Origin of the sequence: Herbaspirillum robiniae (genome assembly GCF_002213415.1) — a bacterium.
Lineage (GTDB): Bacteria > Pseudomonadota > Gammaproteobacteria > Burkholderiales > Burkholderiaceae_D > Herbaspirillum > Herbaspirillum robiniae.
Genome location: NZ_NJGU01000013.1, coordinates 114,888 through 168,129 on the forward strand (window position 1 = coordinate 114,888; position 53,242 = coordinate 168,129).

A 53,242-nucleotide genomic window follows, 5' to 3' on the forward strand; every position below is an offset into this window, starting at 1 on the left:
GCGGCCGACGTGTTTGGCGTCGCCGGCGCCGTGGGTCTTGCCGAAGGTGTGGCCGCCGGCGATCAGGGCCACGGTCTCTTCATCGTTCATCGCCATGCGGGCGAAGGTTTCGCGGATGTCCTGCGCGGCGGCCAGCGGGTCGGGCTTGCCTTCCGGGCCTTCCGGGTTCACGTAGATCAGGCCCATCTGCACTGCGGCCAGCGGGTTTTCCAGGTTGCGGCCGGCCGGTTCGGTGCGGTCCTGCTCGTTGCCGTGGCGGTCGGCGTCGGCGGTGATCTCGCCGGACGGGCTGCCGTTCTTGCCCTTGCCGTAACGGTCGTCGCCGCCCAGCCAGGTGGTCTCGGTGCCCCAATAGACGTCCAGGTCCGGTTCCCATACGTCTTCACGGCCGCCGGCGAAGCCGAAGGTCTTGAAGCCCATGGTTTCCAGCGCGACGTTGCCGGTCAGGATCAGCAGGTCGGCCCAGGAGATCTTGTTGCCGTATTTCTGCTTGATCGGCCACACCAGGCGGCGCGCCTTGTCCAGGCTGACGTTGTCGGGCCAGCTGTTGAGCGGGGCGAAACGCTGCTGGCCGCGCCCTGCGCCGCCGCGGCCGTCGCCGATGCGATAGGTGCCGGCGCTGTGCCAGGCCATGCGGATGAACAGCGGGCCGTAGTGGCCGAAGTCGGCCGGCCACCAGTCTTGGGAATCGGTCATCAGCTTGGCCAGGTCGGCCTTGACGGCGGCCAGGTCCAGGCTCTTGAAGGCTTGTGCGTAATCGAAGTCCTCGCCCATCGGGTTGGACTTGGACGAGTGCTGGGCCAGCAGGTCCACCCGCAGCTGCTTGGGCCACCAGTCACGATTGCCGGTGCCGCCGCCGGCGGTGTGGTTGAAAGGGCATTTGGCTTCGTTCGACATGCGATCTTCTCCTTGTTCATCGACCCAACGAGTCTTCACGCCCGGACCGGGAACGGGCATGTGTTGTATGGCTGCGCGGCGCAGCGGCCAAGAGGCTGGCGACTGCGCGCGGCCGGCTTGTAGCGACACGATGCTGGCTGCGTAATACGACGGCGTGATGACGCCTCGACTCCGTTGCCGGCCTTCGCGCCCCGGTCAATCAAATAGAATCATTAATGTAATGCATCGAAACGAACGAGTTGATTGTCATTTTGTATAATTGATTTTGGTATTTTCAATTTCCCTTTCGGTGCGTTCTGAGTGCCAGTGTATGCTGCCGGCCATGGATTCGCTGATTTCCGCCGCCGCCCGCGCCCTTGCCGCCGGCGATCCGCTGGGTGCGCTCAAGCGCGTCGCCCTGCGTGAAGATCCGCCGGCGCTGGCCCTGCGCGGCATCGCCATGGCCCAGCTGGGCGAACATGCGCGCGCCCGCGAGTTGCTTCGTCGCGCGGGCAACGCTTTCGGTTCCCATGAATCGCTGTCCCGTGCGCGCTGCGTGGTGGCCGAGGCCGAGGTGGCGCTGGCCGAGCGCGATTTCGCCGGCTCGCCGCGCGCGCTGGAGGCCGCCCTCGCCACCCTCGAGGCCCACCAGGATATTCCCAACGCCATCCAGGCGCGACTGATCGCCGCGCGCCGGCTGTTGCTGCTGGGCCGCCTGCCGGCCGCAGCCGGCGCGCTGGCGCCGCTGGCCGGACAAGCGTTGGCGCCGCCGACGGCGGCCCTGGCCGGCCTGCTCAACGCCGAGCTGAAGCTGCGCTCGCTGCAGCCCGCGGCCGCCGGCGCCGATCTCGATGCCGCCCGCGCGGCGGCGCAAAGCGCCGGCATCCCGGCGCTGCTGGCCGAGGTGGAAGAAACCGCGGCGCGGATGTCGCGTCCGGCCGCGCGCCGCATCCGGCCGCACGCGGAGCAGGTGCTGCGCGTGGACGAAGTGGCGGCGCTGCTGCAGTCGCCGGCGCTGGTGGTGGATGGCTGCCGCCGCACGCTGGGCGCCGGCGGCGTGCGCATCCCGCTGGCCCGGCGGCCGGTGCTGTTCGCCCTGGCGCGCGCGCTGGCCGAAGCCTGGCCCGGCGAAGCGCCGCGCGAACGCCTGATCGAGCAAGCCTTTCGCACCCGTTCCCCGGATGAGACGCACCGCGCCCGACTGCGCGTGGAGATCGGGCGGTTGCGCGCGCTGGTCAAGGGCCTCGCGCGGATCGACGCCGGCGCGCTCGGTTTCTCCCTGCGCCCGCTGGACGGCGGCGAGGTGGCCTTGCTGGCGCCGCCGCTGGAAGGCGACCAGGCCGAGCTGCTGGCGCTGCTGGCCGACGGCGCGGCCTGGTCGACCTCGGCGCTGGCCCTGGCGCTGGATGCCAGCCAGCGCACCGTCCAGCGCGCCCTGGCCGAGCTGGAGGCCGGCGGCCGGGTGCGCTCCATCGGCCGCGCCCGCGCGCAGCGCTGGCTGGCGCCGCCGCTGGCCGGATTCACGACAATCTTGTTACTCCCGGCGGCGCTGGCGTTGGAATAAAGTGTCTTCATCGCGCCGGCAAACAGATGTATCAAGGCGCCAACCCATCCAAGGAGTGTTGCCATGGACACCAGCCAAACCGCCGCACGCGATGCAAGCGTGGCAAGCGCAGCCGACATCGTGCGTGAATACGGCCCCTTCCCGGGCGCACCCGCGATCCACGGCGTGACCTGGGACGGCGGGCAGGTATGGGCCGCCACCGGCACGCGCCTGCTGTCCATCGATCCGGCCACCGGCGACGCCGGCCGCGCGCTGGAGCGCCCCTGCGACGCCGGCACCGCCTTCGACGGCAAGCACCTCTACCAGATCGCCGAGCAGCGCATCGACAAGATCGATCCCGCCACCGGCGAGGTGCTGGCCTCGATCCCGGCGCCCGGCCACGGTTTCGACTCGGGCCTGACCTGGGCGGAAGGCAGCCTGTGGGTGGGCCAGTACCGCGACCGCAAGATCCATCGCATCGATCCCGCCACCGGCGCCATCCAGCGCACCATCGAATCGAAACGCTTCGTCACCGGCGTGACCTGGGTCGACGGCCAGCTGTGGCACGGCACCTGGGAAGGCGACGACAGCGACATCCGCCGCATCGACCCCGACAGCGGCGAGGTGCTGCAGCAGCTGCGCATGCCGCCGGGCACGGGCGTAAGCGGCCTCGAGTCCGACGGCGCCGACCTGTTCTACGCCGGCGGCGGCGCCAGCGGCAAGGTGCGCGCGGTGCGCCGGCCGAAGTAAGACCCGCCTTTTCTCTTTCACCTTCGTCAATCAATCGCATGGCCTTCACTGGCCAGGGAGTCCCTCATGGATATCGCACATCACCCCGTCGTCTCCACCGACCAATGGCTGCAGGCGCGAGGCCGGCTGCTGGAGCGCGAAAAGGAAATCATGCGCCTGCAAGACCGGCTGGCGGCCGAACGCCGCGCGTTGCCCTGGCGCGCGGTGGACAAGGACTACCGCTTCGACACGCCCGAAGGCCTGCGTAACCTGCCCGAACTGTTCGCCGGCCGTCGCCAGCTGCTGGTGCAGCACTTCATGTTCGGCCCGGGCTGGGAGGAAGGCTGCCCCAGCTGTTCCTACATGGCCGATCACAGCGACGGCATGAACCCGCACCTGGCGCAGCGCGACATCACGCTGGTGGCGGTGTCGCGCGCGCCGCTGGCCGAGATCGCGCGCTTTCGCCGGCGCATGGGCTGGCGCTTCGACTGGGTGTCTTCGCATGGCAGCGACTTCAATGCCGATTTCGGCGTCAGCTTCGATGCGCGCGAGCAGGCCGCCGGCGAGGTCGACTACAACTACGCCCGGCGTCCCTTCCCGCATGCCGAGGCGCCGGGCATCAGCGTGTTCGTGCAGGGCGAGGACGGCCGCATTTATCACAGCTACTCGACCTACGGCCGCGGCGTGGAAGTGATGATGGGCGCCTACCGCCTGATGGATCTCACGCCCGGCGGCCGCGGCGAGCGCGATGTGCCGCACAAGATGGAATGGGTGCGCCATCACGACCGCTACGAGCGCCACGAACGCTCGGCGACGCCGGCCGGCGTAGCGACGGAGTCGTCATGCTGCCGCGGCCGCGGTTGAACGGACGCGCCGCGTCGGCCGGCTCCCGCAAAATGCGAATCCCGGCTCGCGGCGCATATCCCTGGCTGCTGTCGCTGCTGGCCTGCGGCTGGCACTTCGCCGCCTTGCTGCTGGCGCCGGCGATGCCCTTGTGCGGCGGCGCGAAAAGCGGGTCGATGCTCGCTCTCTTGGCCCTTGCCGGGCTGCACGCCGTGGCCGTGCCGGTCGCAGCCTGCAGTCCGGCGTGGCTGGCGCGCATGCTGCCCGCAGGCAAGAGCGGACGGCCCGCATTGCCGCAAAGGAAATACGAGTCGGCTCCAAGCTCAGGTCAACCGTAAGCCGTCTGGATCGTTGTGGGAAGCGTTGCCCGGAAATCGGGCGGCGCCACTCCATCTCCACCATCACAACGCCACCATGACGGAAGCTACTGAAAACCTGGAACACGCGGAGCATGCCCATGCCTCCGGCAACAAGAAACTGGCCTTGCTCATCGCGATCCTCGCGCTGGTCCTGGCGGTCACCGAAACCCTGTCCAAGTCCTACCAGACCGAAGTCATCCTGAAGCACCAGGAGGCGGCGAACCTGTGGGCCTTCTTCCAGGCCAAGTCGATCCGCGGCAACTCGGCGCAACTGGCCAAGACCCAGCTCTCGCTGCTGGGCAACGCCAAGGATGAGCGCATCGTCGCCGCCATCGCCAAGCTGGACGACGCCATCGCCCATTACGACAGCGACGAGAAGAGCGGCGAAGGCAAGAAGGAGCTGTCGCACAAGGCGCGCGAGGCCGAGCACGAGGCCCATGCCTACATGGAGAAATACGAGAAGATGGAGATGGCCGCCGGCATGCTGCAGGTCGCCATCGTGCTGGCCTCGGCCACCATCATCACCGGCGTGGGCGTGCTGGCCTACCTGTCGATGGGCATCGGCGTGGTCGCGCTGGCCTTCATCGGCGCCGGACTGTTCATGGTGGTCTGAGCCGCTTCCCTGCCACCGCCCGCCATGGCATGCCCAGGCATGTCCAGCGCGGGCGGCGCGCCTCCCTCCGGAACCGCCGGTTCGCGACGATTCCACAAAATCTCCGTAGTTTGCGCCAAGCCTTGCCCCTGCGGCCAAGGCATACTGCGAGGCTCGCAGTTTTCCTGGCAAAGATTTTCAGACGATGAGTTCCAATACGATCCTGCGCGGCATCCTGTTCGGCGCGCTGACCGGCGCGGCCTGGGGCCTGGTGTTCCTGGCCCCCGAACTGACCCGCGATTTCTCTCCCTGGCAGCTGGCGGCCGGCCGTTACCTGGCTTACGGCCTGTTCGCCGCGGTGCTGATCGCGCCGCGCCTGCGCGCGCTGCTGCCGCACCTGGGCCTGGCCGAATGGCGCGCGCTGGTGTGGCTGAGCCTCTTGGGCAATGTGGTGTACTACGTGTTCCTGGCCAGCGCCGTGCAGATGGGCGGCATGGCGATGACCTCGCTGGTGATCGGCTTCCTGCCGGTGGCGGTGACCATCATCGGCAGCCGCGGCAAGGGCGCGGTGCCGATCGCCAAACTGGCGCCGTCGCTGGCGCTGGGCCTGGCCGGCATCGCCTGCGTGGCCTGGCAGTCGTTGGGCGGCGCGCAGGCGTCGGCGGCCGGCTCGCAGCAGGTGATCGGCTTCTTCTGCGCGCTGGGCGCACTGGTGTCGTGGACCACCTATGCGGTGGGCAACAGCCGCTGGCTGGCGCGGCTGCACGCGATTTCGGCGCATGACTGGAGCTTGCTCACCGGGCTGGTCACGGGGCTGCTGTCGCTGTTCATCGCGGTTCCCGCCTTCACCATCCTGCTGGAGCCGCGCAGCGGCGCGCAGTGGACGAGCTTCATCGGCGTGTGCGCCGGCGTGGCGATCTTCGCTTCGATCTTCGGCAACGCCTGCTGGAACAAGGCCAGCCGCCTGCTGCCGCTGACCATGATCGGGCAGATGATCCTGTTCGAGACGCTGTTCGCGCTGCTCTACGGCTTCCTGTGGGAGCGCCGCCTGCCTACCCTGCTGGAGACGGCGGCGATGGTGCTGGTCACCGCCAGCGTGATGCTGTGCGTGTCGGCGCACAGGGTGGTGGATGAAGGCGGCGGACACTGAACCTGCCCTCGCCAATGAAAAACGCCTTGCGCTCTACAGCCGCAAGGCGTTTTGTTTTGGGCTGTGGAAAACTCAAGTTTGCTGGGCGAGCTTCTTCAACACATGCGAGGCCGCCACCAGTCCGAACGAGGCGGTCACCACCATCGCCGAGCCGAAGCCGGCGCAGTTCAGGCCGGTCACGCCGCCTTGCGTGACATCTTGCGCCGCAGCCATGTCGGCGGCGTCGCCGCCGATGTCCATGTCCTCGCCGCCCGCGGCGGCCGGATCGATCACGCAGGCCTCGCCTTCGCCGAACTCCGGAAAGCGCAGCGGCTCGGTGGAAAACACGGCGTCGATGTGGAACTTGTTCTTGGTCCCGCGCGGGAAGCCGTGCTGCGAACGCAGGCGCTTGCGCACCTTGGCCAGCAGCGGCTCCTGCTCGGTGCGGCAGAGGTCGCGGATCTCGATCATGGTGGGATCGATCTGGCCGCCGGCGCTGCCGATGGTCACCAACGGGATCTTGTGGTCGCGGCACCAGACCATCATGGCAACCTTGGCCGGGACGTTGTCGACGGCATCGACCACGTAATCAAAACGGTCGGTGCCGATCATCTGCGCCACATTCCCGGGATCGACGAAGTCTTCCACCTCGGTCACCACGCAGGTCGGGTTGATCAGCATGATGCGCTCGCGCAGCGCGGTCACCTTGGCTTTCCCCAGCGTATCGGACAAGGCGTGGATCTGGCGGTTGACGTTGGACTCGGCCAGGTTGTCGAGGTCGATCATGGTGATGTGGCCGATGGCGCTGCGCGCCAGCGCCTCCACGATCCAGGAACCGACGCCGCCCACGCCCACCACGCACACGCGCGCGTTGCGAAAACGCTCCAGGGCGCGGGCGCCGTACAGGCGCGCCACGCCGCCGAAGCGGCGGTCGTAGTCGATATCGTGCAGGCCGGCGTCGGCGGACGCGCCCGTGGTGTTGTCTGCGGTAGTGCTCATGGAACTGGTCTGCTATGGATGTGCCGGAAGTCGGCGGACGATGCCGCATTATCCCGGTTTTGCCGCCGGCCTGCCGGGGCGGGCCAGGCCGGCGATGTCCGGGCCTTACATAAAAAAGGGCCGCAGCGTGCGGCTGCGGCCCTTTCTGACGACAGGCTGCGAGGGCTTACACCACCGCGCCGCCGTTCTCGTCCTTGACCTTGACCGGCTTGATCAGGTCTTCGCGCTTCACGCCCAGCCACATGGCCAGGGCGGCGGCGACGAACACCGACGAATAGATGCCGAACAGGATGCCGATGGTCAGCGCCAGCGCGAAGTAGTGCAGCGTCGGGCCGCCGAAGAAGAACATCGCCAGCACCATCATTTCGGTGGAGCCGTGGGTGATGATGGTACGCGACATGGTGCTGGTGATCGCGTGGTTCAGCACCTCGGGCGTGGACAGCTTGCCGAAGCGGCGGTCGCGGAAGGCTTCGCGCACCCGGTCGAACACCACCACCGATTCGTTGACCGAGTAGCCCAGCACGGCCAGGATCGCGGCCAGCACGGTCAGCGAGAACTCCCACTGGAAGAAGGCGAAGAAGCCCAGGATGATGATCACGTCGTGCAGGTTGGCGATCACCGCCGCCACCGCGAACTTCCATTCGAAGCGGAAAGCCAGGTAGATCACGATGCCCACCACCACCATGGCCAGCGCCATCAGGCCGTCGTGCGCCAGCTCGTCGCCCACCTGCGGACCGACGAACTCGACGCGCTGCAGGCGCACCTCCGGATCGTCAGCCTTCAGCGCGGCGGTCACCTTCTCGCTTTGCTGGCTGGCGTTCACGCCCGGTTGCGCCGGCAGGCGGATCATCACGTCCTGGGCGGTGCCGAAGCTCTGCACCAGGGTGTCGCGGTAGCCCAGGCCTTCCACCGACTTGCGGATCTTCTCCAGGTCGGCCGGCTTGCTGTAGGCCATTTCCATGACCGTGCCGCCGGTGAACTCGATCGAGAAATGCAGGCCCTTGGTCAGCAGGAAGAACACTGCCGCCACGAAGGTCAGCGCCGAGATCGCGTTGAAGATCAACGCGTTGCGCATGAAGGGAATGTCTTTTTTGATGCGGAAAAATTCCATCGCTATCCTTTCGGTGCCGGCCGCGGGGCGAAGCCCTGCGCGGTCCGGCTTAAATCACTGTCGGTCCCGTCGTGCCGGTCACTTCACTTCGCGCTTGGCCGAAGCCTTGCCGGAAGTGGTCAGGGTCTCGCCGTCCGGCTTCCAGATCTGGCCGATGGCCAGGCTGGAGAGCTTCTTCTTGCGGCCGTACCAGAGGTTGACCACGCCGCGCGAGAAGAACACGGCCGAGAACATCGAGGTCAGGATGCCCAGGCAGTGCACCACCGCGAAGCCGCGGATGGCGCCCGAACCGAAGATCAGCAGCGCGAGGCCGGCGATCAGGGTGGTCACGTTGGAGTCCAGGATGGTGGCCCAGGCGCGGTCGAAGCCGGCGGCGATCGCCGCCTGCGGCGAGTTGCCGGCGCGCAGTTCCTCGCGGATGCGTTCGTTGATCAGCACGTTGGAGTCGATCGCCATGCCCAGCGCCAGCGCGATGGCGGCGATACCAGGCAGCGTCAGCGTGACCTGCAGCGTGGACAGCAGCGCCACCAGCAGCAGCACGTTGATCGACAGCGCCAGGGCGCTGAAGAAACCGAACAGCTGGTAATAGATCACCATGAAGATGGCCATCGCCGCGAAGCCGTACAGCACCGAGTCGAAGCCCTTCTTGATGTTGTCGGCGCCCAGCTGCGGGCCGATGGTGCGTTCTTCGATGATGTCCATCGGCGCGGCCAGGGAACCGGCGCGCAGCAGCAGGGCCAGGTCGCCGGCGGCTTCGGGCGAACCCATGCCGGTGATCTGGAAGCGCGAGCCCAGCTCGGAGCGGATGGTCGCCACGGTCAGGACTTCGCCCTTGCCCTTTTCGAACAGCACGATGGCCATCGCCTTGCCGACCTTTTCACGGGTCGCTTCGCGCATCTTGCGGCCGCCGTCGCCGTTGAGGTCGATGCTGACCGCAGGCTGGTGGTTCTCGTCGAAGCTGGCCGAGGCGTTGGAGATGTAGTCGCCGGTCAGCACCGGTTCCTTGTTCAGCACCACCGGGGCACCCTTGCCGATCTTGAACAGCTCGGAGCCGAACGGGATGGCGGTGGTCTCTTCGGTGCCGCGCACCACGCTCTCGTCGACCATGCGCACTTCCAGCGTGGCGGTGCGGCCGATGATGTCCTTGGCGCGCGAGACGTCCTGCACGCCCGGCAGCTCGACCACGATGCGGTCGGCGCCCTGGCGCTGGATCAGCGGCTCGGCCACGCCCAGCTCGTTGACGCGCTTGGACAGGGTGGAGATGTTCTGCTTGACGCCGTCTTCCTGGGTCTGCTTCAGCGCTTCGGGACGCAGCGTGGCGACCAGCTTGAGGTCGTCGCCGGCGCCGGCGTCGGTGAGCACCAGTTCCTGCATCTCGGCCAGGGTCGAACGGGCCTTGTTGCGGGTGTCGGCGTCGCGGAAGGAGATCTCGATGGTGTCGCCGCTGCGGCTGATGCCGGAGTGGCGGATGTTCTTGTCGCGCAGCAGGCTGCGCACGCTCGATTGCAGGCCTTGCAGGCGCTTGTTCAGCACGGCCTTGATGTCGACCTGCATCAGGAAGTGCACGCCGCCGCGCAAGTCCAGGCCCAGGTACATCGGGAAGGCATGCAGGCTCTGCAGCCACTGCGGGGTGTTGGGCAGCAGGTTGAAGGCGACGATGTAGGTCGGATCGGTGGGATCGGTATTCAACTGCTGCTCCAGCAGGGCCTTGGCCTTGAACTGGATGTCGGTGGTCGCGAAACGCGCGCGCACCGACGGCTGGGCGCCAGCGCTGTCGAACGCCACGCTCTCTGCGGGCAAGTTGCCTTGTTTCAGGATTTCGTCAACGCGGCCGGCCACGGTGGCCTCGACCTTCAGGGTCGACTTGGCGCTGCTGATCTGTACGGCGGGCGATTCGCCGAAGAAGTTCGGAACGGTGTAGATCACGCCGAACAGAAGGGCCGCGACGATCAGTACGTATTTCCAGAGAGAGTAACGATTCATGGTCTTGTGCTTCTAGCTTCCAGAAAGGGCTGCACCGGCCGGGCGGTGCAGCGCAGAACCCGAGGGCTCTAACAACATGGGCGCATCAGCGATGCGCCCATTGGTCCCGTGCGGCCGGATTACAGGGCCTTGATGGTGCCCTTGGGCAGCAGGGTGGTGACGGCGCCCTTCTGCACGATGATCTCGTTGCCTTCCGACACTTCGATGGTGATGTAGGCATCGCTCACCTTGGTGATGCGGCCCAGCATGCCGCCGGAGGTCACGACTTCGTCGCCCTTGCCCAGCGCGTCCATCATCGCCTTCTGTTCTTTCTGACGCTTCATTTGCGGGCGGATCATCAGGAAGTACAGCACGACGAACATCAGGATGATCGGCAGGAAGCTGGTCAGGTTACCCAGCATGCCGCCAGGTGCTGCAGTTGCCGTTTGTGCGAATGCGTCGGAAATAAACACGTGGTGCTCCAAAGGTTGATTGAAAAATAGCCCTGCATTCTAGCACTGCGCAGGCGCTATTCCGCCAAATCGGGACGGCTTGCCGGAGATCAAGATCCATTTGGCGATTTTCCCCGCAATTTGCAGTCGTTTGACCGGACCGGCGCCGGCGCCCCGCTTTGACCGTTATCAAAACGTCATCGCGAGGGCCGGGCAAAACTTGTACAGTGGCAAACAAAAAACAGAAACAGGCGAAACGACGCGTTTCGCCGCGACCGACAGGAGACCACGCATGCTGCCCACCACGCCGCAAAGCTACGAGGACATCGCCTCGGACTTTCGCTGGAACATTCCCGAGCACTACAACATCGGCGTCGACGTCTGCGACAAGTGGGCCCTGCGCGAACCCGACCGGCTGGCGCTGATCCACATCGCCCGCGACGGCGGCGTGCGCCGCTACAGCTTCGGCCAGATGCGCGCGCTGTCCAACCGCATGGCCAACCTGCTGCGCGCGCACGGCGCGGCCCAGGGCGACCGCATCGGCATCCTGCTGCCGCAGGCGCCGGAGACGGCGTTCTCGCATGTGGCCGCCTACAAGAACGGCTGCATCGCGATCCCGCTGTTCGCCCTGTTCGGCGCCGAGGCGCTGGAATACCGGCTGCACGACAGCGGCGCGAAGATCGTCGTCACCAACGCCGAAGGCGCGGCCAAGCTGGCCGGCATCCGCGACAGGCTGCCCGAGCTGAAGACGGTGTTTACCATCGACGGCCCGCAGCCCGGCACGGTCGACCTGCACGCGGCGCTGGCCGGGCACGGCGAGGACTTCACGCCGGTCGACACCCGCGCCGACGACCCGGCCGTGATCATCTACACCTCCGGCACCACCGGCCAGCCCAAGGGCGCGCTGCACGCGCATCGCGTCCTGCTGGGCCACCTGCCGGGCGTGGAGATGTCGCACAACCTCTATCCGCTGGAAGGCGACCGCATCTGGACGCCGGCCGACTGGGCCTGGATCGGCGGCCTGCTCGACGTGCTGCTGCCGTCCTGGCACCACGGCGTGGCGGTGGTGGCGCACCGCTTCGAGAAATTCACCGGCGAGGCCGCCTTCCAGCTGCTGCAGGATCACGGCGTACGCAACTGCTTCCTGCCGCCAACGGCGCTGAAGATGATGCGTACCGTGGCCGAGCCCGAAAAGCGCTGGAAACTGAACCTGCGCTCGGTGGCCAGCGGCGGCGAGTCGCTCGGCGCGGAGCTGCTGGACTGGGGCCGCAAGACCTTCGGCCTGACCATCAACGAGTTCTACGGCCAGACCGAATGCAACATGACGGTCTCCTCCAACGCCGCCGTCATGCCGGCCCGCCCGGGCAGCATCGGCCGCGCCGCGCCCGGCCACCGGGTGGAGATCGTGGACGACCAGGGACGGCAGCTGGCCGTCGGCGAACAGGGCAACATCGCGGTGCGCCGGCCTGATCCGGTGATGTTCCTGCAGTACTGGAACAAGCCCCAGGCCACCGCCGACAAATTCGCCGGCGACTGGCTGCTGACCGGCGACACGGGCGTGAAGGACGACCAAGGCTATATCCGCTTCGTCGGCCGCGACGACGACGTCATCACCTCGGCCGGCTACCGCATCGGCCCCGGCGAGATCGAGGACAACCTGCTGCAGCACGCGGCGGTGAAGATGGCTGCGGTAGTGGGTGCGCCGGACGCCGAGCGCACCGAGATCGTGGTGGCCATCGTGGTCTTGAACGCCGGCTTTGCCGGCGACGCGGCGATGAAGCGCGAGCTGCAGCAGCACGTGAAGACGCGGCTGGCGGCGCACGAGTATCCGCGCGAGGTGTATTTCGTGGAGGAGTTGCCGATGACGACCACCGGCAAGGTGATCCGGCGGCAGTTGCGGGATATGGTGGCGGGGTGGCGCGCGGCCTGAGCCTGAGCTTGGCCAGGCAAGACACAATCGGCGTTTTCGTCACGCCGGCGCCGGCGGCGATCCGGTGGCTTTCGTCGTGTCCGACCGCAACTGAACGTCGCTGGGTCCCCGCCTTCGCGGGGACGACAGTGCAGAGGTAGCGTCTACCTCCGCCGGTTCAAATTCCCCGCTCCTTGTCATCCCGGCGCAGGCCAGGATCCAGTGACTTTCGTCGCGTCGCGACGGCAGCTTAACGTCGCTGGGTCCCCGCCTTCGCGGGGACGACAGTGAAGAGGTAGCGTCAACCTCCACCGCTTCAAATTCCCTACGCCTTGTCATCCCGGCGCAGGCCGGGATCCAGTGGCTTTCGTCGCGTCCCGACGGCAGCTGAACGTCGCTGGGTCCCCGCCTGCGCGCGGACGACCGTGAAGAGGTAGCGTCTACCTCCGCCGGTTCAAATTCCCCGCTCCTTGTCATCCCGGCGCAGGCCGGGATCCAGTGGCTTTCGTCGCGTTCCGACGGCAGCTGAACGTCACTGGGTCCCCGCCTTCGCGGGGACGACGGCTGGTGTGTGGCTTGAGCCGGTGGAGAGCGATGTTACCTCTGCACTGTCGTCCCCGCGAAGGCGGGGACCCAGTGACGTTTGCCGCGCTTCAACCAGGTTGAAACAGCAGCGGCAAGACCAGCATCAAACCCCGCGCGCCCGGTCTTCCTTGAACTTGCTCACGAAGGCCTGGAACTGGCCGGCGTCGATCGCCGCGCGCATCTCTTCCATCAGCTTCAGGTAGTAGTGCAGGTTGTGCACGGTGTTCATGCGCGCGCCCAGGATTTCGCCGGCGCGGTGCAGGTGGTGCAGGTAGGCGCGCGAGAAGTTCTTGCAGGCGTAGCAGTCGCAGGTCTCGTCGTAGGGACGCTCGTCGTCCTTGTACTTGGCGTTCTTGATCTTGACGTCGCCGTAGCGGGTGAAGATCCAGCCGTTGCGCGCATTGCGGGTGGGCATGACGCAGTCGAACATGTCGACGCCGTTGGCCACGCCCTCCACCAGGTCTTCCGGCGTACCCACGCCCATCAGGTAGTGCGGCTTGTCGGCCGGCAGGCGCGGGCCGACGTGCTCCAGCACGCGCATCATGTCTTCCTTGGGCTCGCCCACCGACAGGCCGCCGATGGCGTAGCCGTCGAAATCGAGCTCCTGCAGGCCGGCCAGCGACTCGTCGCGCAGGCCTTCGAACATGCCGCCCTGGACGATGCCGAACAGCGCATTGGGGTTCTCGCCCTGGTCGAACTCATCCTTGGAGCGCTTGGCCCAGCGCAGCGACATGCGCATGGACTTGCCCGCCTCCTCGCGGGTGGCGGGACGGCCGTCGATCTCGTAGGGCGTGCATTCGTCGAACTGCATCACGATGTCGGAGTTGAGCACGCGCTGGATCTGCATCGAGATCTCGGGCGAGAGGAACAGGCGGTCGCCGTTGATGGGCGAGGCGAAATGCACGCCCTCTTCCGTGATCTTGCGCATCTCGCCCAGCGAAAACACCTGGAAGCCGCCGGAGTCGGTCAGGATGGGCTTGTCCCAGCCGATGAACTTGTGCAGGCCGCCGAACTTGGACACCACTTCCAGGCCCGGGCGCAGCCACAGGTGGAAGGTGTTGCCGAGGATGATCTGGGCGTTGATCTCGTTCAACTCCAGCGGCGACATGGCCTTGACCGAGCCATAGGTGCCGACCGGCATGAAGATCGGCGTTTCCACGGTGCCGTGGTTCAGTTTGACGCGGCCGCGGCGCGCTTTGCCGTCGGTCTTGAGCAGGGTGAATTCGAGCATGGGTCAGCCTTCGTTGGCTTTGTTGCAGGTGAGCAGCATGGCGTCGCCATAGCTGAAGAAACGGTATTTCTGTGCGATCGCGTGCGCGTAGGCGGCGCGGATGTGGTCGTAGCCGGCGAAGGCCGACACCAGCATCAGCAGCGTCGACTTGGGCAGGTGGAAGTTGGTCACCAGCCGGTCGACGGTCTTGAACGTGTAGCCGGGCGTGATGAAGAGCTGGGTATCGGCGCTGCCGGCTTCCAGCCGGCCGGATTGTGACCCGGATTCCAGCGCGCGCATGCTGGTGGTGCCGACCGCGACCACGCGCCCGCCCGCGGCCTTGGTGGCGCGCACCGCGTCCACCGTGGCTTGCGAGATGGTGTACCACTCGCTGTGCATCTTGTGCTGCGACAGGTCTTCCACCCGCACCGGCTGGAAGGTGCCGGCGCCGACGTGCAGCGTGACGAAGGCCTGCCTGACGCCGCGCGCGGACAGTTGATCCAGCAGCGCCTGGTCGAAATGCAGGCCGGCGGTAGGCGCGGCGACCGCGCCGGGCTCCTTGGCGTAGACGGTCTGGTAGCGCGTCTCGTCGTAGGCGTCGGCCTCGTGCTCGATATAGGGCGGCAGCGGCAGGCTGCCGTACTGCTCCAGCAGCTCGAACACGTCGGACGGGAAATGCAGCGTGAAGAATTCGCCGAAACGCTCGCCCACGGTGACGTCGAAGGCGTCGGCCAGGCGGATCCTGGTGCCCGGCGGCGGCGACTTGGAGGCGCGCACCTGGGCGTGCACGGTGCGCGCATCGAGTACGCGCTCGACCAGCGCCTCGATCTTGCCGCCGGTTTCCTTGACGCCGAAAAAGCGCGCCTTGAGCACGCGGGTATCGTTGAACACCAGCAGGTCGCCGGGATTGAGCAGATCGAGGATGTCGGCGAAACGGCGGTCGCTCAGCTGCGCGCCGTCCACCTGCAGCAGGCGCGAGGCGCTGCGCTCGGCCAGCGGTGTCTGGGCGATCAGCTCGGGCGGCAGTTCGAAGTCGAAGTCGGAAAGAGAGTACATGCTTGCAAAATGAAAAATCGGGGCGCCTCGGGCGTGCGGCCATGGCGGCCGGACAACGACTTCGGAACAAGAAGTGTTGCTTTCAGGATTGATACTGTAATTAAACACAGTAAAATAGCGCCCAACCCGCTATTTTACGCTGTCGGCGCGTTTTTCCCATATGCGCGCGCGACTGTTCCGTATTCAACGCCGCCAACCGCATGCCTGCTACCGCGAAAAAGACCACCAGCAAGACGACGAGCAAGGCTCCGCCGAAAAAGGACGCCAAGGCCGCCGCCAAGCCCGAGAACAAGCTCGCCAAGCTGGGCCTGCACAACGACATGGACCTGGCGCTGCACCTGCCGCTGCGCTACGAGGACGAAACCACGCTGATGACCATCGCCGAGGCCTCCATGCGCGGCCTGCAGACGGTGCAGGTGGAAGGCGTGGTGACCAAATGCGACGTGCAGTTCCGCCCGCGCCGCCAGCTGATCGTGACGGTGGGCGACGACACCGCGCAGCTGACCATGCGCTTCCTCAACTTCTACGGCAGCCAGCAGCGCCAGCTGGCCGAAGGCACGCGGGTGCGCGTGCGCGGCGAGCTGCGCCACGGGTTCTTCGGCGCCGAGATGGTCCATCCGCAGTACAAGGTGGTCAACGAAGGCGCGCCGCTGCCGGACGTGCTCACGCCCGTCTACCCGGCCGGCGAAGGACTGTCGCAAGCCTACCTGCGCAAGGCCATCGCCGGCGCCATCAACCGGCTGGACTGGAGCGATACGCTGCCGGAGTCGATGCGCGAGACGCTCAAGCTGGCCCCCTTCGAAGCCTCGGTGCGGCTGCTGCACAATCCGCCGCCGGATGTCGACGAACACGCGCTGATCGAGCGCTCGCACCCGGCCTGGATACGCATGAAGTTCGACGAGCTGCTGGCGCAGCAACTGTCGCTCAAACGCGCCCAGGCCGCGCGCCGCGCCAAGACCTCGCGCGCGCTGCCGGTGACCGGGCGCATCACCGAAGAGCTGACCAGGGTGCTGCCCTTCAAGCTGACCGGCGCCCAGCAGCGCGTACTGGAAGAGATCCGCGCCGACCTGCGCCAATCCTTCCCGATGCAGCGCCTGCTGCAGGGCGATGTGGGCAGCGGCAAGACCGTGGTGGCGGCACTGGCCGCTGCACAGGCCATCGACAGCGGTTTCCAGGCGGTGCTGATGGCGCCGACCGAAATCCTGGCCGAGCAGCACTTCCGCAAGATCGCGGCCTGGATGGAGCCGTTGGACGTGGGCGTGGCCTGGCTCTCCGGCAGCCAGAAAAAGAAAGAAAAGACCGAGGCCCTGGCCCATATCGAATCGGGCGCGGCGCGCCTGGTGGTGGGCACGCATGCGCTGATACAGGACACCGTGCAGTTCGAGAACCTCGGGCTGGTGATCGTGGACGAGCAGCACCGCTTCGGCGTCGGCCAGCGCCTGGCTCTGCGTAACAAGAGCAACAAGAGCTTCAGCCCTGCCGACGCCGAGGCGGCGACGGTGCCGCACCAGCTGATGATGTCGGCCACGCCGATCCCGCGCACGCTGGCCATGACCTACTACGCCGACCTCGAAGTCTCGGTGATCGACGAACTGCCGCCGGGGCGTTCGCCCATCGTGACGCGCGTGATCGACCAGAACCGGCGCGACGAAGTCGTCGAGCGCGTGCATGCGGCGGCGCTGGAAGGCAAGCAGATCTACTGGGTCTGCCCGCTGATCGAGGAGTCCGAGGCGCTGGAGCTGCAGACCGCCACCGATACGCATGCGGCGCTGTCGGCGGCCCTGCCCGGCCTGTCCATCGGGCTGGTGCACGGGCGCATGAAGCCGGTGGAAAAGCAGATCGTGATGGAAGGCTTCAGCCGCGGCGCGATCCACGTGCTGGTGGCCACCACGGTGATCGAAGTGGGCGTGGATGTGCCCAATGCCTCGCTGATGGTGATCGAGCATGCCGAGCGCTTCGGCCTGTCGCAGCTGCACCAGCTGCGCGGGCGCGTGGGCCGCGGCTCGGCCGCCAGCGTGTGCCTGCTGATGTTCCAGGGGCCGCTGGGCGGCACCGCCAAGGAGCGGCTGGCGACCATGCGCGAGACCACCGACGGTTTCGAGATCGCGCGGCGCGACCTCGACATCCGCGGTCCCGGCGAATTCCTCGGCGCGCGCCAGTCGGGCGACGCCATGCTGCGCTTCGCCGATCTCGGCACCGACCAGTGGCTGGTGGAAAAGGCGCGCGACACCGCGCAGGCGCTGCTGGAGCACGCGCCCGACATCGTCGACCGCCACCTGGCGCGCTGGCTGGGCGGACGCGAGGACTTCCTGAAGGTTTAAGCGGCCCCGGGCGGCGCCGGCTTCGTGCGCACCTTGCGCACTTTACGCACCTTGCCGCCGGCGCGCTGCGCCTGCCGCGCGTTCCAGGCCTCCAGTTCGCGCTGGTAGCGCTCGCGCGCCTGCTCGTAGATGTCGAAGATGCAGGGCACGCAGCCGCTGCCGCAGCAGTCTTCCAACGCCGGCTCGACCGGCGGCGTCGGCTGCGGGTCGTCCTCGGGAAGTTGCGGGGTGCGAACGGCTGGGCTGGGGCTCATGGATGGCGGGTGATGAATGAGGGAAACGGCGCTGCGCGCAAAGCGCATGCGCTTACGAGATTATAGGACGAGGCATAGTCCCGTCCGGACGGGACACCAACAACCATGACGCCGGAACATCTGCCACTGCTGCTCACGCGCACCATGCCCTATGGAAAATACAAGGGCCGCGCCATTGCCGACCTGCCCGGGCACTATCTGGGCTGGTTCGCGCGCGAGGGTTTTCCGCGCGGTGAACTCGGCAGCCTGCTGGCGTTGATGTATGAGCTGGACCACAACGCGCTGCGACACCTGCTGGATCCCTTGCGAAAGGATGGGCAGTCGAACAAACGCTAGGCCATGCAGAAAAACAGCTAGAAAACATTCGATGTGCGCCGATTGACTCCGTGGTTTTAGCAAGCCAATCTACCCATTCGGCGAGATTGATGACTTTTTAGCGGACAGGCTGTCGCCCCGGAAACTTCAGCCATCCAGGTTGCTCTGCACTCGCCGCAGCACCCGAAGCACAGGCCCAGCCGCCGCCGGTACGGCAAGCCAGGCGCCGCGCCTCTTTGCGGCCACCATCGCGACAGCACCCGTCATCAAGGAAAGCCCATGTTAGTGTCAGCCCATGATCCCTTCCAGCCGCGCCGGCAACTTTGCTCGCGCTGCCAACGCGCCCAGACGGCATGCATCTGCCACTGGATCTCGCCGATCAATTCCATCTTCGACGTGCTGATACTGCAGCACCCGATGGAAGCCGCCAATGCCAAGAACAGCGCCCGGCTGCTGCACCTGAGTTTGCCCAACAGCAGGCTGGCGGTGGGCGAGACCTTCGACCCACAGGAGCTCGATGCGCTGCTGCACGGCCCGTCTTCGGTGCCGGGCGGCACGGGCGGTGCGGTGCAGCCGGTGCTGCTTTATACGGAGGACGCCGGCACGCCGGCCGCCTCCCGCTTCGACGCCCGCAGCATGATGGTGGACGGCCGGCGCAAGGTGGAGCGGCTGCGTCTGGTGATTCTCGACGGCACCTGGCGCAAGAGCCGCAAGATGCTGTTCGAAAACCCGGCGCTGCATGCCCTGCCGCGGCTGGCGCTGCAAAACACCCCGCTGTCGCAATACACCATCCGCAAGGCCCACAAGCCGGAGCAGCTGTCCACGCTGGAAGCGGCCGGCTACGCGCTGATGCAGCTGGAAAAGGACAGCGAAAAATACCACCCGCTGCTGACCGCCTTCGACGGCTTCGTGCTGCAGCAAGGCGCGCTGCGCCAGCTTGGCCAGGCCGGCCGGCGCGGCGAATGAGCGGCACGGCGGGCCGGGGATCTGCCCCGCCCCGCCGTTTCCTTTCGGGCCTGCCGATCACACTGGACGGAATTGAAACAAAGTCCGACGAGGCTGCAACTCGGCGCTGGATATGGTGTCCGACCCCGCCAATGAGCATATAATTGCGCGATCCTCGAAAATTGGCGATTGCGTTTCAATCCCTCCAGCGACCACCCAAGATGAGTTCAGAATTCCAGCAACTGGCCGACAAGGTCGCCCAGCTCGCACGGCTGGCGCAGTCCCTGCGCGACGAAAACACCGAACTGCGCCGCAACGTCAAAGCGCTGACGGAAGACAATGCGCAATTGAACCAGCGTATCGACGAAGCCTACCAGCGCGTTGCAGCGGTGCTGTCCGAACTGCCCGTGGCCGAACCGGAAGAACCGGCTGAAACTACCGAGGAAGCCGCATGAGCAACGTGATCCAGGTCCAGGCCACCATCATGGGCCAACCCTATACCCTGGCCTGCCGCGAAGGCGAACAGGCAGCGCTGCACCACGCGGTGGCCTACCTCGACCAGAAGATGCGCACCATCCGCGACGCCGGCAAGATCAAGGGCACCGACCGCATCGCCGTGATGGCGGCGCTGGGCATCGCCGCCGAGCTGCTGGGTTCGCAGCAATCCGACGGCCCCTTTGCCGGCCTCACCATCGCCGAATGGAAGCAGCAGATCGCGGCCATCAACGATGTCCTGGACCAGGCGCTGGCGCCCCAGGAAAAATTGTTCTGATCCGCGGATCCGCTTTCATCAAAAAACGGCCGTCCTCGCGACGGCCTTTTTTTGTTTCAGGGATGGAAAGAATGCGCCGGGCGCCGCATCGGGAACCGGCGCGCGCGGCCACTTCATCGGTCGCGGCGCGCCCGGCAAATGTCCTGCCTCGTGTTGCCCCTGCTCATGAGCATCGCAAAACCCGGAAACTGAGCGCCCATTCTGCGCCGGAAATTCTTATCAGATGCGCAACGCGGCCATCGCCGCCGCGTTCGCGCATGCCGGTTCGCGTGTCGCTGACATCGCCGCAAAAAAATAGACAGGAAATACGCCGTCCACGCAAGCCTGTTTCGTTACAAATTCAGGCTATATTTTTTACGCGAAGGCCTTGGACTGCGTCGTCGATTGCGTTAGACTTTGTACTCCTGCCGTGTTCGCGATTGCCATATATTCCTTGAACCATTTACGAGCATAGGCTGTAGGATCGTTCGATGGGCGTGAGCGTCGCTAGTCCGATGAACCCGAAATTGAACTACTGCAGCCAACTTGAACCTGTAAGGTTCAGGATGCCGGCACAGCGGCACAGGCGGGACTTGATTCCCATGAAAAAACGGCTGCTCACGCAGCCGTTTTTCTTTTCCCCGCATCTTCGCATCTCCCCACTTGCGCCTCGCAAAGCGAGGCAAAGCGGTTCATGCCGGTTTCATCGCGGCGTCAGCTTTCGCGCTTCTTCGACGCCTTGCGCTCCTGCCCCACTTCGGCGATCGCGTCCTGGAATTCGGTCACATCCTCGAAGCTCTTGTACACCGAGGCGAAACGGATATAGGCGATCTTGTCCAGGCGCTTCAACTCGCGCATCACCAGCTCCCCGATCTGTCCCGACATCACCTCGCGCGCGCCGCTTTGCAGCAGCTTTTCCTGGATGCTCTGGATCGCCACATCGATCGCCTCGGCCGACACCGGGCGCTTGCGCAGCGCCAGCATCAGGCTGCCGCGCAGCTTGGCGGCGTCGAACTCGGTGCGGCTGCCGTTCTTCTTGACGATCACCGGCAGCGTCAGTTCGATGCGCTCATAGGTGGTGAAGCGCTTGTCGCAATTCTCGCAGCGGCGGCGGCGGCGGATCGAGCTGCCGTCCTCAGACAGGCGGGTGTCCAGCACCGGAGTTTCTTCGTGGTTGCAGAATGGGCACTTCATGGCGGCAAAGGTCGTTGAACGTTGCGAAAGAAGAACGCTTGAAACAGGCGTCCGGGCATCACTACAGGCATTGCAGGTACTGCGGATGCGCGACGGCGCCCCTCTCGGGACGCCGTCGGATACTGCAGGGCGCCGGCCGCATGCAGCCGGCAGATCATGCTATCAGCCGTAGACCGGGAAAGCGTCGGTCAGCTTCTTGACTTCGGCCTTCACGCGCTCGATGGTGGCGGCGTCGTGCGGGTTGTCCAGCACGTCGGCGATCAGGTTGCCGACCTTCTCGGCTTCGGCTTCCTTGAAACCGCGGGTGGTCATGGCCGGGCTGCCCAGGCGCACGCCCGAGGTCACGAACGGCTTTTGCGGATCGTTGGGGATGCCGTTCTTGTTGCAGGTCATGTGGGCCGAACCCAGGATCGCTTCGGCTTCCTTGCCGGTCAGGTTCTTCGGACGCAGGTCCACCAGCATCACGTGCGACTCGGTGCCGCCGGAGACGATGCGCAGGCCGCGCTTGATCAGGGTCTTGGCCAGCACGTCGGCGTTCTTCACCACTTGCTGCTGGTAGGCCTTGAACTCATCCGATGCGGCTTCCTTGAAGGCCACGGCCTTGGCGGCGATGACGTGCATCAGCGGACCGCCCTGGATGCCCGGGAAGATCGAGGAGTTGATGGCCTTTTCGTGCTCGGCCTTCATCAGGATCACGCCGCCGCGAGGACCGCGCAGGGACTTGTGGGTGGTCGAGGTGACGAAGTCGGCGAACGGCACCGGGTTCGGGTACACGCCGGCGGCGATCAGGCCGGCGTAGTGGGCCATGTCGACCATGAAGTAGGCGCCCACTTCCTTGGCGATCTTGGCGAAGCGCTCGAAGTCGATGCGCAGCGAATAGGCCGAGGCGCCGGCAATGATCAGCTTGGGCTTCTTCTCGCGCGCCAGGGCTTCCATGGCTTCGTAGTCGATCTCTTCCTTTTCGTTCAGGCCGTAGGAGACGACGTTGAACCACTTGCCGGACATGTTCAGCGCCATGCCGTGGGTCAGGTGGCCGCCTTCAGCCAGCGACATGCCCATGATGGTGTCGCCCGGCTTCAACATGGCGAAGAACACGCCCTGGTTGGCCTGGGAACCGGAGTTCGGCTGCACGTTGGCGGCTTCGGCGCCGAACAGCGCCTTGAGGCGGTCGATGGCCAGCTGCTCGGCGATGTCCACGTATTCGCAGCCGCCGTAGTAGCGCTTGCCCGGATAGCCTTCGGCGTACTTGTTGGTCAGTTGCGAACCCTGGGCTTCCATCACCGCCGGCGAGGTGTAGTTTTCCGACGCGATCAGCTCGATGTGATCCTGCTGGCGGGCGTTTTCCTTCTGGATGGCGGACCACAGGTCCGGATCGACTTTGGCTAAGGTCTGGTTCTTGTCAAACATGGTATTTCTCCAAATTGATGATGTGCGGCCGAAGACCGGGCGACGACAAAGCGATCGCATCGACTTCAAAAAATCGAATGAGGGCCAAAAAATAGGGGAATTGCGGGCAGCCTCAGTCGTACTTTCCATTCGGCTGCCCAGGCGCACGGCTGATGAAATCTCACGCTTCCCGATGGATACCCATCTTGGCCGGAAAGAAATCCCGGCTTTTCGCCAGTCACGTGAGACGAAATGGTGAGCGCATTGTATTAAAACGGGGCGATTTCAGCAAGACGCTTGGCCTGTGCGCAACAGCCCGCAATGACCTGCCGAAAGCGAGCCTGCCCTCGTAAAAACCGGCTTTGGGCTACAATTTCGTTTTCTTCCCGGAACGGCATGCGCGCGCCGGCCAACCGCCCGCGTCGCGCCGCCGTCCACCCCTCGCCACACAACAGGAGATAGTACAAATGGTCGTTTTGATTACGGGAGCAACCGCAGGCTTCGGCGCCGCCATGGCACGCAAATTCGCCAAGAACGGCCACAAGGTGATCGCCGCCGGCCGCCGCAAGGAGCGCCTGGACGAGCTGGTCAATGAACTGGGCGCGGGCAACGTGCTGCCGCTGGTCCTGGACGTCACCAGCAAGCAATCGATCGAAGCCGGCCTGACGTCCCTGACGGGCGAGTGGAAGGAAATCGACGTGCTGGTCAACAACGCCGGCCTGGCGCTGGGCCTGGGCCCGGCCCACGAAGTGGCGCTGTCGGACTGGGAAACCATGATCGACACCAACGTCAAGGGCCTGGTCACCATCACCCACGCGCTGCTGCCGGAGATGGTCAAGCGCGGCCGCGGCACCATCATCAACCTGGGCTCGGTGGCCGGCGCCTATCCCTACCCGGGCGGCAACGTCTACGGTGCGACCAAGGCCTTCGTCGACCAGTTCACGCTCAACCTGCGCGCCGACCTGGTGGGCACCGGCGTGCGCGCCACCAACCTGGCCCCCGGCCTGTGCGGCGGCACCGAGTTCTCCAACGTGCGCTTCAAGGGCGATGACGCCGCCGCCGCCAAGGTCTACGACGGCACCACCCCGCTGACCGCCGAGGACATCGCCGAAGCGGCCTTCTGGGTCGCCACCATGCCGGCGCACGTCAACATCAACTACATGGAACTGATGCCGACCTGCCAGGGCTTCAGCCCCTTCAACATCAAGCGCACACAGTAAGCGGATGAGGTAGAATGGCGTTTTTGCTGATGGTGCCAAGCCGCCGCAGGAACGCCATTCAGACCGGTTCACGGTCAATTTCCCTGACAGCAACATTTCCTTTTTTGCCGCCACAAGCGTCGATTTCCCCATAACAAGAAGCATATGAGTGCCGCCAGTAGTCCGTTCGACTGGAAAATCCGGGTCTATTACGAAGATACCGACACCGGTGGCGTCGTCTTCTACGCCAACTACCTGAAGTTCTTCGAGCGCGCCCGCACCGAGTGGCTGCGCTCCTTCGGGTTCAACCAGCAGCACCTGGCCGAGACCACCGGCGCCATCTTCGTGGTCAAGAACACCAGCGTCGATTACCTCTCTCCCGCCCGCCTGGACGATGAACTCAGGCTGACTGTCGTGGTCGAAAAACTTCGAAACGCTTCCATGGAGTTCGTCCAAGAAGCCTGGCGCCTGCCGTCGGGGAACGACAGCGCCGGAGAAGCCCAGGAAGCGCGGCTGCTGGCCCGCGGCCGCATCACCGTGGTCTGCGTCGACGCCGCCGGTTTCCGCCCGCAACAGATTCCCGCCGAATTGCTTTCGTGCATCAAGGCCGCATCATGATGTCAACGGCAGGATACCCCATCGCCTTAATGGATATGCTGGACCGCCCGGCCGCCGGCAACGCTTTCTTGACACTTGCCGCTGCCGGAAACGGAAACCTTGCCCGTACAATTGCCGTCTTCCAAGTCGAGTCCCGATTTTTCGACTGACTTGCAGACTGATTTGCAGACTTTTAACCGCCGACCTTCAACCCATTCGCCGCACTTTCGTCGCCACATTTCCCCATGAACGTCACACAAGACCTGTCCTTCATTTCGCTGATCGCAAACGCGTCCGTCCTGGTGCAACTGGTGATGCTGCTGCTGCTGTCGGCATCGGTCATCAGCTGGACCTACATCTTCCGCAAGATGTTCACCATCCGCTCCGCGCGCGTGCAGACCGAAGAGTTCGAGCGCGTGTTCTGGTCCGGCGGCAACCTGTCGGCCCTGTATCAGGACGCCCTGTCCAACCGCCGCAAGGCCGGCAGCGGCGGCGGCGCCCTGGAGCGCATCTTCCAGGCCGGCATGGGTGAATTCAACAAGGCCAAGGCCTCGGTGGCCGCCCGCGGCGGCGCCGTCGACAACGGCGCCCTGCTCGACGGCGCGCGCCGCGCCATGCGCGCCGCCTACCAGCGTGAAATGGATGCGCTGGAATCGCACCTGGCCTTCCTGGCCTCGGTCGGCTCGGTCTCCCCTTACGTCGGCCTGTTCGGCACCGTGTGGGGCATCATGAACGCCTTCCGCGGCCTGGCCAACGTGCAGCAGGCCACGCTGGCCGCGGTCGCCCCCGGCATCGCCGAAGCGCTGATCGCCACCGCCATCGGCCTGTTCGCCGCGATCCCCGCGGTGGTCGCCTACAACCGCTACTCGCACGACATCGACCGCCTGGCGATCCGCTTCGAAAGCTTCATCGAAGAATTCTCCAACATCTTGCAACGTCAGGCACGCTAATGGCCGGCTCATCGATGCGCGGGGGACGCACCCGCAAGTTCAAGTCCGAGATCAACGTCGTGCCGTATATCGACGTGATGCTGGTGCTGCTGATCATCTTCATGGTCGCCGCCCCCATCACCAATCCCAGCGTGATCAACCTGCCCACCGCCGGCAAGTCCACGCTGCCGCCGGCCGACTACATCGAGATCGCCCTGAAGCCCAACACGCAAGCCACGATCCGCATCAACGGCCCGAAGAGCGGCGGCAAGAAGGCCGAGACCGTGACCGGCAAGGTCGACCTGGCCGAACGCCTGCAGCAATTGCACGCCGACAACCCCGACCTGGCGGTGATGATCTCCGCCGACAAGGAAATCAAGTACGACGAAGTGGTACAGGTGATTTCGGAAGCGAAAAAACAGGGGATCGTGCGCGTCGGCCTGGCCACCAAGTAAGCAGCAACCATGAGCGACAACTCTCCGTACGACATTCCCAAGCCGCCCGGCCGCTGGCGCGCCATCGCGCTGGCGCTGGTGATGCACGTGGCGCTGTTCCTGTTCTTCTGGGTCGGCATCCGCTGGCAGAACGAAACGCCGCTCACGGTCGAGGCCGAGATCTGGGATCCGCAATACAAGGAAGCAGCGCCCCTGCCCACGCCGCCCGAACCGCAGCCGCAACCCGAACCGCCCAAGCCGGAACCGGTGGTGCAGCCTGAACCCAAACCCCAGCCGCCCAAGGTGATCGACGAGCCCAAGGTCGAGAAGCCCGATATCGCCCTGGAAAAGGAAAAGAAGCGCAAGGAAGAGCAGGAAAAGGCCGACAAGCTGAAGGCCGAGAAGGAAAAGGCCGAGCGCGAGAAGAAGGAACAGGCCGAAAAGGAAAAGCAGGAACGCGAGAAGAAAGAAAAGCTCGAAGCCGATAAGCAAAAGAAGCTGAAGGAAGAGAAACAGAAGGAAGAAGAGGCCAAGAAGAAGGCCGATGCCGAAAAGCAAGCCGCTGACAAGAAGAAGCAGCAGCAGGCCGCGGCTGACGCCAAGGCCGCCGAGGCGCGCCGCCAGGAAGACTTGAAACGCATGATGGGCCAGGCGACCAGCGCCACCGGCGGCTCCGGCACGGCCGAGAAGTCGCAGGGTCCGAAGGGCAGCCCTGATTACGCCAACAAGCTGCGCGCCAAGATCCGCTCCAACACGATCTTCGACGTGCCGGGCGACCTCAGTGGAAACCCCGCCGTGGAGTACACTGTCGAACTGTTCCCGGACGGGACCGTGCGCAGCGCGCGCAAGAACAAATCGTCCGGCGTTCCCGGCTTCGACGAGGCGGTGAGCCAGGCGATCATGAAGTCGGCGCCGTATCCGGCCGACAAGGATGGCAAGGTACCGTCCAGCTTCACCTTCACCCATAAACCGAAAGATCAGTAAACGATGATAAAAGCCCGTTACCTGACCAGCATTGCCGCCGTCGCAACCGTGGCCGGCCTGTCCTTCGCCCCGGCCGCGCAGGCCCAGATCCGCTTCGAGATCACCGGCGTGGGCGCGACTCAGATCCCCATCGCCATCGCCGCCTTTCCCGGCGAAGAATCCGCGCCGCAACAGATCACCTCGGTCATCAAGGCCGACCTGGCGCGCAGCGGTGTGTTCAAGCTGATCGACAACAGCGATGCGCTGTCGGATTCCTCGGCCGTCAACTACGGCGACTGGCAAAAACGCGGCGCCAACGCGCTGGCCGTGGGCAGCGTCGCGCGCCTGGCCGACGGTCGCTTCGACGTGCGCTACCGCCTGTTCGACACCGTGCAGTCGAGCCAGCTGTCGGCGCTGTCCTTCGGCAGCCAGCAGCAGCTGCTGCGCCTGACCGCGCACAAGATCGCCGACGACATCTACCAGAAGCTGACCGGCATTCCGGGCATCTTCTCGACCCGCATCTCCTACGTCACCAAGTCCGGCGGCGAATACCGCCTGGAAGTGGCCGACGCCGACGGCGAAGGCACGCAGGTTGCGCTGCGCTCCAACGAGCCCATCATCTCGCCGGCCTGGTCGCCCGACGGCACCAAGGTCGCCTACGTCTCCTTCGAGATGAAGAAGCCGGTGGTCTACATCCAGAACCTGGTGACCCGCCAGCGCTCCATCGTGGCCAATTTCAAGGGCAGCAACTCGGCCCCCTCGTGGTCGCCTGACGGTTCGCGCCTGGCCGTGGCCCTGACGCGCGACGGCCTGACCCAGGTCTATGTGATCAACGCCGACGGTTCCGGCCTGCGCCGCCTGACCAACACCTCCGGCATCGACACCGAGCCGCAGTTCTCGCCCGACGGCGGCAGCATCTACTTCACCAGCGACCGCAGCGGCGGCCCGCAGATCTACAAGGTCGGCGTGGACGGCGGCAATGCGCAGCGCGTGACCTTCAACGGCAGCTACAACATCAGCCCGCGCGTCTCGCCGGACGGCAAGACGCTGGCCTTCATCTCCCGCCGCGACGGCCTGTTCCAGCTCTACGCGCTGGACATGACCAACGGCCAGGAGCAGCGCCTGTCCGACGGCAGCCGCGACCAATCGCCCAGTTTCGCCCCCAACGGCAAATACATCATGTACGCGACGGAATCCGGTCGTCGCGGATCCCTGGCCGTCGTCTCCACCGACGGCCGTGTTAAACAGCGTCTCACGACGCAGGCCGGTGATATCAGGGAACCGACCTGGGGTCCGTTCATGAAATAAAGAAATCATGGAACTCATCTCATAGATATACGTGAGATGCGTTCTACTCAGAAAGGGCGCTGGCAAGGCGCGTGACGCGTCGCGTGGTGGGGCCACGCGCAAGGAGCGCAACGCGGCCAGCGCCCTTTCTGAGTAGAACCCGGAGGGAGCGGCCTGTTTGGGCGGATTGCTGCGTTACGAATTTGGGTCAAGACGTCCAGTCTTGACCCAAATTCGCGCCTTGCACTCCATCCCAAACAGGACTCGCTCGCACTCACGTATATCTATGAAATGAGTTCCTATCACATTCATCACGACAAGGAGAAATCCAAAATGCGCACCATCAGCACCCTCGCCCTCATCGTCTCCAGCGCTGTTCTGCTGGCAGCCTGCTCGTCCACCAAGCTGGACGACAAGAACGCCCCGGTTGAAAACCGTGCCGGCGCCGGTACCGGCGCCGACACCCGCGCCGTGGGCACCGTCAACGCCGGTTCCACCGATCCGCTGAACGACCCGCAAGGCGTCCTGGCCAAGCGTAGCGTCTACTTCGACTACGACAGCTTCAGCGTCAAGCCGGAATACCGCACCGTGGTCGAGAACCATGCCAAGTACCTGGTGGCCCACAAGGACCGCAAGGTAATCATCCAGGGCAACACCGATGATCGCGGCGGCGCAGAATACAACCTGGCCCTGGGTCAGAAGCGCGCTGAAGCCGTTCGCAAGGCACTGGTCCTGCTGGGCGTGTCGGAATCGCAAGTCGAAGCCGTGTCCTTCGGCAAGGAAAAGCCGAAGGCCCTGGGCCAGGACGAATCGTCCTACGCTGAAAACCGTCGCGCCGACATCGCTTATCAGTGATCGACATGCATACCGCTTTCAAACTGAAATCGGTAACCGTGGCGGCCTTGCTGGCCGCCGCGGCTTTCTTACCGCTTACCGCCCGTGCCGGCCTGTTTGACGACGACGAGGCGCGCAAGGCCATCCTGGACATCCGCTCCAAGATCGAAGCCCTGCAGCGCGACGTTGCCACCAAGGCCGACAAGAACAGCGTACTCACGCTCTCCGATCGCAACGACAATCTGCAGTCGCAGATCGCCGCCCTGCGCGGTCAGATCGAAGTGCTGACCAACGAGATCACCAACGCCCAGCAACGGCAAAAAGATTTTTACGTCGACCTCGACGCGCGCCTGCGCAAGCTGGAGCCGCAACAGGTCCAGGTCGACGGCCAGACGGTCGCAGTCGGCATCCCCGAACAGCAGGCCTATGACGCCGCGCTGTCCCAGTTCAAGGGCGGCGACTACAAGGGCGCGGCCAATGCCTTCGGCGACTTCATCAAGCGCTATCCGCAATCGGGCTATGCCGCTTCCGCGCAGTACTGGCAAGGCAATTCCCTGTACGCCCAGCGCGACTACAAGGGCGCCATCGCGGTGCAGCAGAACGTGGTGAAGAACTATCCGGACAATCCCAAGGTGGCCGACGCGATGTTGAACATCGCCAGCTCGCAGGCCGAGCTGAAGGACAAGGCGGCTGCCAAGAAGACCCTGGAACAGTTGATCGCCAAGTTCCCCAACACCCCGGCGGCGCAGACCGGCAAGGATCGCCTGTCCTCGCTGAAGTGATGTGATGCGTCGACGACGTCAGCGCGGCCGTATATAGTTTTTCATGCAAGCGTTTGACATCGGCGATGAAGTTTGACTATAATGGCGGTCTTTCGGGTCGTTAGCTCAGTTGGTAGAGCAGCGGACTTTTAATCCGTTGGTCGCAGGTTCGAGTCCCGCACGGCCTACCAGAAATTCAGCAGTAAAAAAAAGGGTTCCAGTTCGCGCTGGAGCCCTTTTTGTTTTGCGTCGCCCTATCTCGCGGCAACCCTCCGGTTGCCGCATGCGCCTGCAAGGCGGCGCGGGAACCACGTTCCCGCAGCCCTCCCGCCATCCTCCTCAGGGCTTTACCGGCTCGCCCGGAAACCCCAGTTTCACCAGGAACTCCGACACCACCGGCGCCCAGATTTCCACGCCGCTGGAGAACAGCGTGTGCCCGTTCTTGGCGAACGGCGGCAGCAAATGGTATTCGGCCTTGCCGCCCGCCTTCACGAAAGCCTCGTGCCAGGACTTGCTGTGCTTCGGGCCGAAGTAGAGGTCGTTCTCGGTATAGATCCACAGCATCGGCGCCTTGGCGACCTTGCCGAAGCTGACGTACATGTCCTCCAGGCGATTGGGCTGGCAGGGGTTGCCCGGGCGGGCGACCGGATCGCCGCCCGAACCGCCGGCGAAGTTGATCGCGCCGACCAGGCCGTCGGGATTCTGGGCCGCCGTCGCCACCGTGGTATAGCCGCCCACCGACTGGCCGACCAGCAGCACGCGCCTGGGGTCCGCATAGGGTTGCCGCTTGGCGTAATCCAGCACGGCCAGGATCTCGGTCGAGGCGGCCTTGGCCATGGGGCCGAAGTCCTTGTTGTTGCAGCCGCCGCTGTCTTCGGGATCGAACTGGGTGCTGAACTCGCCGTAGCCGATGCGGGTCGGCTCGAACACCGCGAAGCCGCGCTCGACGAAGTAGCGCGCCTGCTTGGTGTAGCGAAAGCGCGGCGGATCGCGGCGGTTGGTGGGGCTGCGCCCATGGTTCAGGATCAGGATCGGGAACGGCCCGGGGCCGGCCGGCCTGAACTGCGTGATGACGACCTTGCCGCTTTCCTGCTTGCCGTAGAGGTCCTTCACGGTCACGTCGATGGAGCTGACTTCTTCATTGATGTCCTGGGCCAGTTGCTGGGCCTGGACCGACGCGGCCAGGCAGCAGGCCGCAACGAGGAACAAGGGATGGCGCATGTTTTTCTTCTCATGGAAACGGCATCAGCCGGGAACGGCTACGCTACCGCCGGCCATCGCCGGCGGCAAGAGAAAAACGCATGCCCATGGCGCGCGCGCGACAGCGCGCACCGGGCGGGCGCAGGCGCGGCGATCCGATATACTTCCGTCTTTCGCCCACACGTTTTCGAAAACAACCGGTCGCCGGCGATCCGCCGCAGCCGGTCCGGGCGTCCTTCCCTTTCCCGACCATGTCCGACCAAGTCCCAGAACCCCTGTTTCCCGAAGATGCCGTCAGCGGCTCCGACACCATCCCCGCCCCGCGTCCGTGGATCGTGCTGCAGAACGTGCACGAGGTCGAGACCTGGATCGACACCTACAACCGCGAGCTGCAGGCCGTGGTCTGGCGCAACAAGCTCAATACCGTGAACGCCGGCCAGGGCATCTGCTTCGCGCTGGAACTGGGCGGCGAGATCTACCTGCATACCACGCCCGAAGGCCAGATCCTGCTGGACGTCAGCGAGGAGGCCGCGTGGGCCAATCCCGTGCTGAGCGCGGCGACCGGCGTGGCCGTGCCGCCCGGCACCGTCTGGGTGCTGCCGCCGGATACGCTCACGCAGCTGATCCTGGGCCTGTCCGGCCTGATCGCCACCTCGCAGTTCGTGCTCAGGCACGAATACCGGATCGGCAAGGGCAATCGCATCCAGTTCTGATCGCGCACCTCACAGGAAGAGACCTCCCCGATGAAAGCCGCCTCCGCCCTCCTCGCCCTCCCGGCCGCCTTGCTCGCCTTGGCCTGCGCGCCGGCGCACGCCGCCGCGCCCGAGCCGACCATGTGCAAACCCGGCGAACAGGAGATCTTCTCCTGCACCACCAAGGCCAAGAAGACCGCCTCGCTGTGCGCCTCGCCTGATTTTTCCGCCAAGGGCGGCACGCTGCAATACCGCTTCGGCACGCCGGCCAGGACCGAGCTGCAATATCCCGACACCCCGCAGCCGGCCGCCGGCAAGTTCTTCTTCAGCTCCACCATGTACTCCGGCGGCGGCGAGGCGCATATCCGCTTCAGCAACGGCGGCTACGACTACATCCTGTTCGACCGCACCGTGCGCACCAACTTCAAGGGCCCGACCAACGACCCGCAGTTCTCCTCCGGCATCGTGGTGCGCGGCCCCAAGGGAAGCAAGCCAAGCACGCGCAGCTGCGCCGACGACGCCTCGATCAGGTCGGCGGCCTACGAGGCCTTGCCCACCGAAGACTTCGACGACCTCGACTGAATCATCCCTCTTCTGGAGCCAGCCGACGCCAGCCTCCCCGACCAACCGTCCCGCCCTGCGGGACCATCACAACAAAAGGAAAGCTTCATGAATGCACGCACCCTCGTCATCGTCGGCGCCCTCAACATGTTCATCGCCGTCTGCTGCGGCGCCTTCGGCGCGCACGGCCTGAAGAAGATGCTGTCCGACGAGATGCTGGTGATCTGGCACACCGCCGTGACCTACCAGGTCATGCACGCGCTGGGCATGATCGCGGTAGCCCTGCTGATGCCGAAATTCGGCGGCGCGGCGCTGAACTGGTCCGGTAACCTGATGCTGGCCGGCATCGTCATCTTCAGCGGCAGCCTGTACCTGCTGGCGCTGACCGGAACCCGCGTGCTGGGCGCGATCACGCCGATCGGCGGCGTGGCCTTCCTGGCGGCGTGGCTGCTGGTGGCGTGGGCCGCCTACAAGGGCGTGAACTGAGCCCGCGCATGCCAAAAGAAACGCCGCCCTTGGGCGGCGTTTTCATTTGCGGCGCACGGTTCAGCGATGGAAGAACTCGGCGATCAGCGTGGCGCCGATGAAGGTGCCGGCATTGGCGGCGAAAGACACCACCACGATGCGCCAGCCCAGCTTGCGGAAAGCCGGAATGTCCTTGGCGATCGACAGGCCCGCGAACGTCAGCATCGGCGTGATGACGGCCAGGAAGTTCACCTTCGCGGTCAGCTCCACGATGGCCGCCGCCCACGGACAGGCCGGCGAGGTCAGGAACATCGCCACCAGCGTGACCCAGCACACGGCGGGCACTTTCTTGCCGGTCAGGTTGCGCAGCTGGTCGCCGACGAACACCACCGCCACCATCAGCGCGATGCAGCCCAGCGAGGCCAGCGGCGTCACCTTGTAGGCGATCCAGTTGGCGATCATGGTCAGCACGCCGGCGAACACCCAGGCGCTGATGCGGCCGGCCAGGTTGAGCTCGGCGGTCTCCAGGTGCGTCTCCTTGTGCAGGCCGTCGTCGGGCGGCGTGGAGGCGGAGTTGGTGCGGCCGATGATCGGCTCCAGGACGCGGTAGCCCCACACCGCCAGCGGCAGCGAGATGAACAGCGTGAAGTAGGTGCCGATGGTGGTGGTGATCAGGTTGCTGGCGGCGGCGAAAGTGGCCACGTCCTTGGCGACGTCCGCCGGCTGCAGCGCGGCGATGGCGCCGGCGGCGGCCGCCATCATGCTGCCCGAGCCCACGCCTGCGCCCATGGCCAGCGAATACGGATGGAAGATGTTCAGGCTGGCGATGAAGCCGGCAAACACCGCGATGAAGATCGCGCCGAACAGCGTGCCGGTGATGTACTCGGCCAGCACCCCGCGGCCTTCGGGCGAATCCATGCCGTAGCGCTCGCCGATGATGGCCAAGCTCGGCTCGCGGCCCACCGAGAAGGTGGCGCCGATGGCTTCACGCTTGATGCCCAGCAGCAGCGCCAGCGGCAGGCCGATCAGGATGGTGCCGACGAAATGGCCGAACTCCTGGAACACCAGCGCCCAGCCGGACTCGACCAGCTTGGGCAGCGAATTGCCCACCATCAGCCCCAGCTTGGCGACAAACAACAGCAGCGCCGGCTGCAGGATGGCGGCCGCCTGGAACTGCATCGGCTGCGTCAGCGCCATGCCGCCCGGCAGGCGGCGGCTGAACAGGCCCAGCGCGGCGCCCATGATCAGCGCCCATACCATGGGCAGCAGCACGATCTTGCCGGGGCCGAGTTTGAGGGTGGCCGATCCTATCCATTCGGCGATGACCAGGATGATCGCCGCGTAGATGTATAGCTTCCATGTTTGCTGCCCCTGCCGTGTTGCCGATACCGATGTCGCTGCTGCCTGCATGTTGCTCTCCCGCTTTGGATGAAGTACTGCATCGCGTTGATCCGGCCCCGCCGCGTTGCCGGGCGGGGGTGATGTCGTGTCGTTTTTTGCTGGTCCTGCTTCGTGTGCTGCCATCGTACCGCTGCGCCATGCGCGGGCCTCCCCGCCCGCGCATGGCGCATTCCTGCCGCTGAACTTCCCTGCTCAGACGTAACCGAAGGCCGCCGCCGGAGCCGCCGCAGTCTCCACCCAGACGCTCTTGGTCTGGGTGTATTCATGCAGGGCTTCGACGCCGCTGGAGCGGCCGTAACCGCTCTGGTTGTAGCCGCCGAAAGGCGAGGCGACGTTGATGGTCTTGTAGCCGTTGATCCAGAACGTGCCGGCGTTGACCTGCGAGGCCACGCGGTGGCCGCGGGCGATGTCGTTGGTCCACACCGCGCCGGCCAGGCCGAAGTCGCTGTCGTTGGCCATGCGCACGGCATCTTCTTCGGTATCGAACGGAATGGCCACCACCACCGGGCCGAATATCTCGGTGCGCGCCACGTCCATTTCATTGGTGGCATGCGCCAACACGGTGGGCCGCACGAAGAAACCTTCGCCCGCCTCCTGCGCTGGCGTAGCAAGCTTCGCACCCGCCTTCACGCCCTCGGCGATCATGCTGATCACATGCTCGTACTGCTTCTTGTTGGAGATCGGGCCGACCTCGGTGGCATCGTCCAGCGGCGCGCCCACCTTGATGCGCGCGGCGCCCCCGGCCAGCATGTCGACGAAGCGCTCGTATACCGAGCGCTGCACCAGCAGGCGCGAACCGGCCACGCAGCTTTGCCCGGCCGAGGAGAAGATCGCCGCCTGCGCGCCCAGGCAGGCGCGCTTCAGGTCGGCATCCTCGAACACGATGTTGGCCGACTTGCCGCCCAGCTCCAGCACGCAGGGCAGCAGGCGGCGCGCAGCGGCCTCGGCGATCTTCCTGCCGGTGGCCGGCGAGCCGACGAACACGACCTTCTTCACCGCCGGATTGTCGATCGCGGCCTGGCCCACGGTATGGCCATAGCCGGCCAGCACGTTGATCAGGCCGGCCGGCACGCCGGCCTTCTCGGCCAGCGCCGCCACCGCCAGCGAAGTGAACGGCGTCAGTTCGGACGGTTTCAGGAGCACCGCATTGCCCATGGCGATGGCCGGCGCCACCTGCCAGCCGCAGGTGAAGATGGGCGCGTTCCAGGGCGTGACCTGCAGCACCGTGCCGATGGGTTCGCGGCGGGTGTAGTTCAGGTGCGTGGTCGGCACCGGGATGACGTCGCCGTAGAACTTGTCGCACCAGCCGGCGTAGTACTCGAACATCTCGGCCACCTTGGCAACCTCGCCGCGGCAGTCGCGGATCGGCTTGCCGGCGCTGATGGCCTCCAGCTGCGCCAGGGGCTCGAGATGGTCGCGGATTTGCTGCCCGACGGCGAACACGATGCGCCCGCGCGCGGCGTGGGTCAGCGCCCACCATTGCTTTTGCGCGGCGGCGGCGGCGCGCGCGGCCTGCTCGACCACGCCCGCGCCGGCATCGCGATACGCCAGGCTGGGACGGCCGCTGGCGGCGCCGTGCAGCTGCACGGTCTCGCCGTCGCCCGCCACCAGCTGGCCGCCGACGTAGGAACCGACGGTGCTCGCGCCCGGGAAGAAGTGCGCGAATGCGGCCAGCAGGTGTTCGGATTCATTCAATTGCATTGCTTGCTCCTGAAAAGCTTGGATGGAAATCTTGGAAAATGACGCGGATACGCCGGCCTTGCATGCAACCGGCCTGCTGCCGGCCAGCTACTCGCCCAGCTGCACGATGCGGTTGAAGTCCTCGCCGTCGGCGATGCTGTCGGCGCTGTGGGCCCACAGGCGGCCGGCCTCGGCCGACAGCGGCGCGTCCACCGACAGCTCCTTGAGCAGGCCCATGGCCAGGCGGATGTCCTTGCGCATCAGCTTCATGGTGAAGCCCGAATTGAAGGCCTCGTTGAATACCCAGGTGGGATAGTTGACCTGCGTCACACCGCTGCGGCCGGAGCCGGCGTTGATGCCATCGAAGATCTGCTGCGCGTCAAGCCCGGCCTCGCGCGCGATGCGCGCGGCCTCGCCCGCCACCAGCAGGTGCGCGCCGCACATCAGGTTGTTGAGCAGTTTGGTGACGTGACCGGCGCCGACCGGCCCCACGTGCACGCGCTTGGCGCTGATGGCTTCCAGCACCGGCATGGCCGCGGCGACATCGGCGGCATCGCCGCCCAGCGCCATGGTCATGGTGCCGGTGGCCGCGCCCTTGGGGCCGCCGCTGACCGGGCCATCGATGAAGCGCAAGCCGCATTCGGCGGTGGCAGCAGCGACCTTGCGCGTGCTGTTGGGATCGGCCGTGGTGGTGTCCACCACCAGCAGGCCGCGCCGGGCGCCTTCCAGCACGCCCGCCGGCGCCAGCACCACGGCCTCGACCACGTCCGAGGTCGGCAGCGACAGGATCAGCAACTCGACCTGCCCTGCCAGCTCCGCCGCCGACGCCGCGATGGCGGCGCCGTCCGCCTGCAGCGCGGCACAGGCCGCCGGCGAAGGGTCGAAGCCCGCCACCTGGTAGCCGGCCCGCATCAGCGACCGCGCCATGCCGCTGCCCATGTTGCCCAGGCCGACGACGCCGACCTTCCTGATTGTTGCTGCCTGTTCCATGCACGCTCCCTGAAGATTCATCTGACCGGACCGGCGTTGACCGAATGTCATGCGCCTGTCATGGATGCAGTGTGCAAGCAGAGCGAAGCAGGATCAATTACATCAAATCCTCAGTTTTGTTCTAATTTAGAGAACACACAAACAGTACTCAGCTGGTGACCTGGAACGCCTGCATCAGGGAGCTGGAATAGGACAGCAGCCGGTTGGCCGCCACCGACAGCTTGCGTCCCACGCGCGTGACCAGGTGCACCTCGGCCATGGTCAGCACGTCGCTGTCGATGGGGATGGCCAGCAGCTCGCCGGCCGCCAGCTCGGTGGAGACCGAGAAGCGCGGCAGCAGCGTGATGCCCTGCCCCGATTTGACGAACTGCTTGAGCACGTTGATGGAGTTGGTGGTCAGCAGCGGGTTGAACTTGATCTTGGCCGCGTATTCCGCCAGCGCCAGCAGCTGGCGCGTGCCGTAGGACTCGTGCATCAGCCCGATCGGGTATTCGGTGAGTTCCTTCAGGCTGCACGACTTGCTGTTGCGCAGCGGCGATTGCGGCCCGACGATGACCTCCATCGGCTGCGGCTGCATCGCGCGCGAGACGATGCGCGGATCGGTGGGCGGGTTGTAGACCAGCCCGATCTCGGCCTGGTCTTCCGCCACCTGGCGCAACACCTCATTGGTGCCGGCCAGGTCGATGGAAATGGATATCTGCGGATGGCGGGCCGAGAAATAGCCCATGGGCTGGCTCATGAAGTCGCTCACGAAACCCTCGCCGATGACGATGCTGACATGCCCGCGCTTCAGGCCGCGCAGGCCCTGCAGCTTGGACAGCAGGTCGGCCTGGTGGGCGCCCTGCTCGCGGTAGTAGTCGATCAGCAGCTGGCCGGCCTCGGTCGGCACCACGCCGCGCCGGTGGCGCTCCATCACGGGGATGGCGACCTCCTGCTCCAGCAGCGCGATCTGGCGGCTCACCGCCGAGGGCGCGATATCGAGCTTGTCGGCGGCGGCGCGCACGCTGCCGCACTGCACCGCCTCGAAGAAATAGGCCAGGCGCTGTTCGTTGAGCTTTCTCATGTGTTCTCCCTTGGCACCGCCCGGCCGCTGGAGCGGGGCGCGTGTTGCCCGGATTAGAACACAAATCGGATTTCAGCCCATCCGACGCTGCATCAGGCCGCCGCGCCGCTGAGCGCGGCCTTGACCAGCTCGTCGATCTCGCCGGTGATGCTGGAAAGCACACCCGCCACCACCGAGAACTCCTTGCCCGCCTGGCCCGAACGGGCCGCGACGATGCGCGCGTTGAAGGCCACCATCTTGGCTTCGCGCGCGATGGTCTCGATGTCGGTCATGATGCCGCGCAACTGGTTGCGCATCAGGCGCGCATGCTTTTTCGACTGCTCTTCGTAGACCGCCGTGATCTGGTTGAGCACCGCCAGCAGCGGCGTGGTCTGCTTGACCAGTTCGGCCAGCAGTTCCGGCGCCGATTTCAGTTTGTCGTCGATGGCGTTCAACGTGCGTCCGGCCAGCTCGGCGAAAGCGGTGATGCGCGTGTCGCCGCCGGTCCTGCCGAAATAGGCTTCTTCCAGTTCCGGACAGAACACCCCGGGCAGATCGCCCGATCTTTTCAGCAATGCGGCGTGGGCGCCGCGAAACAGCGCCAGCGCCTCGCGCGCGATGGCGGTGGCGCCGGCGTCGCCCTGCGAACCCAGCACCGCGTACAGCACCAGCCGCTGCGAGGTGAAACGGCGGCGCCCGGACAAATTGATCAGCGCGCCGAACACCTCGCCCGACAAGGGCACGACATCGGCATCCTGATCCGCGCTCCCGGCCGCCGTCACCGGCGGCAAGGCTTGCGCGTCGTTGACCGCGACCGCATGGGTGGGCGGCGTGGGCCGTGTTTCCTGCACGGCGGCCTGGCTGCTCATGGCTTACCTCTGCTATGTGGCGGGGGATGAAAGATCAGGCCGCTTCGCGCGCCGGATGGGCCTGCTTGCGGTACAGGAACTCCAGCACCTCGGTGCGATAGCCGGAGTACTGCGCATCCTGCGCCAGCGCCACGCGCTCGCGCGGACGCGCCAGCTTCACCTCCAGCACCTCGCCGATGGTGGCGGCCGGGCCGTTGGTCATCATCACGATGCGGTCCGACAGCAGCACCGCCTCGTCGACGTCGTGGGTCACCATCACCACGGTGGACTCGGTCTTGGCGACGATCTTCAGCAGCTCGTCCTGCAGGTGCGCGCGCGTCAGCGCATCGAGCGCGCCGAAGGGCTCGTCCATCAGCAGCACCTTGGGTTCCATCGCCAGCGCGCGGGCGATGCCCACGCGCTGCTTCATGCCGCCGGAGATCTCGTTGGGGCGCTTGGTCTCGGCCGCGCTCAACCCCACCAGCGCCAGCGCGGCGCGGGTGCGGTCGCGCAGCCGGGTGCGGTCTTCGGTGGCGCCGAACACGCGCTCCACGCCGAGGTAGATGTTTTCGTAGCAGGTCAGCCAGGGCAGCAGCGAATGATTCTGGAACACCACCGCGCGCTCCGGGGAAGGCCCGCCGATCTCGCGGTTGGCGCACAGCAGCACGCCTTCGCTGGGCCGCGTCAGGCCGGCGATCAGGTTCAAAAGCGTCGACTTGCCGCAGCCGGAGTGGCCGATCAGCGTGACGAACTCGCCCTTGGCCACCGTCAGGTTGATGTCGCGCAGCGCGTGGAAGCTGCCTTTCCTGGTGTTGAACACCATCTCCACGCCGTGGATGTCGATGAACTTGCCGTTGATGTTTTCCATGATCGTTCCTCCCAGCTCAGTTGCTGACCTGTTCATAAGTGAAAGCCTTGGCCAGCGCCACCAGCGCCTGCTCCAGGATCAGCCCGACCACGCCGATGACGACGATGGCGATGATGATGTGCGGCACGTTCAGGTTGTTCCACTCGTCCCACACCCAGAAGCCGATGCCCACGCCGCCGGTCAGCATCTCGGCGGCCACGATCACCAGCCAGGCGGTGCCGATGGACAGGCGCACGCCGGTCAGCATGTAGGGCAGCACCGAGGGGAACAGGATCTTGGTCAGGATCTTCCACTCCGACAGGTTCAGCACGCGGGCCACGTTCATGTAGTCCTGCGGCACGCGCTGCACGCCCACGGCGGTATTGATGATCATCGGCCAGATCGAGCAGATGAAGATGGACCAGATCGCCGCCGGATTGGCCGACTTGAACACGAGCAGGCCGATCGGCAGCCAGGCCAGCGGCGACACCGGCTTCAGCAGGCTGATGATGGGGCTGAACATGGCCGACAGGAACTGCACCCGGCCGATGGCGAACCCCAGCGGGATGCCCACCAGCGCCGCCAGCCCGAAGCCCACGCCCACGCGCTGCAGCGAGGCCAGCACGTTCCAGCCTATGCCCTGGTCGTTGGGGCTGTTGCGGTAGAAGGGGTCCGAGAACATGCTCATCGCCTCCTGCAGCGTCGCCCAGGGCGTGGGGAAGCTGCTGTTCTTGGCCGCGATGATCTGCCAGATCAGCACCAGCACCGCCACGCCCAGCACCGGCGGGACGATGCGCATGAAGGCGCTTGCGCCCAGCGGCTTTTTCCGCGGCGCGCGCGGCGCGGCGGTGACCGGTGCCGTCGGCGCCGCCTGCGCCTCGTTGGCCGCCTGCGGCCGTTCGACTGGACCGGCGTTGCCGGCCGGCTTGGCGTTATCGCCCATGATGCTCTCCACGACTGCGCTCATTTCGCTTCCCCTTCCCGTGACACTTCACTGCGGCTTGAACAATCACACCTTGATCTTGAACGACTGCGCGTAGGCGGCCGGATTCTTGCCATCCCACACGGTGCCGTCCATCAGCTTCGAGCTGCGCATGACGTCCTTGGGCAGCGGCGTCTTGGTCATCGCCGCGGCATCCTTGTACAGGTCGATCTGGTTGACCGACCTGGCCACGGCCAGGTAGTCCGGATCGCTCTTCAACAGGCCCCAGCGGCGGTGCTGGGTCATGAACCACATGCCGTCGGAGAGGAACGGGAAGTTGACCTGGCCGTCCTCGTAGAACTTCATGTAGTTGGGGTCGTCCCAGGTCTTGCCCAGGCCGTTCTGGTAGCGGCCGAGGATGCGCTGGTCGATCACATCCTTGCTGGTGTTGACGTAGGACTTGTCGGCGATGACCTCGGCCATCTTGTTCTTGTTGCCCAGCGAAGCATCGATCCACTTGCTGGCGTCGAGGATGGCGGCCATCATCGCGCGGCAGGTGTTGGGGTATTTCTTGACGAACTCCAGCGAGCTGCCCAGCACCTTCTCCGGATGGTCCTTCCAGATGTCCTGGGTGGTGGTGGCGGTGATGCCCACGCCGTCGACGATGGCGCGGTGGCCCCAGGGCTCGCCCACGCAGAAACCGTCCATGTTGCCCACCCGCATGTTGGCCACCATCTGCGGCGGCGGCACGGTGATCACCTTGGCGTCCTTCATCGGGTTGATGCCGTTGGCGGCCAGCCAGTAGTACAGCCACATGGCGTGGGTGCCGGTGGGGAAGGTCTGGGCGAAGGTGTATTCGCGCTTGTCGGTCTGCATCAGCTTGGCCAGCGAGGCGCCATCGACGGCGCCCTTGTCGGCCAGCTTCTTCGACAGGGTGATGGCCTGGCCGTTGTGGTTCAGGCCCATCAGCACCGCCATGTCCTTCTTCTGGCCGCCAATGCCCAGCTGCACGCCGTAGATCAGGCCATAGAGCACGTGGGCGGCGTCCAGCTCGCCGTTGGTCAGCTTGTCGCGCACGCCGGCCCAGGAAGCCTCCTTGCTGGGCACGATCTTGATGCCGTACTTCTTGTCGAAGCCCAGCACCGAGGCCATCACCACCGAGGCGCAATCGGTCAGCGGGATGAAGCCGATCTTCACTTCTTCCTTTTCCGGCTTGTCGGAACCGGCGGCCCAGGCGCCGCCCGTGGCCAGCCCCGTCACGCCCGCGCCCGCCGCGATGCCGGCCGCCTTGATGATCTTGCGGCGCGTGCCGTCCACGCCCTGCGCTGCCTTGTCCTTGAATTCCATGGCCACCCTTCCCCTTTGCGTTTCTGGAAACAAAAAAGGCGTCCTTCGCCATGAAACGCTCCATGCCGAAGGACGCCGTTGTCCTGGACGGCGCGACCGCCGTTGGCCGCACCTGTTGCGCACACGTTGCGCTATGCAGGCAGTTCAGCAAAGACCGTGCCAGGCGTTTGCCGCAGGAGGAAAAAGCGGCCGCTTCCCCTATGAACCCGGCAAAAACGCGGGCGCTGCAAGAGCCGCCCGGGCCGTCCGGCAGCAACGGCGCAACGCGAGGAAAACGGGCGCGCAGGCGCACTTCATTTGTGCTTCGCACCAAATTGGCGGGAAGGAAAGCGTGGTCCGGGCGGCCGCGACAGGGCATTGCCGCTTGCCCGACACGCCCGATCGCCTTGTCCTACAGCTACTCGCGGCGCGCGCTGATCGCGTGCGCAAGAGCTCGGGACCTAAGATGCGTCATCAGCCGGCCCCTGCATCGTGCATCGGGTTTCCGGCCGACCGTAGTGATTTCAATAAGAACGTGAAAAAGGAGAACGACCATGACACTCGGCACCATCCTGCTCATCATCCTGATCCTGATCCTGCTCGGCGTCATTCCCGCGTGGCCGCACAGCCGCGGCTGGGGCTATGGACCCAGCGGCATCGCCGGCACCATCGTCATCATCTTGCTGATCCTGCTGCTGCTGGGCAAGATATAGAACCTGTTCGCGTGGCCCAAGCCTGATAACATCCGTCCTGCGGATGGGAGCGCGGCGCGGTCGGTGCCCTGTCACCGACCGCGCCGTGTTCTTTTTTGCGTCGGGCCTGCCGATGCTTTTGCCAATTTCCAATGAGGTGAGCATATGAAGAAAAACACCCTCGCAGTCTCTTTCCTCGCCCTCGCGGCGGCCTTGGGCGCGTCGTTCGCCCACGCGGCCGAGGAGGACGTCAGCCAGGCCGATCCGGCCCGCTGGTACAAGGCCGACGATGCGCCCAAGGAGCGCTACCAGAACCTGGTGAAAGAAGCCAACGCCGCCTACGGCGAGGCGCTGCTGGCCTGCAAGGGCATGCGCGGCAAGGAAGCCAAGGGCTGCAAGGGCGAAGCCGGCGCCGCCAAAAAGGAAGACATGGAACGCGCCAAGCGCATCTACAAGGATTACCAGGAGACCTCCTCCGCGTCCTGAACGCGCGGCGAAGCCCCGTGAAAAAGCCGGCCAGTGCCGGCTTTTTTGTCACCTGCCGCCCCTCGCAGCGGTTATTGAAAGGTTGACAGGGCCAAAAAGGAAAAGGCATCCGTCCGCGCGAACGAATGCCCTTTGGGGCCGGGGCTTGCCGGCCGGGGATGCCGCAGCGACTGCGCCATGCGCCGGCCGCTGCGGCAGTATTGATCATGCCGGGGCTGCAGGCCGGTCTCCGGCGCCTGCCGCCCGCGGCAGTTTGCCTTTCAGGTCACAGGCGGCCGGTCAGCGACCGACCTGGTTACCGATCACGCCGCCCACGGCTGCGCCGCCGGCCGTGCCGATACCGCTGCCGCCGGTCAGTACCGCACCGCCGACCGCGCCGACGCCGGCGCCGATGGCCGTATTCTTGTCACGCTGGGACATGTTGCTGCAACCGGTCATTGCCGAGAAGGCGAACACGGCGATGGAAGTGATCGCGACTTTTTGAATTGTTTTCATGACTGCACCTCATTGAAATGTGGGAGTAAATTTGACGGTCGAAAACGGCTCGAATTCCACCATGGGCGCGGATATCGGCAATCGTTACATCGCTTGCATCCGCTTACCGCAGCTCTGCGGCAACAGCATGCGTCAGGTCATCGGACGCATCACCACGACAGGACGGTCAGGCTGCGCATTGTGGCCGTTGTGGCGATAGGCCTGCTGCTCGGAAGCGCCTTCCTGCTTTGCGCCGCCCGGGCCGCGGACGATCACCGCGTTACGGATCGATTTCGAACGTTTGCCCTGCGCCATGTCCATGTAGCGGAATTTTTTTTGTCCCAGCTTCTGCAGCTGGGCGGAGTCCATCGGCGCATGACGCTCCATCACCGAGGACGACCAGCGCGAGGACGACGCCTCTGCAGGCACATCCAGGCTCTGGGCGCCGGCTTGCGAAGCTGCGGCCGACATTCCCGCCAGAAGGCAGAATCCGAATAATGTTTTTTTCATGGTCGCTCCCTATGGCCACACGTGGGGCCGTGGGCAAATTGCCATGCGATCGGTGAGAACTCTTTGGCGTTTCTCCGCTCTACGCACGACGGACACATGTTCGTCGAAAATGCTGCAGCACAAAATCAGCCCTTTCCGATTCTTGCGTAGGAATCTTCCTACGCCGGCGGCGCCTGTCCGCGCCGCACGCAAGCCGGGGCGGCCCGGTTTCCCGTGCGCCCCGGCGTTCGGTCAGTGCTTCATGGATTCCTTGGCATCGCCATAGGATTTCTGGACGTTGCCTTCCACCTGCTTGGCGGCGCCCTTGACCTGCTGGGTCTGGTTGCCGGTCATTTCGCCGGCCTTCTGCTGCACCTTGCCCGCTGCCTGCTTCATGCTGCCCTTGACTTGGTCCTTGTTCATGATCACTCCTCGTATGATTGATACAGGAACCGGCGCGGGAATATCCCTTGCGCCGGGCATCGCCGCGCGCCTGTTCAGGCATGTGGCGACGATGAGTTCATGGTAGCGATGAGCCCTCGCCGGCGACATAAGAAAGCCGCTCTTTCGGGCGTAGGAGAAAACGAAAACAGGCGCAGGAATAAGAGACTGTTTCAGGAAGAAACATGGGGCAAACGAGACCTGCCCGGAATGCCCGGCGAAACCGGCGCACCGTTGAAAAAAATGCAAAAAAAATGCCGCTCAACCATGGGCTGAACGGCATCTCGCAGCAGGCTGCCCCGCCAAAGGCGCGGGGCGGTGCGGATCAGGTCTCGGTGGACGCCATCTCCGGCCGGATCGGCAGGCTGATGGTGATGAGCGCGCCCTTGCCGGGCGTGGAACGGATATCGACCTTGCCGCCGAAGTAGGTGGCGCGCTCGCGCAGGCCGCGCAGGCCGTAGGTCTTGTGGTTGTCGCGCCGCTCCTCGGGAATGCCCACGCCGTCGTCGCGCACGGTCAGCGCCACATGATCCTCGTCGATGTCGAGGATCACGTCGACCTTGGACGCCTTGGCGTGCTTGGTGACGTTGTTGAGCATCTCCTGCAGCATGCGGTAGATGGCGATTTCCATCTCATGGCCGACCTCGACGTCCTCGTCGGGCAGGCTGGCATGGCAGGCGATGCCGGTGCGCTCATGCAGCTCGTCCATCTGCTCCGAGATCGCCGCCTTCAGGCCGAACAGGTCCAGCGTATTGGGGCGCAGCTCGGTCTGGATGCGCCGCGTGGTGGACACCAGCGACTTCATCAGGCCCTGCATGCGGGTCTTGCGGTCCATCCATTTTTCGTCCGGCGGCAACACCTGGTAGACGCCTTCGAGATGCATCGACAAGGCCGTCAGCGAAGCGCCCATGTTGTCGTGCAGCTCGCGGGCGATGGCGCGCTTTTCTTCCTCGCGCACGGTTTCCAGGTGGTTGGTCAGTTCGCGCAGCAGCGCGGTACGCTGGACCACGGTCTTTTCCAGCTGGCTCTCGCGCTGGCGCAGCACGTCCTCGGCCTGCTTGCGCTCGGTGATGTCGGTGCTGATGCCGATCACGCCCTGCACGCTGCCGTCCTTGCCGAACCAGGGCACCTTGGCGGTCTGGAAGGTCACCGTGCCCTCGGGCAGGGTCATGGTCTGCTCCAGCTTCTCGGGCTTGCCGGAGGCCATCACGCGGCGGTCGTCGCGATCGACGCGGTCGGCCTCCTCTTCCACCATGAACAGCTCGCGGCTGGAGCGGTACATGGTTTCTTCCCAGGTCTTGCCGAGCTTTTGCAGGGTGGCCGGGTTGGCGAAGATCATCAGGCCCTGGCGGTTCTTGACGAAAATCGGGTCGCTGGTGCTTTCGCTGACGGCATTGAGCAGCGCGCTGGTCTCGGCGAGCTTTTGCGCGTTGCGGGTGCGTTCGCCGTATTCGCTGTCCAGCCGGCTGGCCGAACCCCAGAAGATGAACAGGATGATCACGCCGTTGATCAGCGTCAGCGTCGGCAGCAGCAGGTCGGGCACGATCCAGCCGCGCGTCATGCTCCAGTTCAGCAGCAGGCTGAAGGCCAGCAGCAGGAACAGGGTCTGCGGCAGCAGGCGGCGCAGCATCTGCCCGCCCGGCGCCATGCGCATGATCACCGCCATCACCGGATGCCCCGGGCGCGCCATCAGCAGCGCCGCGCCCAGCAGCGCGAACACCATGGCCGAGAGCAGCGGCACCGGCAGGTAGAAATCCAGGTAGATGAACTGGGAGACGCCGTAGATGTAGCCCACCAGCGGAATGGCGGACAGGCCGATCAGCGCGAAGGACAGGTATTCGGACGGATAGTAGCCGCCCAGCAGGCGCCAGTCCTGCAGCAGCAGGATAGCCGCCATCAGCAGGAAGCCCACCGACAGCAGCGGCGGCATCACCAGCGGCGAGATCGGATGCGCCTGGTCCACCGGCAGCCAGCCCAGGCCGTACAGCGCGCCGTGCACCAGCGTGGCGGCGCCCAGCGCCAGCAACAGCAGCGACAGCAGGTTGACCAGCAGGCCCAGGCGGGCGCTGTGCGCCGAGACGTTGACGCAGCGCAGGTAAAGCGCGCAGGCGCCGAGGATGAAGCCGGCCGCGGTCACCGGGCGCACCGCCAGCAACTCGGCCAGCAATCGGCGATATTCGTCTTCCAGGAAAGTGGCCGCGACCACCACGATGCCGAACAGGATGACCGCCATGGCCAGGCCCATGGCCAGCGTCACCATGCTGCTGTTGTTCGATTGGGATGCGGCGAAATACTCGACCGAAGCGCCATTCTGGATCTCGGCGGAAGACGGCCGAACGCCGCCGTTTTTCTTGTGCATCGTCGGGGATCCCCTGCTCCGTTGGAGCTGTTCTTTGTGTGACTCTATCGCCGTTGCGCCGAACCGCCCTGGCAAGTCGATAGTTGGCTGCGCAGATTATGCAGCAAAAATCCTGTTCAGAGCCCGCCGGCCTGGGCCGGATCGGGGGGAGCGTTGGAGGGCGTATAACCGCCGCCCACGCCCATCTTGCGGCGCGCCAGCATTTCCAGCAGGTCGCACAGCAGCGGCAGCTCGGAAGACTTGTCGAAGAAATGCTGCACGCCGCATTGCTGGCCGACGCGACGGTAGGTCGGGCTGACATGGTTGCTGAACACCACCTTGACCTCGCTCTGGCGCCGCGTGTTGGAGCGCGCCAGCGACTGCAGCAGGCTCATGCCGTTGCCCTGCTTCAACTGGATGTCCAGGATCAGGACGTCGTAGCTGTTCTGCTGCAGGTGGCGCAGGGCCTCCATCTCGGTCTCGGCGTAGCCGACCAGCTTGATGCCGCTGATCTCGGTCAGGCTCTCCACGATCAGGTCACGCACATCCTCAGAATCTTCCACCAGGAAGATCCGCAAGGGCGCGTTGCCGCTGTCGCGGGCCGCCCATGTGTTGAGAATGTCATCCATGATTCGTCGTTTCCTTGCTTGGCTGCCGGCTCACCGCCGCCGACGGCTCCCGGGCTTGCCTTTCTTCAGGCGCCGTCAGTCGATCAGGTTGTTCTTGATCGCGTAATAAATGATGTCGGCGTTGTTGGTCATGCTCATCTTCTGCAGCACCCGCGAACGATAGGTGCTGACCGTCTTGACCGACAGGCACAGCTCGTCGGCAATCTGCGTCACGCCCTGGCCCTGCCCCAGCTTGTAGAAGATCTCGTACTCGCGCTGCGACAGCGTCTCGTGCAAGGGCTTCTCGGAGTCCACCGGTTCGCTGGTCAGCAGTTCGGCCACGCCGTAGCTGATGTACTTGTGCCCGCGCAGGATGGTGTTGATGGCGTTGACCAGTTCAGTGGCCAGCGCCTCCTTCTGCACGTAACCGCTGGCGCCGCTGCGCAGCACCTGGACCGCGTAGCGGCTCTCGGGGTGCATCGACAGCATCAGCACCGGCAGGTCGGGTTTCTCGCGCTTGATCTGCTTCAACACCTCGACGCCGCTTTTGTCCGGCATGGCGATGTCCAGCAACACGATGTCCCAGTCCTGGGTCCGCACCAGGCGGATCGCTTCTTCTGCGGTGCTCGCCTCGCCGCCGATTTCCATCGACGGAATTTCTGAAATGAAGTGGTGCACGCCTGCCCGCACGACCGCATGGTCATCGACTACAAGTATTTTTGTCATAGTATTTTGAGCGGTGAAAATGATGCCGCGGCATTTTTTTTGCGCTGCATGCGGATGGAATCCGCTTCTGGCCGATCCGGCTCAATATCGTGCGCCGGGGGCCGTTTTCCTGCCTCGCCTTGCTTGCCTCCGTCCCGCCCTCCGATCCGGCGGGAACCCTTGAATGCCTTGGCGCAATGGCCAATAACTATACCTTACTGCCCTTTCCCTGTCTTCTTCCGGAGCGCTCCGGCCACCGCCGGAAACGCTCTGGAAGCAGACAAGCGCAGACCGGTCGAAAGACCGGCCGCGCCTTCACAAGTTCCCGGGCTTACTGTTTCAAGCGCAGGTCGTTGCGCACCGAAACCACGCCCTTCACGCCACGCGCCAGTTCGGTAGCGCGCGCCGCCGAGGTGGCGCTGGAGACGAAGCCGGACAGCTGGACCACGCCCTTGTAGGTCTCGACGTTGATTTCCGAGGACTTCAGGTTGGACTCGTTGAAGATGGCGGCCTTCACCTTGGTGGTGATGACGGCGTCATCGACGTACTCGCCGGTGCCTTCCTTGCCGGGGCTGGATGCGCAACCCACCAGCGAAACCATGAACAGGGCCAAGAAGAAACCGATGAAACGCTTGGTCAGGGACATTTTGCTCAAAGTCATGATGCTCTCCTAATGTGAAAAACAGGTACCGGAAAATGGCGCTCGGACAGCCTCTCCGCCCTCACGCCGCTGTTGTTGAATTTTTACTTGCCGTACTTGGACTTCGCATTGGCGACGCATTTGTCCTTGGCGTCGCCGCTCAACGCGTCACACTTCTCCTTGGCGACGTCATAGTTGGCGTCGTTCTTGTCCTTCTGAGCGTCCTTGGAGGCATCCGCGCCCTTGCGCTTGGACTTGGCGTCGGCCAGCGCCGATTCATGCGCGGCCTTGGCTTCCTTCTCGCAGACGTCCTGGTCGTTGCCCTTGAGCGGACCGCATTTCTTCTTGGCGGTCTTGTAGTCGGCATCGGCCTTGGCCTTGTCGGCCTTGTACTGGGCGGCGGTCGGGTCGGCCGCGAATGCGGCGCCCTGCATGCCAATGGCGGCTACACCGAAAATCATGGTTGCGATGATCTTTTTCATATTGTCTTCCTCGTGGTTGCGGCCATGGCCGTTGTTGTTATGCAGGCCGGCGCGCCGGCCTGCTCATTGCACCGGCGCTCAGTGGCGCCAGTTGTCGTTGCGCTTTTCGAAATCGCGGATCTGCTTTTCAGCCTCGTCCTTGTTGACGCCATAGGCTTCCTGGATGCGGCCGGCCAGCTGGTCGCGCTTGCCGGCGATGATGTCGAGATCGTCATCGGTGAGCTTGCCCCATTGTTCCTTGGCCTTGCCCTTGAATTGCTTCCAGTTGCCTTCAACGATGTCCCAGTTCATGGTCTTCTCCTTCGTTCCGGATTGAAAAATCGGTGGCGCTCAGGCTGCCGCTCGTGGTGCTCCCTGCCCTGCCTGCGGGATCACAGATCCAGCAGGTCGGTCATGTCGTCGGCGTGCTCTTCTTCCTGCGCCATGATCTGCACCAGCATGTGCTTGGTGGTCGGGTCGTCGTCGCCGATGCGCTCGATCATCTGGCGATAGGCCTCGATGGCGACGCGCTCCTCGATCAGGTTGGAGCGGATCATGTCCTTGATGTCGCTCGACTCGTCGTATTCGGCATGGCTGCGGCTGGTGATCGTCTTCGGGTTGAAGTCGGGCTCGCCGTTGAGCTGCACGATGCGCTCGGCGATCTTGTCGGCATGGCCCTGCTCTTCCAGCGCGTGCTGCAGGAACTCGGCCTTGATCGATTCGTTCTCCAGGCCCTTGGCGGTGTAGTAGTGACGCTTGTAACGCATCACGCACAGCAGCTCGGTGGCCAGCGCGTCGTTGAGCATCGCGATGACTTCCTTGCGGTTGCCGCGATAACCTTCGGTCACGGCGCCCGAGTCGACCTTGCGCGCCGCGGCGCGGATCGCCTCCTTGTCCAGATGGAAGGGCTCCTTGTGCTTGACGTCAGCTTGTGGGGGATTCTTGGTCATGATGGTTCCTTTCTCCGATTTCGTTGCTAATGCGCCCGGTTGCGGCCTTGCATGGCCACTCCGGCGCCTGGCTAGACTTCAGATCGCCTGCTCCGCGTGCGCCGCTCTCAATAGCGGTCGGCGCAGCGGCCTACCGCCAGGCCGACCAGCAGGCCGATTCCGGTGGAGATCGCGATGGCGCGCCACGGATTGGACTGCACGTAGTCGTCGGTAGTGGTGACGATCTGGCGGCCGGTCTGCAGCACGGCCGATTGCGCGTCCTGTGCGGTATTGAGTGCCTGATCCAGCACTTCCTGTCCTTTGGCGCGCAGGTCGTCGGCCTTCTTGCCGGTCGCTGCCGCCGCTTCGGCGAAGAGATCCTGCGCCTGTTGCAGCAGAGCCTGCACGTCGTTGCGAACCGTCTTGAAATTGTTAGCCTGCATGCTTGCTCTCCATTTGTTCGGGGTTCATCGATTGATCGCGGATGGCGCCTGCCCGGTCGTTCACATCAGGTACTGCAGAACGACCAGCATCAGCACCGGGACGCCTACCAGCCATCCGAGCACGAGCTTGTCCATGACTGCCTCCTTCTGGTTTTATTGTTCGCGCCGGATGGACTTGCTGTTGCTGTACTGCCGGGTTCCGGCCTTCCGTTGCCGCCGCCTCTCCTCTGTACCGAGGTCCGCAATCGGCATGTGATCAAGATACCTGCCGCCAGGGGCGCCCTCTATAGGCGCCAGACCGATTGATCTGTAGGACAAGCAGCGATCAGCGCTCGCCGCTGCGGCGGGCCGGCGGCACGCCCTTGATCGGGTACAGGTTGCCGCCCTCGTCTTCCCAGCGCTGCAATGCCACGCGCTGCAGATAACGGTCACGGCGACGCGCATCGCGCGCCAGCACGTTCAACGCGGCAGCTACCGCGGCGCCGGCCACGCCGAGCGCCAACATCAGGTTCTTTGCGGAAATCATCGTTGCCTCCTTTGGTCTGCAACGATCACATCGGCGCGCGCTGGCGCTGGCGCAGCGAGCGCTTGATCAGGTCCTGGGCCTCGCCCACGGCGTGCATGATGCGGCCGTCGGTCTGGCGTTTTTGCGCCGCATACTGCAGCTCGGTGCTGCCCAGCAGCGTGGCGACCTGCTCCTGGAGTTTGCCCAGGGCGAAATGAAACTGGCCAGTGATCGTCTTCTTGTTCATGAAATGCGCCTCCATCGGTAGGGGTCAGGACACAAGGTCAATACGAGCGTTGCAGCATGGGAAAAATGGTAGCAACGGCCCACTGCCGGGCTCTATAGGACGCCTCCCGATTGTCTTGTAGGACAAAGCGAAAAAGCGCGCCGGTGCTGGGTTTCAGGCTTTCAGCCCATGCGTGGCGCGGGATTGCGGCGAAAAACGGCCCGCCGGGGCGCGTGCAGCCGCGATTCCTACATCGGCTTGCGTCCCCGTCCGATGGCGGCGGGAGCCTGCCAAACCTAGGATGACAACATCCGGTCGCCCCTGCGCTCCAGGGCAAAAGGCGCTGCCGGCCCGATCCGAATGTGGCTTACCTGACAAGAAAGGAGAACATCATGGGCAAGTATTTCCTCGCATGGCTGTGCGGCGTGCCGGCGTTCCTGCTGGTGCTGATCTATCTGTTCGCGCACTGATCCACCCAGCCACCCACCTGTCGCCGCCGGCTGCGGGCCGGCGGCAAGCGCAAGGGAGAGCAACATGACCAACGACCACCTGATTTCCACCCTCAACGACCTGATACAGATTTCCAAGGACGGCGAAAAGGGCTTTCGCACCTGCGCCGACGACGCGCAGGAGCGCTACGCGCATTACCGGGAGATGTTCACGACGCGCGCCACCGAGTGCGCGCAGACCGTGCTGGACCTGCAGGACCTGGTGCACCGCCTGGGCGGCGAACCGGCCAACCACAGCACCTTCGGCGGCACGCTGCATCGCCAGTGGGTCAACCTGAAGGCGGTCGTCACCGGACACGACGACGAATCCATCCTGAACGAATGCGAGCGCGGCGAAGACGCGGCGGTGCATGCCTATCGCAAGGCCTTGAGCCAGGACCTGCCCAATGACGTGCGCCTGATCATCGAGCGCCAGTACCAGGGCGCGCTGGCCAACCACGACAAGGTGCGCGCGCTGCGCAACCAGGTGCGCGCGCGCAAGGCCGCGTGATCCGGCGGATGTGCCGGCAACAAAAAAGCGCAGCCCCGGCTGCGCTTTTTTTTCGATGCGGGGCGCCGCTTATTTGCGGTCGCGCAGATAGCGCACGCGCTCGGCCAACGCCGTGACCATGGTCTTGAGGAATTCGCGCGTGGGCTCGTGGGTCAGCTTGCCGTTGGCGTCGAAGCGCTCGGCGCAGTTGCCGATCATCACCTCGGGCTTGTTGATGAATTGCAGGTCGAGGAACACGCCGATCTGGCGCAGGTGATATTGCGCGCGCGCCGTGCCGATCGCGCCCGGGCTGGCGCCCATGATGGCGGCCGGCTTGGCGGCGAACGGCGGCGACGGCGGGCGCGACGCCCAGTCGATGGCGTTCTTCAGCACGCCGGGCACCGAGTAGTTGTATTCGGGTGTGGAAAAGATGATGGCGTCGGCCTCGGCGATCTGCTTGCGCAGCCGCTCCACCGGCGCCGGCCAGCCCTGCTCGCGCACGTCGTCGTTGTACAGCGGCAGATCGGAAATGTCGGCCTCGGTCAACGACACGCCCGGCGGCAGCAGCTCCTGCAAGGCCCGCAACGCGGCGGTGTTATAGGACTTGGCGCGCAGGCTGCCGGAAATGCCGAGGATCTTCACTTCTGTCTGGCTCATGCTGTTCTCCTTGCTGGGGTTGGATCAACGATGGTGCCGGCGGCATCGCCGGCAGGCGGACGACAAATCCTAACAGCAATGCGCGCCGGCGGGCATCGGACGGACACCGACATGAGGGATGGCATGCGGGATTTTCCGGGCTGTTGGCATCGCTGTCGCGGCTGTTGCGGATATGGAGCGCGCATCGGCGGCCGGTCGATGCCGCTGGGTCCCGGCGGCGTTCGTCATGCAGCGCAGGCAAAAAAAACGCCGCAGGCTTGCGCATGCGGCGTTTTTTTATTGCCTCCACAACCGACGGGATCAACCCTCGCCCAGATACGCCGCCTTCACGCGCGGATCGTTCAGCATGTCCTTGGCGTTGCCGTTCATGGTGATCAGGCCGGACTCCATCACGTAGCCGCGGTGCGCCGCCTCCAGCGCCAGCTTGGCGTTCTGTTCCACCAGCAGGATCGTGATGCCCTGCGCCGACACATTGCGGATCACTTCAAAAATCTTCTCCACCATGATCGGCGACAGGCCCATCGAGGGCTCGTCCAGCAGCAGCAACTTGGGATGGCTCATCAGCGCGCGCGCCATCGCCAGCATCTGCTGCTCGCCGCCCGACAAGGTGCCCGCCATCTGCGCCGCGCGTTCCTTCAGCCGCGGGAAGACCTCGAACCATTTGTCGATGT

The 53,242-nt window shown here is 65.1% G+C and carries 60 protein-coding genes, 1 tRNA gene, 1 other RNA gene and 1 riboswitch (2 of these 63 only partly in view); of the genes, 28 read left to right on the forward strand and 34 right to left on the reverse strand.

Annotated elements, in window-relative coordinates; translation table 11 throughout:
- Nucleotides 1-897 carry the 5' portion of a catalase/peroxidase HPI gene (katG, locus tag CEJ42_RS20960; RefSeq protein WP_088752425.1) on the reverse strand. It extends 1,344 nt beyond the left edge of the window, so 897 of the gene's 2,241 nt are visible here — the first part of the coding sequence; its start codon is at nucleotides 895-897; the stop codon falls past the left edge of the window.
- Between the two features lie 322 nt (nucleotides 898-1,219).
- On the opposite strand from katG, the gene CEJ42_RS20965 reads away from it, so the two are divergent.
- From CEJ42_RS20965 to CEJ42_RS20990, 6 genes are all read left to right on the forward strand, one after another.
- Nucleotides 1,220-2,440 carry a helix-turn-helix domain-containing protein gene (locus tag CEJ42_RS20965; protein ID WP_088752452.1) on the forward strand — a complete coding sequence of 407 codons (1,221 nt, stop codon included), beginning with the start codon at nucleotides 1,220-1,222 and terminating at the stop codon, nucleotides 2,438-2,440.
- 63 nt (nucleotides 2,441-2,503) lie between these two features.
- Nucleotides 2,504-3,169 carry a Vgb family protein gene (locus CEJ42_RS20970; protein ID WP_088752426.1) on the forward strand — a complete coding sequence of 222 codons (666 nt, stop codon included), beginning with the start codon at nucleotides 2,504-2,506 and terminating at the stop codon, nucleotides 3,167-3,169.
- 66 nt (nucleotides 3,170-3,235) lie between these two features.
- The gene (locus CEJ42_RS20975; protein ID WP_088752427.1) at nucleotides 3,236-4,012 is read left to right on the forward strand and encodes a DUF899 domain-containing protein; all 777 of its coding nucleotides are present in this window, start codon (nucleotides 3,236-3,238) and stop codon (nucleotides 4,010-4,012) included.
- A complete protein-coding gene (locus tag CEJ42_RS20980; RefSeq protein WP_088752428.1) occupies nucleotides 3,991-4,329 on the forward strand; it encodes a hypothetical protein in 339 nt (112 codons plus the stop codon). The genes CEJ42_RS20975 and CEJ42_RS20980 overlap by 22 nt, the downstream gene beginning before the upstream one ends.
- A gap of 76 nt (nucleotides 4,330-4,405) precedes the next feature.
- Entirely contained in the window at nucleotides 4,406-4,963 is a 558-nt protein-coding gene (locus CEJ42_RS20985; protein ID WP_079216061.1) for a DUF4337 domain-containing protein, read from the forward strand.
- Nucleotides 4,964-5,147: 184 nt separating this feature from the next.
- A complete protein-coding gene (locus CEJ42_RS20990; RefSeq protein WP_079216064.1) occupies nucleotides 5,148-6,092 on the forward strand; it encodes a DMT family transporter in 945 nt (314 codons plus the stop codon).
- Between the two features lie 72 nt (nucleotides 6,093-6,164).
- Here CEJ42_RS20990 and CEJ42_RS20995 read toward each other — a convergent pair whose 3' ends face one another.
- From CEJ42_RS20995 to yajC, 4 genes are all read right to left on the reverse strand, one after another.
- Nucleotides 6,165-7,070 carry a tRNA threonylcarbamoyladenosine dehydratase gene (locus tag CEJ42_RS20995; protein WP_088752429.1) on the reverse strand — a complete coding sequence of 302 codons (906 nt, stop codon included), beginning with the start codon at nucleotides 7,068-7,070 and terminating at the stop codon, nucleotides 6,165-6,167.
- A 166-nt stretch (nucleotides 7,071-7,236) separates the two neighbouring features.
- Entirely contained in the window at nucleotides 7,237-8,181 is a 945-nt protein-coding gene (gene secF / locus CEJ42_RS21000; protein ID WP_079216068.1) for a protein translocase subunit SecF, read from the reverse strand.
- 78 nt (nucleotides 8,182-8,259) lie between these two features.
- Nucleotides 8,260-10,164, reverse strand: a complete 1,905-nt coding sequence (secD, locus tag CEJ42_RS21005; RefSeq protein WP_088752430.1) for a protein translocase subunit SecD — start codon at nucleotides 10,162-10,164, stop codon at nucleotides 8,260-8,262.
- A 119-nt stretch (nucleotides 10,165-10,283) separates the two neighbouring features.
- Nucleotides 10,284-10,565 (reverse strand): preprotein translocase subunit YajC, encoded by a 282-nt coding sequence (gene yajC / locus CEJ42_RS21010; RefSeq protein ID WP_237772531.1) that lies wholly within the window; start codon nucleotides 10,563-10,565, stop codon nucleotides 10,284-10,286.
- Nucleotides 10,566-10,887: 322 nt separating this feature from the next.
- Between yajC and CEJ42_RS21015 the strand changes: the two genes are divergently transcribed.
- Entirely contained in the window at nucleotides 10,888-12,525 is a 1,638-nt protein-coding gene (locus tag CEJ42_RS21015) for an acyl-CoA synthetase (RefSeq protein WP_088752431.1), read from the forward strand.
- 667 nt (nucleotides 12,526-13,192) lie between these two features.
- Here the strand turns inward: CEJ42_RS21015 and tgt are convergent.
- Complete coding sequence (gene tgt, locus CEJ42_RS21020; protein WP_088752432.1) at nucleotides 13,193-14,320, reverse strand: tRNA guanosine(34) transglycosylase Tgt; 1,128 nt, start codon at nucleotides 14,318-14,320, stop codon at nucleotides 13,193-13,195.
- A gap of 3 nt (nucleotides 14,321-14,323) precedes the next feature.
- Nucleotides 14,324-15,355, reverse strand: coding sequence for a tRNA preQ1(34) S-adenosylmethionine ribosyltransferase-isomerase QueA (queA, locus tag CEJ42_RS21025; protein WP_088752433.1), 1,032 nt, complete (start codon nucleotides 15,353-15,355; stop codon nucleotides 14,324-14,326).
- Nucleotides 15,356-15,555: 200 nt separating this feature from the next.
- Between queA and recG the strand changes: the two genes are divergently transcribed.
- On the forward strand, nucleotides 15,556-17,676 hold the full coding sequence (gene recG / locus CEJ42_RS21030) for an ATP-dependent DNA helicase RecG (RefSeq protein ID WP_079216079.1): 2,121 nt from the start codon (nucleotides 15,556-15,558) through the stop codon (nucleotides 17,674-17,676).
- On the opposite strand, the gene CEJ42_RS21035 is transcribed toward recG, so the two are convergent.
- The gene (locus CEJ42_RS21035) at nucleotides 17,673-17,930 is read right to left on the reverse strand and encodes an oxidoreductase-like domain-containing protein (RefSeq protein ID WP_088752434.1); all 258 of its coding nucleotides are present in this window, start codon (nucleotides 17,928-17,930) and stop codon (nucleotides 17,673-17,675) included. The two genes, recG and CEJ42_RS21035, sit on opposite strands and share 4 nt — an antisense overlap.
- Nucleotides 17,931-18,035: 105 nt before the next feature.
- Here CEJ42_RS21035 and CEJ42_RS21040 point away from each other — a divergent pair, with 105 nt between their 5' ends.
- From CEJ42_RS21040 to ssrS, 5 genes are all read left to right on the forward strand, one after another.
- Nucleotides 18,036-18,266, forward strand: a complete 231-nt coding sequence (locus CEJ42_RS21040; RefSeq protein ID WP_079216083.1) for a DUF3820 family protein — start codon at nucleotides 18,036-18,038, stop codon at nucleotides 18,264-18,266.
- A gap of 258 nt (nucleotides 18,267-18,524) precedes the next feature.
- A complete protein-coding gene (locus CEJ42_RS21045; protein WP_088752435.1) occupies nucleotides 18,525-19,211 on the forward strand; it encodes a tRNA-uridine aminocarboxypropyltransferase in 687 nt (228 codons plus the stop codon).
- Nucleotides 19,212-19,411: 200 nt separating this feature from the next.
- Nucleotides 19,412-19,645 (forward strand): DUF904 domain-containing protein, encoded by a 234-nt coding sequence (locus tag CEJ42_RS21050; protein WP_079216086.1) that lies wholly within the window; start codon nucleotides 19,412-19,414, stop codon nucleotides 19,643-19,645.
- Nucleotides 19,642-19,962, forward strand: coding sequence for a cell division protein ZapA (locus CEJ42_RS21055; RefSeq protein ID WP_079216088.1), 321 nt, complete (start codon nucleotides 19,642-19,644; stop codon nucleotides 19,960-19,962). The genes CEJ42_RS21050 and CEJ42_RS21055 overlap by 4 nt, the downstream gene beginning before the upstream one ends.
- Before the next feature lie 398 nt (nucleotides 19,963-20,360).
- A non-coding RNA gene (ssrS, locus tag CEJ42_RS21060) (6S RNA) lies at nucleotides 20,361-20,538 on the forward strand.
- Nucleotides 20,539-20,655: 117 nt separating this feature from the next.
- Here ssrS and nrdR read toward each other — a convergent pair.
- Nucleotides 20,656-21,135 carry a transcriptional regulator NrdR gene (gene nrdR, locus CEJ42_RS21065; protein ID WP_079216091.1) on the reverse strand — a complete coding sequence of 160 codons (480 nt, stop codon included), beginning with the start codon at nucleotides 21,133-21,135 and terminating at the stop codon, nucleotides 20,656-20,658.
- 162 nt (nucleotides 21,136-21,297) lie between these two features.
- Nucleotides 21,298-22,542 carry a serine hydroxymethyltransferase gene (glyA, locus tag CEJ42_RS21070; protein ID WP_079216093.1) on the reverse strand — a complete coding sequence of 415 codons (1,245 nt, stop codon included), beginning with the start codon at nucleotides 22,540-22,542 and terminating at the stop codon, nucleotides 21,298-21,300.
- Nucleotides 22,543-22,670: 128 nt separating this feature from the next.
- A riboswitch (ZMP/ZTP riboswitch) is annotated at nucleotides 22,671-22,773 on the reverse strand.
- Between the two features lie 215 nt (nucleotides 22,774-22,988).
- On the opposite strand from glyA, the gene CEJ42_RS21075 reads away from it, so the two are divergent.
- The 9 genes from CEJ42_RS21075 to CEJ42_RS21115 all read left to right on the forward strand — a co-directional run bounded on the left by CEJ42_RS21075 (nucleotide 22,989) and on the right by CEJ42_RS21115 (nucleotide 29,716).
- On the forward strand, nucleotides 22,989-23,741 hold the full coding sequence (locus CEJ42_RS21075; RefSeq protein WP_079216095.1) for an SDR family oxidoreductase: 753 nt from the start codon (nucleotides 22,989-22,991) through the stop codon (nucleotides 23,739-23,741).
- Between the two features lie 144 nt (nucleotides 23,742-23,885).
- Entirely contained in the window at nucleotides 23,886-24,338 is a 453-nt protein-coding gene (gene ybgC / locus CEJ42_RS21080; protein WP_079216097.1) for a tol-pal system-associated acyl-CoA thioesterase, read from the forward strand.
- 224 nt (nucleotides 24,339-24,562) lie between these two features.
- Nucleotides 24,563-25,267 (forward strand): protein TolQ, encoded by a 705-nt coding sequence (tolQ, locus tag CEJ42_RS21085; protein WP_079216099.1) that lies wholly within the window; start codon nucleotides 24,563-24,565, stop codon nucleotides 25,265-25,267.
- The gene (locus CEJ42_RS21090; protein WP_079216101.1) at nucleotides 25,267-25,701 is read left to right on the forward strand and encodes a biopolymer transporter ExbD; all 435 of its coding nucleotides are present in this window, start codon (nucleotides 25,267-25,269) and stop codon (nucleotides 25,699-25,701) included. Before tolQ ends, CEJ42_RS21090 begins: the two co-directional genes overlap by 1 nt.
- Before the next feature lie 9 nt (nucleotides 25,702-25,710).
- On the forward strand, nucleotides 25,711-26,664 hold the full coding sequence (gene tolA, locus CEJ42_RS21095; protein WP_079216103.1) for a cell envelope integrity protein TolA: 954 nt from the start codon (nucleotides 25,711-25,713) through the stop codon (nucleotides 26,662-26,664).
- Between the two features lie 3 nt (nucleotides 26,665-26,667).
- A complete protein-coding gene (gene tolB / locus CEJ42_RS21100) occupies nucleotides 26,668-27,951 on the forward strand; it encodes a Tol-Pal system beta propeller repeat protein TolB (RefSeq protein ID WP_079216105.1) in 1,284 nt (427 codons plus the stop codon).
- A 312-nt stretch (nucleotides 27,952-28,263) separates the two neighbouring features.
- Complete coding sequence (pal, locus tag CEJ42_RS21105) at nucleotides 28,264-28,785, forward strand: peptidoglycan-associated lipoprotein Pal (protein WP_079216106.1); 522 nt, start codon at nucleotides 28,264-28,266, stop codon at nucleotides 28,783-28,785.
- A 5-nt stretch (nucleotides 28,786-28,790) separates the two neighbouring features.
- Entirely contained in the window at nucleotides 28,791-29,546 is a 756-nt protein-coding gene (gene ybgF, locus CEJ42_RS21110; protein WP_079219172.1) for a tol-pal system protein YbgF, read from the forward strand.
- 94 nt (nucleotides 29,547-29,640) lie between these two features.
- Nucleotides 29,641-29,716, forward strand: a tRNA-Lys gene (locus CEJ42_RS21115).
- 148 nt (nucleotides 29,717-29,864) lie between these two features.
- Here the strand turns inward: CEJ42_RS21115 and CEJ42_RS21120 are convergent.
- Entirely contained in the window at nucleotides 29,865-30,746 is an 882-nt protein-coding gene (locus CEJ42_RS21120) for an alpha/beta hydrolase family protein (protein WP_088752436.1), read from the reverse strand.
- A gap of 230 nt (nucleotides 30,747-30,976) precedes the next feature.
- On the opposite strand from CEJ42_RS21120, the gene CEJ42_RS21125 reads away from it, so the two are divergent.
- The 3 genes from CEJ42_RS21125 (at nucleotide 30,977) to CEJ42_RS21135 (ending at nucleotide 32,464) form a co-directional block, all read left to right on the forward strand.
- Nucleotides 30,977-31,438: a hypothetical protein gene (locus CEJ42_RS21125; protein ID WP_079216113.1), complete on the forward strand. Its 462-nt coding sequence runs from the start codon at nucleotides 30,977-30,979 to the stop codon at nucleotides 31,436-31,438.
- Nucleotides 31,439-31,468: 30 nt separating this feature from the next.
- Nucleotides 31,469-31,999 (forward strand): hypothetical protein, encoded by a 531-nt coding sequence (locus tag CEJ42_RS21130; RefSeq protein WP_088752437.1) that lies wholly within the window; start codon nucleotides 31,469-31,471, stop codon nucleotides 31,997-31,999.
- An 87-nt stretch (nucleotides 32,000-32,086) separates the two neighbouring features.
- Nucleotides 32,087-32,464, forward strand: a complete 378-nt coding sequence (locus CEJ42_RS21135) for a DUF423 domain-containing protein (protein ID WP_088752438.1) — start codon at nucleotides 32,087-32,089, stop codon at nucleotides 32,462-32,464.
- A gap of 60 nt (nucleotides 32,465-32,524) precedes the next feature.
- Here CEJ42_RS21135 and CEJ42_RS21140 read toward each other — a convergent pair whose 3' ends face one another.
- The 8 genes from CEJ42_RS21140 to CEJ42_RS21175 all read right to left on the reverse strand — a co-directional run bounded on the left by CEJ42_RS21140 (nucleotide 32,525) and on the right by CEJ42_RS21175 (nucleotide 41,520).
- Nucleotides 32,525-33,853, reverse strand: a complete 1,329-nt coding sequence (locus CEJ42_RS21140) for a DUF3100 domain-containing protein (RefSeq protein ID WP_079216119.1) — start codon at nucleotides 33,851-33,853, stop codon at nucleotides 32,525-32,527.
- Between the two features lie 183 nt (nucleotides 33,854-34,036).
- On the reverse strand, nucleotides 34,037-35,545 hold the full coding sequence (locus CEJ42_RS21145) for an aldehyde dehydrogenase family protein (RefSeq protein ID WP_079216121.1): 1,509 nt from the start codon (nucleotides 35,543-35,545) through the stop codon (nucleotides 34,037-34,039).
- An 87-nt stretch (nucleotides 35,546-35,632) separates the two neighbouring features.
- The gene (locus tag CEJ42_RS21150) at nucleotides 35,633-36,565 is read right to left on the reverse strand and encodes an NAD(P)-dependent oxidoreductase (RefSeq protein ID WP_276329116.1); all 933 of its coding nucleotides are present in this window, start codon (nucleotides 36,563-36,565) and stop codon (nucleotides 35,633-35,635) included.
- A gap of 97 nt (nucleotides 36,566-36,662) precedes the next feature.
- On the reverse strand, nucleotides 36,663-37,577 hold the full coding sequence (locus CEJ42_RS21155) for a LysR family transcriptional regulator (RefSeq protein WP_079216125.1): 915 nt from the start codon (nucleotides 37,575-37,577) through the stop codon (nucleotides 36,663-36,665).
- Nucleotides 37,578-37,669: 92 nt separating this feature from the next.
- The gene (locus CEJ42_RS21160; RefSeq protein ID WP_088752440.1) at nucleotides 37,670-38,425 is read right to left on the reverse strand and encodes a methyl-accepting chemotaxis protein; all 756 of its coding nucleotides are present in this window, start codon (nucleotides 38,423-38,425) and stop codon (nucleotides 37,670-37,672) included.
- 34 nt (nucleotides 38,426-38,459) lie between these two features.
- Nucleotides 38,460-39,272: an ABC transporter ATP-binding protein gene (locus tag CEJ42_RS21165; RefSeq protein ID WP_079216130.1), complete on the reverse strand. Its 813-nt coding sequence runs from the start codon at nucleotides 39,270-39,272 to the stop codon at nucleotides 38,460-38,462.
- A 16-nt stretch (nucleotides 39,273-39,288) separates the two neighbouring features.
- Nucleotides 39,289-40,218 (reverse strand): nitrate ABC transporter permease, encoded by a 930-nt coding sequence (gene ntrB / locus CEJ42_RS21170; RefSeq protein WP_088752441.1) that lies wholly within the window; start codon nucleotides 40,216-40,218, stop codon nucleotides 39,289-39,291.
- 42 nt (nucleotides 40,219-40,260) lie between these two features.
- Nucleotides 40,261-41,520 (reverse strand): CmpA/NrtA family ABC transporter substrate-binding protein, encoded by a 1,260-nt coding sequence (locus tag CEJ42_RS21175; RefSeq protein WP_079216133.1) that lies wholly within the window; start codon nucleotides 41,518-41,520, stop codon nucleotides 40,261-40,263.
- A gap of 533 nt (nucleotides 41,521-42,053) precedes the next feature.
- Here CEJ42_RS21175 and CEJ42_RS21180 point away from each other — a divergent pair.
- Nucleotides 42,054-42,212, forward strand: coding sequence for a DUF3309 family protein (locus CEJ42_RS21180; RefSeq protein ID WP_079216135.1), 159 nt, complete (start codon nucleotides 42,054-42,056; stop codon nucleotides 42,210-42,212).
- Nucleotides 42,213-42,356: 144 nt separating this feature from the next.
- Nucleotides 42,357-42,677, forward strand: a complete 321-nt coding sequence (locus CEJ42_RS21185) for a hypothetical protein (RefSeq protein WP_088752442.1) — start codon at nucleotides 42,357-42,359, stop codon at nucleotides 42,675-42,677.
- A 279-nt stretch (nucleotides 42,678-42,956) separates the two neighbouring features.
- Here the strand turns inward: CEJ42_RS21185 and CEJ42_RS21190 are convergent, their stop codons facing one another.
- From CEJ42_RS21190 to CEJ42_RS21250, 13 genes are all read right to left on the reverse strand, one after another.
- On the reverse strand, nucleotides 42,957-43,172 hold the full coding sequence (locus tag CEJ42_RS21190) for a glycine zipper 2TM domain-containing protein (protein WP_079216139.1): 216 nt from the start codon (nucleotides 43,170-43,172) through the stop codon (nucleotides 42,957-42,959).
- Between the two features lie 132 nt (nucleotides 43,173-43,304).
- Nucleotides 43,305-43,661, reverse strand: coding sequence for a hypothetical protein (locus tag CEJ42_RS21195; protein WP_088752443.1), 357 nt, complete (start codon nucleotides 43,659-43,661; stop codon nucleotides 43,305-43,307).
- A 231-nt stretch (nucleotides 43,662-43,892) separates the two neighbouring features.
- Nucleotides 43,893-44,063 carry a CsbD family protein gene (locus tag CEJ42_RS21200; RefSeq protein ID WP_079216143.1) on the reverse strand — a complete coding sequence of 57 codons (171 nt, stop codon included), beginning with the start codon at nucleotides 44,061-44,063 and terminating at the stop codon, nucleotides 43,893-43,895.
- A gap of 343 nt (nucleotides 44,064-44,406) precedes the next feature.
- Nucleotides 44,407-46,440, reverse strand: a complete 2,034-nt coding sequence (locus tag CEJ42_RS21205; protein WP_079216145.1) for a PAS domain-containing sensor histidine kinase — start codon at nucleotides 46,438-46,440, stop codon at nucleotides 44,407-44,409.
- Between the two features lie 116 nt (nucleotides 46,441-46,556).
- Nucleotides 46,557-47,048, reverse strand: coding sequence for a response regulator (locus CEJ42_RS21210; RefSeq protein WP_088752444.1), 492 nt, complete (start codon nucleotides 47,046-47,048; stop codon nucleotides 46,557-46,559).
- Nucleotides 47,049-47,123: 75 nt separating this feature from the next.
- On the reverse strand, nucleotides 47,124-47,753 hold the full coding sequence (locus tag CEJ42_RS21215; protein WP_079216150.1) for a response regulator: 630 nt from the start codon (nucleotides 47,751-47,753) through the stop codon (nucleotides 47,124-47,126).
- A gap of 310 nt (nucleotides 47,754-48,063) precedes the next feature.
- Nucleotides 48,064-48,393 (reverse strand): BON domain-containing protein, encoded by a 330-nt coding sequence (locus CEJ42_RS21220; RefSeq protein WP_079216152.1) that lies wholly within the window; start codon nucleotides 48,391-48,393, stop codon nucleotides 48,064-48,066.
- A gap of 83 nt (nucleotides 48,394-48,476) precedes the next feature.
- A complete protein-coding gene (locus CEJ42_RS21225; protein WP_079216154.1) occupies nucleotides 48,477-48,854 on the reverse strand; it encodes a cell envelope biogenesis protein TolA in 378 nt (125 codons plus the stop codon).
- Nucleotides 48,855-48,932: 78 nt separating this feature from the next.
- On the reverse strand, nucleotides 48,933-49,145 hold the full coding sequence (locus CEJ42_RS21230) for a CsbD family protein (RefSeq protein ID WP_079216160.1): 213 nt from the start codon (nucleotides 49,143-49,145) through the stop codon (nucleotides 48,933-48,935).
- Between the two features lie 80 nt (nucleotides 49,146-49,225).
- Entirely contained in the window at nucleotides 49,226-49,783 is a 558-nt protein-coding gene (locus CEJ42_RS21235; protein WP_079216163.1) for a ferritin-like domain-containing protein, read from the reverse strand.
- Nucleotides 49,784-49,890: 107 nt separating this feature from the next.
- On the reverse strand, nucleotides 49,891-50,205 hold the full coding sequence (locus tag CEJ42_RS21240) for an ElaB/YgaM/YqjD family protein (RefSeq protein ID WP_079216165.1): 315 nt from the start codon (nucleotides 50,203-50,205) through the stop codon (nucleotides 49,891-49,893).
- 325 nt (nucleotides 50,206-50,530) lie between these two features.
- Nucleotides 50,531-50,731, reverse strand: coding sequence for a hypothetical protein (locus CEJ42_RS21245; protein WP_079216167.1), 201 nt, complete (start codon nucleotides 50,729-50,731; stop codon nucleotides 50,531-50,533).
- Nucleotides 50,732-50,756: 25 nt separating this feature from the next.
- Complete coding sequence (locus CEJ42_RS21250) at nucleotides 50,757-50,957, reverse strand: CsbD family protein (RefSeq protein ID WP_079219173.1); 201 nt, start codon at nucleotides 50,955-50,957, stop codon at nucleotides 50,757-50,759.
- Nucleotides 50,958-51,470: 513 nt separating this feature from the next.
- On the opposite strand from CEJ42_RS21250, the gene CEJ42_RS21255 reads away from it, so the two are divergent.
- On the forward strand, nucleotides 51,471-51,935 hold the full coding sequence (locus tag CEJ42_RS21255) for a PA2169 family four-helix-bundle protein (RefSeq protein WP_079216169.1): 465 nt from the start codon (nucleotides 51,471-51,473) through the stop codon (nucleotides 51,933-51,935).
- 69 nt (nucleotides 51,936-52,004) lie between these two features.
- On the opposite strand, the gene CEJ42_RS21260 is transcribed toward CEJ42_RS21255, so the two are convergent.
- Together CEJ42_RS21260 and CEJ42_RS21265 are read right to left on the reverse strand one after the other, a co-directional pair.
- Nucleotides 52,005-52,571 (reverse strand): NADPH-dependent FMN reductase, encoded by a 567-nt coding sequence (locus CEJ42_RS21260; RefSeq protein ID WP_088752445.1) that lies wholly within the window; start codon nucleotides 52,569-52,571, stop codon nucleotides 52,005-52,007.
- A 300-nt stretch (nucleotides 52,572-52,871) separates the two neighbouring features.
- Nucleotides 52,872-53,242, reverse strand: the 3' portion of a protein-coding gene (locus CEJ42_RS21265) for an ABC transporter ATP-binding protein (RefSeq protein ID WP_079216173.1). The gene runs 352 nt beyond the window's last position; the window shows 371 of its 723 coding nt (coding positions 353-723); the start codon falls outside the window, past its right edge — the gene reads right to left on this strand; it ends in the stop codon at nucleotides 52,872-52,874.

Coding starts and splice junctions, on each gene's coding strand:
- tgt (WP_088752432.1), bottom strand. CDS start 14,320: ATGCTCGAATTCACCCTGCTCAAGACCGACGGCAAAGCGCGCCGCGGC.
- CEJ42_RS21195 (WP_088752443.1), bottom strand. CDS start 43,661: ATGAAAAAAACATTATTCGGATTCTGCCTTCTGGCGGGAATGTCGGCC.
- CEJ42_RS21180 (WP_079216135.1), top strand. CDS start 42,054: ATGACACTCGGCACCATCCTGCTCATCATCCTGATCCTGATCCTGCTC.
- secF (WP_079216068.1), bottom strand. CDS start 8,181: ATGGAATTTTTCCGCATCAAAAAAGACATTCCCTTCATGCGCAACGCG.
- CEJ42_RS21035 (WP_088752434.1), bottom strand. CDS start 17,930: ATGAGCCCCAGCCCAGCCGTTCGCACCCCGCAACTTCCCGAGGACGAC.
- CEJ42_RS21240 (WP_079216165.1), bottom strand. CDS start 50,205: ATGCAGGCTAACAATTTCAAGACGGTTCGCAACGACGTGCAGGCTCTG.
- CEJ42_RS21055 (WP_079216088.1), top strand. CDS start 19,642: ATGAGCAACGTGATCCAGGTCCAGGCCACCATCATGGGCCAACCCTAT.
- CEJ42_RS21135 (WP_088752438.1), top strand. CDS start 32,087: ATGAATGCACGCACCCTCGTCATCGTCGGCGCCCTCAACATGTTCATC.
- CEJ42_RS21215 (WP_079216150.1), bottom strand. CDS start 47,753: ATGACAAAAATACTTGTAGTCGATGACCATGCGGTCGTGCGGGCAGGC.
- CEJ42_RS21255 (WP_079216169.1), top strand. CDS start 51,471: ATGACCAACGACCACCTGATTTCCACCCTCAACGACCTGATACAGATT.
- CEJ42_RS20970 (WP_088752426.1), top strand. CDS start 2,504: ATGGACACCAGCCAAACCGCCGCACGCGATGCAAGCGTGGCAAGCGCA.
- CEJ42_RS21155 (WP_079216125.1), bottom strand. CDS start 37,577: ATGAGAAAGCTCAACGAACAGCGCCTGGCCTATTTCTTCGAGGCGGTG.
- CEJ42_RS21200 (WP_079216143.1), bottom strand. CDS start 44,063: ATGAACAAGGACCAAGTCAAGGGCAGCATGAAGCAGGCAGCGGGCAAG.
- CEJ42_RS21245 (WP_079216167.1), bottom strand. CDS start 50,731: ATGATTTCCGCAAAGAACCTGATGTTGGCGCTCGGCGTGGCCGGCGCC.
- CEJ42_RS21015 (WP_088752431.1), top strand. CDS start 10,888: ATGCTGCCCACCACGCCGCAAAGCTACGAGGACATCGCCTCGGACTTT.
- CEJ42_RS21220 (WP_079216152.1), bottom strand. CDS start 48,393: ATGACTTTGAGCAAAATGTCCCTGACCAAGCGTTTCATCGGTTTCTTC.
- CEJ42_RS21150 (WP_276329116.1), bottom strand. CDS start 36,565: ATGACATTCGGTCAACGCCGGTCCGGTCAGATGAATCTTCAGGGAGCG.
- CEJ42_RS21050 (WP_079216086.1), top strand. CDS start 19,412: ATGAGTTCAGAATTCCAGCAACTGGCCGACAAGGTCGCCCAGCTCGCA.
- CEJ42_RS20975 (WP_088752427.1), top strand. CDS start 3,236: ATGGATATCGCACATCACCCCGTCGTCTCCACCGACCAATGGCTGCAG.
- CEJ42_RS21130 (WP_088752437.1), top strand. CDS start 31,469: ATGAAAGCCGCCTCCGCCCTCCTCGCCCTCCCGGCCGCCTTGCTCGCC.
- nrdR (WP_079216091.1), bottom strand. CDS start 21,135: ATGAAGTGCCCATTCTGCAACCACGAAGAAACTCCGGTGCTGGACACC.
- CEJ42_RS21045 (WP_088752435.1), top strand. CDS start 18,525: ATGTTAGTGTCAGCCCATGATCCCTTCCAGCCGCGCCGGCAACTTTGC.
- CEJ42_RS20990 (WP_079216064.1), top strand. CDS start 5,148: ATGAGTTCCAATACGATCCTGCGCGGCATCCTGTTCGGCGCGCTGACC.
- CEJ42_RS21140 (WP_079216119.1), bottom strand. CDS start 33,853: ATGCAGGCAGCAGCGACATCGGTATCGGCAACACGGCAGGGGCAGCAA.
- CEJ42_RS21040 (WP_079216083.1), top strand. CDS start 18,036: ATGACGCCGGAACATCTGCCACTGCTGCTCACGCGCACCATGCCCTAT.
- pal (WP_079216106.1), top strand. CDS start 28,264: ATGCGCACCATCAGCACCCTCGCCCTCATCGTCTCCAGCGCTGTTCTG.
- CEJ42_RS21160 (WP_088752440.1), bottom strand. CDS start 38,425: ATGAGCAGCCAGGCCGCCGTGCAGGAAACACGGCCCACGCCGCCCACC.
- CEJ42_RS21175 (WP_079216133.1), bottom strand. CDS start 41,520: ATGGAATTCAAGGACAAGGCAGCGCAGGGCGTGGACGGCACGCGCCGC.
- CEJ42_RS21075 (WP_079216095.1), top strand. CDS start 22,989: ATGGTCGTTTTGATTACGGGAGCAACCGCAGGCTTCGGCGCCGCCATG.
- CEJ42_RS20995 (WP_088752429.1), bottom strand. CDS start 7,070: ATGAGCACTACCGCAGACAACACCACGGGCGCGTCCGCCGACGCCGGC.
- glyA (WP_079216093.1), bottom strand. CDS start 22,542: ATGTTTGACAAGAACCAGACCTTAGCCAAAGTCGATCCGGACCTGTGG.
- tolB (WP_079216105.1), top strand. CDS start 26,668: ATGATAAAAGCCCGTTACCTGACCAGCATTGCCGCCGTCGCAACCGTG.
- CEJ42_RS21235 (WP_079216163.1), bottom strand. CDS start 49,783: ATGACCAAGAATCCCCCACAAGCTGACGTCAAGCACAAGGAGCCCTTC.
- CEJ42_RS21090 (WP_079216101.1), top strand. CDS start 25,267: ATGGCCGGCTCATCGATGCGCGGGGGACGCACCCGCAAGTTCAAGTCC.
- CEJ42_RS21125 (WP_079216113.1), top strand. CDS start 30,977: ATGTCCGACCAAGTCCCAGAACCCCTGTTTCCCGAAGATGCCGTCAGC.
- CEJ42_RS21230 (WP_079216160.1), bottom strand. CDS start 49,145: ATGAACTGGGACATCGTTGAAGGCAACTGGAAGCAATTCAAGGGCAAG.
- tolA (WP_079216103.1), top strand. CDS start 25,711: ATGAGCGACAACTCTCCGTACGACATTCCCAAGCCGCCCGGCCGCTGG.
- CEJ42_RS20965 (WP_088752452.1), top strand. CDS start 1,220: ATGGATTCGCTGATTTCCGCCGCCGCCCGCGCCCTTGCCGCCGGCGAT.
- CEJ42_RS21250 (WP_079219173.1), bottom strand. CDS start 50,957: ATGAACAAGAAGACGATCACTGGCCAGTTTCATTTCGCCCTGGGCAAA.
- CEJ42_RS21210 (WP_088752444.1), bottom strand. CDS start 47,048: ATGGATGACATTCTCAACACATGGGCGGCCCGCGACAGCGGCAACGCG.
- secD (WP_088752430.1), bottom strand. CDS start 10,164: ATGAATCGTTACTCTCTCTGGAAATACGTACTGATCGTCGCGGCCCTT.
- CEJ42_RS21205 (WP_079216145.1), bottom strand. CDS start 46,440: ATGCACAAGAAAAACGGCGGCGTTCGGCCGTCTTCCGCCGAGATCCAG.
- recG (WP_079216079.1), top strand. CDS start 15,556: ATGCCTGCTACCGCGAAAAAGACCACCAGCAAGACGACGAGCAAGGCT.
- yajC (WP_237772531.1), bottom strand. CDS start 10,565: ATGCTGGGTAACCTGACCAGCTTCCTGCCGATCATCCTGATGTTCGTC.
- CEJ42_RS21165 (WP_079216130.1), bottom strand. CDS start 39,272: ATGGAAAACATCAACGGCAAGTTCATCGACATCCACGGCGTGGAGATG.
- CEJ42_RS21145 (WP_079216121.1), bottom strand. CDS start 35,545: ATGCAATTGAATGAATCCGAACACCTGCTGGCCGCATTCGCGCACTTC.
- CEJ42_RS21225 (WP_079216154.1), bottom strand. CDS start 48,854: ATGAAAAAGATCATCGCAACCATGATTTTCGGTGTAGCCGCCATTGGC.
- ybgC (WP_079216097.1), top strand. CDS start 23,886: ATGAGTGCCGCCAGTAGTCCGTTCGACTGGAAAATCCGGGTCTATTAC.
- tolQ (WP_079216099.1), top strand. CDS start 24,563: ATGAACGTCACACAAGACCTGTCCTTCATTTCGCTGATCGCAAACGCG.
- ntrB (WP_088752441.1), bottom strand. CDS start 40,218: ATGAGCGCAGTCGTGGAGAGCATCATGGGCGATAACGCCAAGCCGGCC.
- queA (WP_088752433.1), bottom strand. CDS start 15,355: ATGTACTCTCTTTCCGACTTCGACTTCGAACTGCCGCCCGAGCTGATC.
- CEJ42_RS21260 (WP_088752445.1), bottom strand. CDS start 52,571: ATGAGCCAGACAGAAGTGAAGATCCTCGGCATTTCCGGCAGCCTGCGC.
- CEJ42_RS21185 (WP_088752442.1), top strand. CDS start 42,357: ATGAAGAAAAACACCCTCGCAGTCTCTTTCCTCGCCCTCGCGGCGGCC.
- ybgF (WP_079219172.1), top strand. CDS start 28,791: ATGCATACCGCTTTCAAACTGAAATCGGTAACCGTGGCGGCCTTGCTG.
- CEJ42_RS20985 (WP_079216061.1), top strand. CDS start 4,406: ATGACGGAAGCTACTGAAAACCTGGAACACGCGGAGCATGCCCATGCC.
- CEJ42_RS20980 (WP_088752428.1), top strand. CDS start 3,991: ATGCTGCCGCGGCCGCGGTTGAACGGACGCGCCGCGTCGGCCGGCTCC.
- CEJ42_RS21190 (WP_079216139.1), bottom strand. CDS start 43,172: ATGAAAACAATTCAAAAAGTCGCGATCACTTCCATCGCCGTGTTCGCC.
- CEJ42_RS21120 (WP_088752436.1), bottom strand. CDS start 30,746: ATGCGCCATCCCTTGTTCCTCGTTGCGGCCTGCTGCCTGGCCGCGTCG.